Below are 55,851 nucleotides of genomic sequence, written 5' to 3' on the forward strand. Positions count from 1 at the left end.
CAGCAGGAATGAAATCCACAACCCGTGATTGCCCAGCCCGCTCAACACCCAGGCGAATGGCAGCAGCAGAGCGACCGTCAGCAGCATGCCGTTGCGCATTTCCCGGGCGCGGGTGGCGCCGATGAACAGGCCGTCGAGCAAATAGCTCCAGACGGCAATCAAGGGCAGCACGGCGAGGTAGGGCAGGTAGATGAATGCGGTCTCGCGCACGCTCTGAATGTCGGTCTGCATTTCGATAAACAGGTGACCGGCAAACAGAAACAGTGCCGCAAAGCCCAGGCTCGCCAGCAACGACCAGCCACCGGCAACCACCAGCGAGCGGCGCAGTGACAGACGATCACGGGCACCGATGGCGTGTCCGCACAGGGCTTCGACGGCATGGGCCAGACCGTCCAGCGCGTGGGCGGTCAGCAGCAGGCCGTTGAGCAGCAGCGCATTGGCCGCAACCGTGGCATCGCCCAGCCGGGCACCCTGCACGGTGATCAGGAAAAACACCGATTGCAGGGCCAGGCTGCGAATGAAAATGTCCCGGTTGACCGCCAGCAGCGGGCGCCAGCTCTGCCAGACCTTCAGTGCGGCCCAGGCGATATGGCCGGGATAGGCACGAAGCGCCTTGCGAGTCATCCACAGGCCGAGCAGGGCGCCACTCCATTCGGCGATCACCGACGCTCGCGCCGAACCGACCACGCCCCAGTCCAGGCCAATCACGAACCACAGGTTGAGCACGATGTTGATCAGGTTGGTGCTCAACAGAATGGCCAGCGGTGCGCGGGCGTTCTGAGTGCCGAGGAACCATCCGACCAACGCATAGCTGGCCAGCGCCGCCGGCAGCCCGAACAGTCGGGTGTGGAAGAAGTCGCGGGTCAGTTGATCCAGCTCCGCTGATGGTTGCATGAAATGCAGCGCAACGCCGCTCAGTGGTACGCCCAGCGTTCCGAGCAGCAGCGCCAGCCCCATCGCCAGCAACAGGCCCTGAAGCAGAATCTGCCGCAAGGCCGCGCCGTCGCTGCGCCCGGCGGCCTGCGCGGCAAAACCGGTGGTGCCCATGCGTAGAAAACCCATGGCCCAGGCCAGAAAGGTGTACAGGCTGGCGCCCACGGCCACCGCGCCCAACTGATGGGCGTGAGGCAGGTGACCGATGACGGTACTGTCGACCAGCGCCACCAGCGGCACGGAAATGTTGGAGAGGATCATGGGGGCGGCGAGGGCCCAGACCCGGCGATGGGTCGGGCGGTCGCGCCAGTCGGCGATCAGGTTGGACATGCGGGCTCCTTGGGGAGCGGCATTGTAGCGGGAGGTGTCAGTGAATGATCCAGCTCAGCAGCCACAATCCCAGCAGCAACCAGATGATCCCGGCAATGATCGAGGCATTCATGAACGCGCGGATTGCCGACCACAACAGCATCAGGCCGACGATCAGCGCAATGATGCTGATGATCGACGTGTCCATGCCCAGCGCCTTCGACAGCCCGTCGACAAAATTGCCGCCAGCGTTGCCCAGCAGATTGAACAGGCCGCTGAGGCCGTCGACGATGAAGCGGATGATCGAGCCGAGCGCCTGGCCCAGCCATTCGAAAAAGCTTTCTACCTGCATGTCTGTTTCCTGATGAAAGAGCTGAGCCTTGGGCCGCAGCGGGTGCGGTCGAGTTCCCTGCAAGCATAGAGGGTTTGGATCCGGGCGACTGCCCCTTGCCTTCAATCCGCATCCCCCCGAAGCTATACGCCTTCAGGAGAACCCGATGAACCTTGTTGAACTGACCGAACGCCTGCACGCCATTCGCGACCGCAATGACTGGCGGCAATTTCACAGCCCGAAAAACCTGGCCATGGCCGCCAGCGTGGAAATGTCCGAACTGGTGGAAATCTTCCAGTGGCTGACCGAGGACCAGTCCCGAGAGTTGCCGGCAGACAAACTCGCCCACGCCGGGCAGGAAGTCGGCGACATCGTTCTCTATCTGTTGCTGCTGTGCAGCGAACTGGGGCTGGACATGAATGAAGTGGTGCGCAGCAAACTCGCCGACAGCGAACGGCGGTTCAGCTGATGAGCGACCGTCATTTCGATCAGTTGGCGACCCGCTTCGCCGAGAAAATCTACGGCGGTGCCAAAGGCGCGATCCGCCTCGCGGTGCTGCAGGCTGACCTCGCCGAAGCTTTGCCGGATCGTCCGCTGCGGGTGCTGGACATCGGTGGCGGCCTGGGCCACATGTCGCTGTGGCTGGCTGAACGCGGGCACCAGGTGACGTTCACCGAACCGGCCGAACCGATGCTCGAAGGCGCACGCCAGCGCTTTGCCGAAGCGGGGCAAACCGCAACGTTCATTCAGGCGCCCTGGCAGGAACTGCTCGGCCAGCTCACCGAACCCTACGATCTGGTGCTGTGCCATGCGGTGCTGGAATGGCTGGCCGAACCCCACGCGATCCTGCCGGTGCTGCATCAGTTGACCAGGCCCGGCGGCTGGCTGTCGTTGGCGTTCTACAACCGCGATGCACTGATTTACCGGAACCTGCTCAAAGGCCATTTCAAGAAAATGCGCAAGAACGACATGGCCGGTGAAAAACAGAGCCTGACCCCGCAGCAGCCACTCGATCCACGGGAACTTGCAACGCAACTCGCCGGGTTGTGGCAGGTCGAAACCCAGAGCGGGGTGCGGGTTTTCCACGATTACATGCCGGTGGAATTCCAGGCCCGCGCCGAATTGATTGATTTGCTCGAGATGGAGCTCGCCCACCGTCGTCACCCAAGCTTCGCCGGGCTTGGGCGCTACTTGCACTGGATCTGCCGGCCGATCTGATCGGAGCGAGATATGAAAGGTCATTCAGGGTTACTGCTGATCTGTCTGGGGTTGGCCGCCTGCCAGGGCAGCAACCCTTATGTGGCTCAGTCGCGGCCATTACCGCCGGCACCACCGCAAGCGGCAACTACCTTCGACCGCAGCGCCTATCCCGCGCCGCCTCGTGACTACGGGCGCTATCGCAGTTGGGCGTGGCTCAACGGTCAGTTGCCGCCGGGCACGGCCTGGGCGGATTCGGCGCAAGTGGCCGAGGCGGTCAGCAGCGCGCTGGACCAGCGCGGCTTGCGCCCGCTGCATGACAATCGCCCGGCCGATCTGCTGGTCAGCGCCAACCTGAGCCTGGAAACCCGCCTGCGTCAGGTGCAGGACGATTACGGTTTTTACGGCGGCGGATACGGCGGTTATGACCGATACGGCCGCGGTTACGGGATGTACAACACAGTGCCGATCGTCCGTACCTACCAGGAGCAGGTCGTGGTGGTGCGGGTCGATCTGTTCGATGCCGGCAGCGGTCAGCCGGTCTGGAGCGCCAGCGCCGAAACCGGCACCCAGGGCAAACAGAGTGATCGCACCGATGCGATTCGGGAGGCTGTCGAAAAGGCCATGTCGGCGTATCCTCCCAGTTAGCTTCCTGCAATTGAGAAGCTCCCTCAGGTTCATGTCTTCCACCGGAGAAAAACCATGTTCCGCCGTCTCGCTTTACTGGTCGTGGCCGCGCTGCTCAGTGCCTGCGCCGCCAACCAGGTCAATCATGACTTCGACGCCAGCCGCGACTTTGCCGCTTATCGCAGCTGGAGCTGGAAAGAACCCGCCCTGCAATACCGCCCCGACGATCCACGGATCAAGAGCGACCTGACCGAACAACGCATCCGTCAGGCCGTCGCCGATCAACTGGATCAGCGTGGTCTGCGCCCGGCCGCCTCGGGTGCCCGAGGCGATCTGTTTGTGCAGACTTACCTGATCGTCGAGGACCGGCAGCAACAGGTGACCACCAACTACGGCGGCGGTTGGGGTGGCCCGTGGAACGGGTACTGGGGTGCACCGATGTACAACGAAACCCGCAACATCACCTACAAGGTGGCAACCATTCAGGTCGATCTGCTCGACGGCAAGGACGGCAAACTGGTGTGGCGTGGCAGCGACGAGCAAATGCTCAGCCGCACGCCGAACCCGGCGGATCGCAGCGGCGCCATCCGCGAAACCGTGGCGCGGATCCTGTCCAACTATCCGCCGCGCTGAGTTTGTTGAACAAAAACGGGAGCCAATGGCTCCCGTTTTTTATGAGCGGGTGAAACTGGCGCCTTGCCAGCAGTGTTGCCTGCGCGTGTCTACACTCATAACCATCCATGGAGGTTGCGCCCGGCCGTGCGCCGGCAAAGGAGTGCGCCATGTCCCGCCATTCGCCGTTCATCGATCCTGCCCGACAACGCGGGGCTATCGGCCTGATGGCGGCGCTGACGCTGGGTATGGCGCTGGTGTTCATTCTGATCGTGGTCGACAGCGGCCGTCTGTACCTCGAACGCCGTCATCTGCAACAGATCGCTGACGTCGCCGCCCTCGAAGCCGCGACCCGTGGCGGCAATTGCGGCGCCGGGGCCACGGCCAACGCTTATGCGCTGGCCAGCGTCGTGCGTAACAATTTCCCGATTCCCAGTGCCGGTCGCACCCTGGCCGTCGCCTGCGGCACGTTGAACCTGGACGCCAGCAATCTGCGGGTATTTGCCGTCAACGCCGCCAGTACGGATGCGATCCGCGTTGTCGTCAGCGATACCGTGCCTCAGAGCTTTGCCGGTGCCATCGGGGGGTTGTTCGGCGGCGCGGGGCGCAATGCGACCATCAACCTCAGCGCCACGGCGGTGGCGGCGCTGACACCACCGTTGGCATCACTGACCATCCGCAGCACCGCGCTGAATGTCGACACGGCCCGGTCCGCTGCTCTTAATGCGCTGTTCGGCGGATTGCTCGGCGGCAACCTCAACCTCAGCGCCGTGAGCTGGAATGGGCTGGTCAATACCAACATCAATCTGCTCGGCTATCTGGACCGGTTGAAGGTTGATATCGGTCTCAGTGCCGGCGGCTACGAGCAGGTGCTGGGCAATACCATCGCCGTCAGCCAGTTGGTCCAGACTGCGATCAACGTCCTCGACCCCAACGGCACCTTGAGCGCCACGGCGACCATCCTCGGCTTGCAGGCGATCAAGGCGGCAGCCGGCGCGACGCAAGTGGTGCTGGGTAATCTTCTTAACGTTCAGGCCGGCACGCAGGCCACGGCGCTGGCGGTGGATCTTCGGGTATTCGACCTGATTCAAGGGTTCGTGCAACTGGCCAACAAGCAAAACGGCCTGGTGGCCAACCAGTCGATCTACCTCGGCGTGGCGCAAATCACCGCTCGGGTGCAGGTGCTGGAGCCGCCGCAATTGTCGGCCATCGGCAACCCTCGGCTGGCGGCCGCCAACCCCTTGGGGCCGAACCGGATTTATGTGAAGACCGCGCAGGTGCGAACCCTGTTGTCGGTCAATCTGCCGTTGCTGGATACGATCCTGTCGCTGGTCAACGGTGTGGCCGATCTCGCCGGCCCGTTGACCAATACGTTGAATGCCTTGCTCAGCCTGAACCTGGTGGGCGTGATCGATTCGCTGACGTGCGCACTCGGTGCGCCCTGCCAGACGCCGTCGATCGAAGTGTTGCCCGGGCCGATTCGTCTCGACGTGGCGCTGGATGTGGCGGCGGCCAACAGCTACGTCACCGCGTTCAGTTGCCTGACGCCGACCAACAAGACCCTGACCACCAACACCACCACGTCTGTAGCCAACCTGAAAATCGGCCACATGGATCCGGCAGCGGTGTTCGGCAATAACGTCACGCCGCCGGCCGTAGTGGTGCAACCGTTGAAGGTGATCGATATCGGCGTGAAGACCTGCCGACGCTTCCTCGTGTTGCCGGTCAGTTGCGATCCGCGCATCCCATCCGTCGGCGGCGGGCTCGACATCTCGGCCGATACCACCGTCGGCCAGAACGCCAACATCCCCCACGTCTATTCCGCGCCGCCGGCCTCCAGCCTGCCGGAGATCAACCAGCCGCCGTTCTATTACAGCTATACCACCAGCAACGTGGTCAACAGCCTGAGCGACACCCTGAACAACATCAACCTCAACATGTATGGCCCGACGGGCAGTCTGGTCAGTGGATTGGGGGCGATTCTGAGCTCCGTGAAGACCTTGCTGGTCACCACTATCAACACGGTGCTCAGCCCGTTGCTCGACACGCTGATCAACACCCTGTTGATGGCCCTGGGGATCAACCTCAACCAGGTTGATGTCGGCGCCAATCTGAGTTGTCAGTCGGGGCGGGCGACGCTGGTGATCTGATCGTCGAGGGCGATCGGCAATTCGATGCAGAACCGTGCGCCGTCGTCGCCGTTGCGCACGCTCAGGCGTCCACCCATGTTCTCGACGATGCCGTAGCTCACCGACAAGCCCAGGCCGGTGCCGACGCCCACCGGCTTGGTGGTGAAGAAAGGCTCGAAAATCCGCTCCAGCAAGCGCGGGTCGATGCCGCCGCCGTTGTCCTCGACCCACAGCCGAACCACGTGTTCGTCGTGTTCGGCACGTACGCCGATCCACGGCTGGAAGTCGCGATTGGATTCGCGCTTGCTCAGTAGCGCATCCCGGGCGTTGACCATCAGGTTGATCATCACTTGTTCCAGTTGATCGACGTACCCGCGCACCTGCACCTGAAAGTTCGCCTCGCCGATCCGTAACTCGACCCCTTTGCCGCGCAGGCCTTCGGACAGCAGCGACAGAGTGCCTTCGATGGCGTCTAGTGGGTTGAACGGGTGCTGTTCAATTTCCGAGCGCCTGCCGAACACCCGCATGTGATCGACCACCCGAGCCGCCCGCTGGACCTGAGCGTCGATGCGGTTGAGTTTGTCGGTCAGGTAATCGATTTGCACATCGCCGTTGCCCAGGCGTTTGAGCACGTTGACGATGGCCATGCGCATCACGTTCAGCGGCTGATTGATCTCGTGGGCAAGCCCCGTGGCCATCTCGCCGAGGGTGGCCATTTTTGCGCTCTGGGTCAGTTGCTGCTGCGAACGCCGGACCTCGGTGTTGTCGCGGCCCACCGCTTGTACCTCAAGCAGGCGACCCTGTTCATCGAATACCCCGCGATCCGACCAGATCCACCACGCATGCTCACGGCCCGGCAGGCGCAGGTTGATTTCGGCGCTGCTCACCGGCGCGTCCGGGGTCAGTTGCGCCAGGCGCTGGACAAAGGCCTCACGTTGTTCGTCGGACATCCAGCTGCCCAGATTCACCCCCGGCAGTTGCTCCGGGGCGCACTCCAGATACATCGCCAGTGGCCGGTTGCCGAAGGTCAGGGTCAGGTCCGGGCGATAGCGGCAGATCATCGCCGGCGAGTCTTCGACGAGGATGCGGTAGCGTTCTTCGCTGGTCTTGATCCGCTCGGCGGCCAGGGTTGCATCGGTGACATCCAGCCACAGTCCGACAGCTTCCACCGGCAGGCCGAGGTCGTCGCGCAACAGTTTGGCTTCATCGAGCAGCCAGTGGACGTTGCCCTGAGTGTCGAGCATCCGGTAGCGCGTGCTCACCGAACCTTCGCGCAGCAACTGTCGGGTGCGTTCGAAATAGGCCGCGCGATCCTCGGGATGCACATGATTCACCAGCGCGCCGTCGGCGCAATCGGCGAGGCCCCAGCCCAGCAGCGGTTGCAGGCTGGCGCTGAAAAACGTCGGCTGCAACGCGCCTTCGACATAACGCTGCACGTAGATCACCGCTGGCGCGCTGGCGATCAGGTTATCCAGTCGCGCATGGGCGGCGGCGGCCTGTTGTTGCTGGTTCTTGATGTCGCTGATGTCGAGCATGAAGCCCACGAGACGCCGCTCGGCACCGATGCCCAGCGACTGGCCCTGCAAACGGAACCACTGCGGTGGCGCCTGATCGTCGGGTTGCAGGCGCACGCAGAGTTCCAGCGGCTGACCTTCATCCTGCAACGCTTGCAGGCGGCTGCGCAGTTCTTCGCGGTCGGCCGGGTGCACCCGGGCGAACCAGTCCTGGATCGGCAGGCGCCCGGCGCTCAACCCGAGGCTGATGGCCAGCGCATCGGCCAGCAGCACTTCGTCGCTGTCGCTGAACACCTCCCACCAACCGGTGCCGAGCAGGCTTTGCAGGATCTCCAGGCGTTCCAGTTGCAAGTGGTGGCGGTGTTCGCGCAGGCGTTCCAGCAACGGCGCGGCCACGGCGGCGGCCAGTTGCAGCCAGTCGTGATCGTTCAAGTCGGCGGTGTGTGGCTGCACGCTGAAGCAGCCGAAGAGCAACCATGCCGCCACACCTTGGGCATCGCGATAGGGCACGGCAAACCCTTCGGCGGGACCGAACACACTGCTCAGGCGTGGATGTTCGACGGGCAGCACGCGTTGCGGTGCTGCGCCGTTGAGGCTGTCGAGGCCGGTGCCCAGGCGCTGCGCGGTGTCCCACAACTGCGGGGCGTCGGGGGCGCTGTAATGCTGATGAATCTGCCAGCCCTGGGTCGCGTCATCCAGCAGCGCGACTGCCAGGCAAGGCACATGAAAACGCTGGCTCAGGCACTGCAACTGTTCGCTCAGCACGCGTGGCAGCCGCATCAGGCTGCACAGACGCAATTGATCGCGAACCTGCGCGGCGAGTAACTGGCATTGTTCACGAGTGCGCGCCTGGTGCCGTTCGACCAACAGGTCAGCAATGTCCAGCAGTTGCAGAATCCATCCTTCGTCCTGGGGCTGGACCCAGCCCCGCAGGTGCAGCGACGGACCGGCGAGGCTGAAAAAATCCAGATCCAGCACTTGGCCCTGCCAGTCAGCGGGCGTGCCTTCGACCGACAGAGCACTGTGGGGCAGCAAGTAATCGAGCAGATGCGACGTACGTGTGGGGTGCAGTTGTTGCGCCAGCGCATGGCGCAACGGACCGCTCAGATGGATAACCTGACCTTCGCGGTCCAGATGCAGCTGCAAGCCGACGCCGGGCACCACGGGGTTGTCTACGACCGCTGAAGGTGAGGGCGGTTGGCGGTTGAGCAGGCGGTCGAACAGCTTGTCGCCGGCACTCAAAATTGCAGGCTCGAACTAGCGGTCAGGTTGGCCGGAAGATTGGGTACCGCACCGATGCCGGGAAGCACCAGAAACGGCAATGCCTGATTGAGTTTGCTGGTCGGGTAATTGATGCGCACGGTCAGCAGGCCGCCGACATAAGTGACTGTAGCGTCGGTGGCCGCGTTGAAGTTCAGCGCCGGCGGCAGCCACGCCAGGCGTCGGGCCAGTTCAGCGCGGGCGACGCCTTGAACCGCGGTCGCGTAGTTGGCGGTCGCCGGATCCAGCGCAACGCTGCGCCGTACGGCTTCGGAAGTGGATTGGGTGAAGGCTTGCATCAACAACATTGGCAGGCTGTAGCTCACAATCCCGTAGAACACCGCGAAGAAAATGACGAAGACCAACGCGAACTCAATAGCGGCGGCGCCTTTTTGTTTGTGGGGGAGGCCGGTTTTCATGAGCGCGTCTACCCTGACAGTCACTACTTAATATCAGCATAGAATCATTCAGCCAAAACGGACGATTTTTACCGGATGCACAGCTTTGTCCTACTGATCTGGCTGACGCTCTGCGCAGCGCAGGATGCCCGCGAACGACACATCGGCAATCGCTTGACCCTCGGTGTCGGTGCGTTGGCGCTGGTGTATTTGCTGACCACCGGCACAACCTGGTCGGGCGCTGACGCGATGCAGGGCGGCTGGGCGGTGTTGCTGGCACTTGCGTTCACATTGCCTGGTTATGCACTGGGGCGAATGGGCGGCGGCGATGTGAAATTAATGACAGCCCTGGCCCTTGCGACAGACGGTCAACACGTGCTCGGTGCGTTTATCGGCGCCGGGCTCACGAGTGCAATGTGGATGCTGCTGGTGCCAAAAGTCTGGCTGCATGCAAGTCAAGGGGTTAGAGAACGTCTTCGATTTTTTGCTCCTGAAATGTCAAAAAAGCTGCCATTTGCGCCGTTCGTGCTGGTTGGAATAATCCTGACTTTTTATTGGATCCATTAGTCGCCGAGTGCCACTACTGCTATGTACATAGTCGGAAAGTGCGTCTACTTTCAATTGAGCGGTTATACAGCTACAGGCTGGCGGTACAGGAATGGTCAGCTTTGGCCCGGGCATGGAGTTGCACGTGAACAAGCTTACGTCGGCGGTAAAGGTTCTGGTGGTCGATGATCAGGCACTGATCGTTGAAGAACTGTGTGAATTTCTCGAAAGCAGCGGGTATCGCTGCGTCCCCTGTGGATCCAGCCAGGAGGCGATCGCGCGGTTCAGTGAAGATCCGGCGATTGGCCTGGTGTTGTGCGACCTGCACATGCCGGACATGGACGGCATCGAGCTGGTGCAGGCGCTGCAACGGTTGTCCGGCAAGAGCCGGGCATTCGAAGCGATCATGCTCACCGGCCGTGCCGACAAGCAGGATGTGATCAAGGCGTTGCGCGCCGGGATTGCCGATTACTACCAGAAGCCGGTGGATCTGGATGAGTTGCTGGACGGTCTGCAGCGTCAGGAAGTGGTGCTGCAGGAGCGGCAGAAGACGCTGCAATTGGGGCACCTGAATCAGAAGCTGCAGGATCTTTCTTCATCGATCGACGATTTGTATCAGGATCTGGACAAGGTTCGGCGCGGGCCTGCACCTGCGGCCGAGTCGGTGACTGAGGGGGACTGTGCGCAGATGCCGGCGATTTTCGAGCAGTTGTCGCCTCGGCAGCTGGATGTGGCCAGGCTGGTGGGCAAAGGGCAGACCAATTATCAGATTGCCTGTGAGTTGGGGATTACCGAGAACACGGTGAAGTTGTATGTGTCGCAGGTTTTGCGGTTGACGCATATGCATAATCGGACGCAGCTTGCGTTGGCTCTGGCTCCGGGGAGTTCTTCTGCTGTTCGGCGGGGGGTTACGGCGCATTGACCTTGGCGGCCTTTGGGCCGGCCAGGCTTTTGGGGTTTTGGGTGTTTATCCGTTGCTTCGGGTGTTGCGGCTGGCGGTTTCGCCCTTACGGCGAGTCACCTTTTCCAAACGCCGAAAAGGTAACCCAAAAGGCTTGGCCCCTGCGTTCGGCACCTCGCTGTGGCTCGGTGTTCCTTCGCTCCGGGATTGATCCGGGGGCATCGCCTACGGTTTGCTTCGCTGCACCTCCTCTCGATGTGTTTGGCTTCGCCAAACGGTCGCTGCGCTCCCACCCCCGGATCAATCCCTCCACTCAGCCTTCCGACGGGGCCGGTACGTCAAAAGCTTTGCTCGAGCTAACGCTCATCGTTTTGAGTGGTGAGGAGCGAACAGCGAACAGCGGACTGCTTTCCTGTGGGAGCCAGCCTGCTGGCGATGGCGGCCTGACAGCCGACCAGATCTTGTGGGGATTGATCGTTCCCACGCTCTGCGTGGGAATGCAGCCCGGGACGCTCTGCGTACCAATCGATCTGCCAGCGAATGCATTTTGACGCTGGCAGGTCGGTTTTGTCAGAACGGCTTAGCTGTGTGTTGGGCAACGCTGTACTTCGACGTTATCCAGCACGCGGTTCACCGCCAGTTCGGCGAGCATGATGACTTGTTGTATGCCCAGAATCCGGTGTCGTTGCGGTGAGTCGACATAGGCTGCCACGTCACTGGCCATGACGCTGGCCGAGGCCAGGGATTCGCAGGCGTGGGCCAGCAGGCTTTCGTCGTCCATGTCCGGTGAGATCTGGAACATTTCGCTCGGTTTGCGGCCGGGGCATTTTTTGGGGAGGGGGTTCAGGTAGTGATCCAGGGCGCGCTCGGCGGCGTCGTGGAGTTTCTTTGAATCGGCGGATTCGTAGGGCGAGGTGTTGTCGGTTTCGGGTGGATTCGGTGTTGGTTTTTTCATGGTGAAGCTCCATTCGGAATATGGAGTTCGCCGCGTTCTGCGACCAAGCAGTCGGGTGGCGAACCGTACGCGGGTTGGTCGACCAGGGAATGGAAACCCGGCAGGGCCGGAGCCCTCCCACGCACAGTTCGCCATTAAGCATGCTGAAAAGTGCGCCATTCTAAACCCGGACGACCAAGCCCGTTCGCTGAATTTGCAGCGACCCCCAAAGCCTATCCACCCCGTTTCCGAGGGACAACCGACGCGAGGTGTCGGAAACATCCTCCAGAATCACGCCATCTGTAGGAACAAACACGTTTAGAAGTGTGTGCCTGCGCCCCGATTAACCTCCCGACCCACTGTCCACGGTTCCTCCCTGCTTCTGATCAAAGAACTCCGGAATCTCGTGTGTGTAACTCTTCAACCAGCGCTGCATGCTCAGTTCGCGCTCGGTCGGTGTGCTGGTCTGCGGTTTGTTCGAGGCGGCTTTGTTGCGGCTTTGCAGGAGCAGCCAGCCTTCGGTTTCCTGTTGTTGCGCCGAGGCGGGGCCGGGGTCGATGGCGTGGGCGGTGAGGGGCAGGGCAATCAAGAAGCAGATCGCGGTGGTTTTCATGGCGGGGCTCCTTACTTGAGCATCGCGGTGGCGGCTGCGGTGACGGGGCTTGGGGTCTTGAGTTTTTGCGCGCGGGCCTGGGCTTCACTGAATTGTTCGGGGCTCAGGTTCAGGCGGCTGACCAGTTCGGCGGCGCGGGTCCAGTCGTCCTGGTAGAGCAGCAGCGTCACCAGGTTCAGCGCGGCCAGTGAGTCGCTTTGCTTGAGCTCCATGGCGGTGAGGAATTCAAAACGCGCGTCTTCGAGGCGCAGTTGGTTGAGGTACACCACGCCCAGGTCGTTACGGATTTTTTCGTCGGTCGGTGCCAGGCGCGCGGCGCGTTGCAGGTGGGCCTGGGCCTGGCCGTAGTCGGCACGCGCGGCGGCGATCTGGCCGAGCCCGTGTTCGGCTTCGGCGGCCAGGCAGGTGCCCAGCAGGCCGCGATACAGCGGTTCGGCTTCGCTGCGTCCGAGCAGGCGATAGACCTTGGCCTTGCGCAGGCGAACATCGGCGAGGTTGTCCGGCAGGCTTTGCAGGTTGGCAAGGCTGGCGTGCAGTTTGCCGTCTTTGGCCATGTCGTCGGCCAGGCTCATCGACAGCTGTTGATCCTGACTCAGCTTGCCGCAACTGGCGCTTTGAGTCAGGGCGTCCCACGGCGCCTGGCCGGTGTTGGCGCAGCCGCCGAGCATCAGCAGGATCAGGCTTGCAATCATTGTTTTCATGACGATTCCTTTATGAGCCCAGCGCCCGCGCCAAGGCACTGAAGCCCGGGCCGGCGAGGACGATCAACAGCGCCGGGAAGAGAAACATCATCATCACGACGGACATTTTGGCGGACATTTTCGAGATGTATTCCTGCAGCCTTGTCAGGCGCCGGTCATCGAGCAGTTGCTTGAGCGCCAGCAGCGATTTCATCGCGCCGCCGCCCTGTTGCAGCAGTTGCTGAAGGATCACGCAGGTATCGGTGAACTCGTCCACCGCCAGCAGGCGTGTCGCCTTGTTCAGTTCTTCACCCAGCTCAAGACCGGAATCGACCCGGGCCAGCACCAGACGCAATTCCTGGGTCAGCACCGGCAGCAGCGTCTGACCTTCGTGGCTGAGCACGCGCAACGCCTGCTCCACGGCCATGCCTGCATCGAAGAGAATGCGCAGCAGCGGGATGAAGGTGGAGATTTCCGTGGCCAGTTGTTTCTGTCGACGGTCGGCGGCCATTGCCAGCAGACGTTTGGGCAACAGGTAGCCAATGCCGAGGGCGAACAGCGGGGCGATCCAGTGCCGCTCGATGTGCGGGAACAGCACCCCTTGCAGCAGCACCGCCACGGTCAGCAACAGCAGTGGCGCGCCGATCTGGCAGGCGGCGAACAGCGAGCGCTGGCGGGCGCTGCGCCAGCCGAGGCGATTGAGCAGGGTCTGGGTCTCGTTGTCGAGTTTGACGGTGCGCTGGCCGATGGCGCTTTCGCCGAGCACCTGCAACAGGTTGCCGAAACGATCGTCGCGCAGCAGGTCACCTTCCAGCCTGCGCGTGATCTGTCGTGCGCGGCGCCGCCGGTCGAGCAGGCCGGAGATCAGCAACAGTGCGGCGCCCAGCATCAACAGGGCGCTGATCATCAGGGGCGTAGTCATAGGCTGCGCAACATCCGCCAGAGCAGCAGGCTGCCGATCACCTGCAGACCGAAGGCGCTGGCGAGCATGATCTGGCCGGAATGGTCGTTCCACATGGCGATCAGGTATTTGGGATTGGACAGCAGAAAATACCCGGCGAGCCCGACTGGCAGCAGCCCGAGTACCCAGGCGGTGATGCGGGTTTCGCCGGTCATGGCCCGCAGTTGACGCGAAGCCTGGTCGCGCTCGCGGATCATCCGGATCAGGTTTTCCAGCAGTTCGCTGGCGTTGCCACCGTAGCGGTGATTGACCTTCAGGCCGACGGCAAACAGGCGCAGTTCGTCTTTCTCATAGAGCTCCGCGATATCGCCCACCGCCTCCGGCAGGCTGACCCCCAACTGCACGTTGCGCTGGACCCGGCCCATGGCGTTTTTCAGTGGGTCTTCGCTGGCGTCGATTGCACCCAGTACCGCGTCGGCCAGCGTGCGTCCGGACTTCAGGCTGCGTACCGTGTGATCGAGCAGTTGCGGCAGTTGTTCGATCATCCGTCGCAGGCGTCGCTGATAGCGCCAACTGACATAAACGCGCAGCGCCAGCGGTGGCAGTACCAACAGCAAAAAAAAGCCGATCCAGCCACCGATTGCCAGGCCGATCAGGCTGGCGAAGGCCCACAGCAGCAACCACCGTTCGAGGCGTTCCGGGCGGCCGAGACCCGCCCGTAAAAAAGCCCGCTCCAGCCCTGCCCAGCGGTGATTTTCCACCAGCAGTTGCGGTTGTCCCTGATTCAACCGGTCCAGCACCCGCTCGGTGCCGTTCTGCCGCCAGCCGTTGTAGAACAGTCGCAGCGACAGGCCCAGCAACGCGAAGCAGATCAGGATCAACAACAGCGGTTTGAGCATGTTCTGGTCCTCACTGCGAAAGCACCGGCTCGCGGCGCAGCTTGTCACCGGCCGGATTCACTGCCTCACGCAGGAAGCCGAAACCGCTGCGCCGGTCGAGACGGAACAGGGTATTTGTGACGTAGACGTCGTCACGAATACCGACCACTTCCACCACTTCGCTGACGCAGCGGCGGCCGTCGGGCATGCGCGTCAGTTGAATGATCACGTCGAGTGCAGCGCAGATCATCTGGCGCAGGGTGCGATCGGCAAGGGTGCGCCCGGTCAGGCCCACCAGGGTTTCCAGGCGCAGCAATGCGTCCTGTGCATTGTTGGCGTGAACGGTGCTCATCGAGCCGTCATGACCGGTGTTCATTGCCGTCAGTACGTCGACCACTTCGACCCCGCGAATCTCACCGAGGATGATCCGGTCGGGACGCATCCGCAGGGCGTTGCGGATCAGGTCACTGGCCTTCACTTCGCCGTGGCCCTCGGCATTCGGCGGGCGGGTTTCCAGGCGCACGACATGCGGATGGCCGAGTTGCAATTCGGCGACGTCTTCGATGGTCACCAGCCGTTCGTAGGGGTTGATCAACTGACTGAGGATGTTCAACAGAGTGGTCTTGCCGGTGCCGGTGCCACCGCTGATGAGAATGTTGCAGCGCTTGCCCACGGCCTCGGCGAGGAAATCGAAAATCGCCTGATCGATGGTCTGCATCGCCATCAGGTCTGTGCTTTTGAGCATGTCCTTGCGGAATTTTCGAATCGATAGGCACGGGCCGTCGAGGGCAATCGGCGGGATGATCGCGTTGACCCGGCTGCCGTCGGGCAGACGTGCATCGACCATCGGCGATGACTCGTCGAGACGCCGGCCAAGCGGGGCGAGAATGCGCTGCATGACCCGTTCGACGTGGTGTGCGTCGATGAAACGCAGATCGCTCAGGTGCAGCACGCCGTCGCGCTCGATGAATACCCGATGCGGGCCGTTGACCAGTATCTCGGTCACGGCATTGTCGCGCAGCAACACTTCCAGCGGGCCGAAGCCGGTCAGCTCATCGACGATCTCTTCGGCCAGACGCTCCATTTCATAGCGCGAAATCGCCAGGTGCAGGCGAGCGATGTATTCGGCGACTTTGTCGATGACGAACTGCGACAGGATCTGCCGCGAACCTTCCAGCAGGTTTTTTCCCGACTCCTCGATGGCGTCGATGATGTAGCGATGCAGCACCAGTTTCAGACCGTCATGATCGGTATTGCCGGAGGCGTGGCGCTGCGGTCCGCCGAACAATTGCTCGTTGCTCATGAGTTGCCTCGCAAGCGATCGAACCAGGTGACCTTGGGTTTGGCCAGGCCTTCGGAGCGTTTGGCCAGACGTTCGCCGAGGGTGCGCAGGCTTTGGCTGAGGGCCTCGCGTGGCGCCAGTTCGAACAGGGTCACACCCTGGTTCTTGGCGTTCAGCCGCACCTCCGGGCTGTAGGCGAGTGCGGCGATGACTTCCAGGCCGAACGTCCTGCCGAGGGTGTCGGAATCCGGCGCGACGTTGCGTAGATAACGATCCACCAGCAGCTTGGCGTGATCGAGTTTCATGCCTTTCTCGCGCCACAGATTGAGCACCGCGAGGTTGCGCCGGCAATCAAGGACATTCTGGTCGGTGTACCACAGCAGTTTGTCGCAATGACTGACGAAGGTGCGCAACGCTTCGCTGTCCGGTTGACCGGTGAGGTTCACGACAATGTGCTGGAAATGCTGACGCAAGGCGCTGAGCAACATGTACAGCTCGGCCGCGCTGGTGCGCTCCAGCGGTTCGTCGCCGGGGGCGTAGGCGAGAATGCGCAACCCGGCCTCGGCGCTGGTGAACGCGCTGTCGATCAGGGTCGCGTCGAGGCGGCGCAAGTGGCGTAATGCATCGCCGAAATGAAACGAACTCTCCAATCCAAGCAGAGCGAGGCTGTCGCCGCGTGGCAGGCCGAGATCAAGCAGCAGGGTCTGCTGACCGCTTTTCTGCACCACCAGCGCCATATGGTTGGCCAGCAGTGCGCCGTCGGCGTTGCTCTGAACACCGTAGAGAACGGTAAGGCCACCCAGTTGGGCATTCGGCGTCACCGCTGGCAGGCGTTTGCTCAGCCGGCGCACCAGCCCGGCGACTTCACTCGAGCGCGATCCGTACGCCACAAAATCCCGGGCACCGGCACGCATCGCATTGAGCACCAACTGATTGTCCATGCCGTCACCGAGGGCGACGATCGCCAGCATTGGCTTGGCCTCCAGCACACCTTCGATCAGCGCGCTCTGGGCCACCAGGTGTTCACGGTCGAGGCCGACGAATACCAGGTTGGCGAAGGTCACGTCCACCAGCGCCAGCAACTCGTCGAGGCTGCCGCCTCCGGCACTGACCACCTGACCCAGCGGCGCCAGTGCGCCTTGCAGCCACTCAAGATCGGTGGTGTTGCGGGTGATGGCGAGAAAGGTCTGGCTCAGGCTCTGGCTCATTGCGACAACCCGCTGCGTTTATCGAAGTTGCCGTTTTCCAGGAAGTACAGGCGATACCAGTTAGGGTCGTAGTTGCGCAGCTTTTCACCGGGCAACGATGGCAACGGTGCATTGACCGCCAGCGGTTGTACCAGGTGCGGTGTGACGATCATCAGCAATTCGCGCTCTTCACGATTGATCGACGAGTTGCGGAAAAACGCGCCGAGAATCGGGATGTCACCCAGCCCCGGAAATTTATTCACCTCGGACGCGTTGCGGGTGCTGATCAATCCGCTGATGACGAAGCTCTCGCCATCGGCCAGAGAGATGCTGGTGTCGGTGCGGCGGATGGTGAACGCCGGTACGGTGGTGCCGCCGATGGTCACGCCGTTGTTGTAATCCAGCTCGCTGACTTCCGGGGCGACCTTGAGGGCGATCCGGTCGTTGCTGACCACGGTCGGGGTCAGGGTCAGGCGGATGCCGAACTCCTTGTATTCGATCGAATAACTGTTGCTGTTGGCGCTGGGCACCGGGATCGGCACTTCGCCGCCGGCCAGGAAACTCGCACTCTGCCCGCTCAAGGCCACCAGGCTTGGACGCGCCAGGGTATAGGCGAATCCGCTGCCTTCCAGTGCGTTGACGATGCCAAGGAACTTGCTGCTGCCACCGCCCCAGACGATGTTGAACATGTCGTTGGCCAGCGGAATGCTCGGTGCAGCAATGCGGGGATCGATGTTGGCCAAGGGTACGACACCCGGCGTCACACCGGTGTTCGGCACGGTGCCCGGCGCGCCGAACAGAAAGTTGTTGGAGCCCTTGCCGTAGATCGAGGTGCCGGCCTCCTTGAGTTTGGTACGGCTGACTTCGACGAAGCGGATGTCGGTCTGCACTTGCGACGGCAGTTCCGGTTCGCTGCTGGACGGCAGCGCCGCAGCGGTCATCGCCGCACTGGCCTTGCCCTGTACGAACACCATGCTCTGGCGCGGTGTGCTCGCGCAGGCAGTCCAGATCATCAGCGTGGTGGCGCCCGGTCCGACGCCCGTGAGCAACACGCCTTGATCGCCGGTCACGCGCACGTCGGCGATCTTTGGATCGCCCACCGCCACCCGGGTGATCGCCACCGGCGATTGCACGGCCTGTTGCAGGCCCTCGCCAACTTCCAGCACCGCCGGCAACGGCGCCAGTGCGGCGCAGTTTCCGGTGGCGGCGACGGCGCTGCCGATCGAGGCGACGCTCAGCAGCGAGAACTGCAGCCAGTGGAACAGAGGCGTAAAGCATTTGCGCATGAAGGTGCGTCCTTGCTCGAGTCAGGGATTGGGTTCGGCGGATTCGGTGCCACGGATCACTTCCACGGCCGGTTTGTGAGAGGTGGTCTGACTGGCGACCGCCAAGGGTTTTGGCGGGGGGGCGAGGGACAGTTGACTGAACTCGATCAATTCGCGTCGAGGGCTGTCGAGGCCGGCGGCAACGTTGTTGTCGCCGGCCCAGTAGCGGGCCAGTTGCTGTTCGTCGGCGCTGCGCACGGCAAGTCGCAAGACCCCGGCGCTGGAGGCCAGCATCAAACGGTTGAGCAACGGTTCTGGCACCGCGAGTACTACGCTGCGTGCGGCGGCGCGCAATTGTTCCTGCTTGAGTTTCTCTTCGTCACTGTGGGCGGGACTCGCGGGCTGGCCACTGTTGGTCAGGCCCATCTGGTTGCCCACGCCCAGCACGCGCACAGCAGGCACCACCAGTTGGGCGGAGGGTTGCGGATTGTTTTCGTCCTTGCGCAAATACAACAGCACATCGACGTAATCCCCCGGAGCGAGTTGGCCCCCGGCATTGATCACTTCATCCACTGCGACAGCGAGCGCGCGTTCGCCGGGACGGATCATCCGCGCCAAAGGGCTGCCGGCTTCGAAGCTTTCCTCGGTCAGCCAGGTGCCGGCTGTCAGGGCACGCCATGGCGTGCGGCCGATCACTTGATCGATATTGCCGAGGCTGCCGGCGGGTGCGGTGCGCAGTTTTTCCACGGTGACGTCAGAGGCGGTGATTTTCACGAACGGGGCGATGTCGCGCACCAGTACCACCACCGGTTGGCGGGTCGGATCTTCCACCGGTGCCGGGGTGTCGACAGGGGTAGCAGGGGCAGCAACCACGGGTTCGGCGACCGGGGCCTGACGACTCAATGTCAGCCCCCAGTAACCGGCGATGATGGCACCCAGCAGCAACATGCCGGCCAGACCCAGAGTGACGCGACTGTTCATGACGGCTCTCCCTTTCCCGCTGCGCTATGTCCTCTGCAACAACCCGTGACTTCCAACGAGATAAATTCGCAATCAGGCAGCTATGAACCAGTAACTATTTCGCTATTTGACGGTAGCGCAGCCCGAACAAAACGCCATTAAGCGGGCTGAAATAACCGCCGAAAACAGGGGGCTAAAGCGCCAGACTCGGGTTTTTCGTCGTTGTTCCGGCATTTACAACTTTGGTGTTAATCCGTTCTTACAGTTGTCGGTCCCGGTAATGCCGACAATGCTGATGCTGGCACAGGGAAATCATGTTGCGAGCGCGCAACACCCGGTGTCTTCAAGGAGAATCAGTCATGTCCTTCGCAAAAAAAGCCGTGCAGAAGATCAAGTCCGAAATCGCCTTTTACAAAGGTCTGGCCAAAGACACTGAAGGGGCATCGGGTATCGAATACGCGATCATTGCCGGGATGGTGGCGGTGGCGCTGGCAGCCTTCGTGACGCCGATTTCGAACGCCATTACTGCGATGTTCAACACCATCCAGGCCGCAGTGACCTGAGGCGGGTGATGAGTAATGGATGGCAACTTGCGAATGCGCCAAAGGGGTTCTAACGTCAGCGCTCAGTCCATCGCAAGGTGAAGTCCTATGTCTTCCTCCCAAACTCCCCGGCAACAGTTGCTTCTGGTCGATGACGAGGAAGACGCACTGCTGGAGCTGGCGGAGTTGCTGGAAGGCGAGGGCTTCGTTTGTCATACCGCGACGTCGGTGAAGCTGGCTCTGCATCATCTGACCCGGCATCCGGATATTGCGCTGGTGATTACTGATCTGCGCATGCCGGAGGAGAGTGGCATGTCGTTGATCAAGCGGTTGCGCGAGCATACTTCGCGTCAGCATTTGCCGGTGATTGTGACGTCGGGGCATGCGGACATGGAGGATGTGAGTGACATGTTGCGGTTGCAGGTGCTGGATCTGTTTCGCAAGCCGATTTATCACGTTCGGTTGCTTGAGACTCTGGATAATCTTTTCCCGAGTCCGAGGTGAATGTTTTTTGACTTGGCGGCCTTTGGGCCGATCAGGTTTTTTGGGGTTTTGGGTGTTTATCCGTTGCTTCGGGTGTTGCGGCTGGCGGTTTCGCCCTTACGGCGAGTCACCTTTTCCAAACGCCGAAAAGGTAACCCAAAAGGCTTGGCCCCTGCGTTCGGCACCTCGCTGTGGCTCGGTGTTCCTTCGTTCCGGGATTGATCCGGGGGCATCGCCTACGGTTTGCTTCGCTGCACCTCCTCTCGATGTGTTTGGCTTCGCCAAACGGTCGCTGCGCTCCCACCCCCGAATCACTCCCTCCACTCAGCCTTCCGAGGGGGCCGGCACGTCAAAAGCTTTGCTCGAGCTAACGCTCATCGTTTTGAGTGGTGAGGAGCGAACAGCGAACAGCGAACAGCTAAAAGCAGACTGCTTTTTCTTGATCGTTCCCGCGCTCTGCGTCCCGGTCGGGAGCAGCTATAACTGATAACTGAAACTGATGCTGTAGCGTGGGCGGCGGTTGAATGTATCGAGTGCTTCGTCCGACATTGCCTTGGCGGCTTCCAGGGCGATGTTGTAGTACTTGGCGTCGCCGAATCTGAGACCGATCGCCGCCGATGACAGGTTGTTGGCCTGTACCGGCAATTCGTTGAACCAGCTGCGCGAGCGGTCGAGCACGAAGTACGGTTGCAGGATGCGCACCCAGTTGCCGTCGCGGTTGTAGCTGTAATTGATCTCGTAAGCCACGCCCCATCCCTTGTCGCCCGAGGCTTGATCGTCGGGGTAGCCGCGGCCGAAGTTCTGGCCGCCGAACACGGCGCGTTCGCTGTCGGGCAAGGTGTCGTCGCTCCAGTACAGCGCGGCCGACAGTACGCCTTGCCAGTTGTCGAAGAATTTGTCGCTCTGCACTCCCGAAACGCGCACCCGGAAGAAGTCCAGATCGGTGGCGCTGTTGTTGGTGTGCGCACCCAGGCTGTCGAAGCCTTGATATACGCCGCCGCTGAGGATTCGCAGTTGCCGGGCATCGGCCTTGCGCCAGTCGCTTTCGAAGGCAAGGGCGCGGATGTCGGTGCGTTCTTCGACGCTCAGCGGATAGCCGATGACGTTGTAACGGGTCTTGTCATTGACGGCATAAAAGCGTGATCCGGCGGTGAGCAGTTCATTCGAGGCGGCAATCAGTGGCAGGGTGAAACCGAGCGAGTAACGATCATTCTCGCGGTGCGGCTTGAGTTGCAGGCCATTGCTCAGCAGCACGTTGGTGCCGGGATCGGCGCGGTAGCGCGAAGCGGACAGGTTCAGTTGCGCACCTTCATCATTGATGAACTGGTTGTAGTCCAGTCGGTAGTAATGTTCGTGATCATCACCCGGCGGGAACAGTCCGCTGAGAGTGAGCTGCTCGCCCATCGATGTTTGTGAGTTGCTGCTGACGCCCAGCAGGGCCTGGGTGCCGTTGCGATTGTCTTCGGTGGTGCTCAGGGTGCTGGTGAACGGTTTGCGACTGGCCTGGGCCACCAGTGTGGTTGCACCGTCGGTGGTGCCGGGTGGCGGCACCTGGGCCTGGATCGTCACGCCGGGAATGCGGGTCATCAGCGTGGTGTAGCGCTCGAACGTCTTGCGCGTCAGCGGGCGTTCGGCCTGGAGCTTGGCGGCCAGTCGCTCGAGCAGGGCTTTGACCCGTCCGACGTCGCCGGCGATCTGAACGTCGCGGACGTAGCCTTCCACCAGCACGACGCGCGCCACACCGTCATCGAAGGTCTGTTGCGGCAGGAAGGCGTAGGACAGCAGATAGCCGTCCTGCTGGTAACGACGGGTGATGTTGCGAGTGGCTTCGATCAGGTCGGCGAGGCTGCTCTCGCGGCCGATCAGGGGTTTGTAGATTTCGGCCAGTTCGTTCAGCGGGTAGAGCGTGCCGCCTTCGATCTGCACGGTCCTGAGGTTGATCTTTGTACTCATCAGCAACGGCTGGGCGGCTGTGGCGCCGGGATCCGGCACTTGCAGCGGCGCGGCGTTCGGCCGGTAGGCGTCAGCCGGCAGGTTCGGCACCGGCAGGTTGCGGATGGTTTCGTTGCTGTTGAGAAAACTGGGCAGGGTGTCGGCGAGGGCGGTGGAACTCAGACTGAGCAATAGCAGGGATGCCATGACGCGCATAGGACACTCCATGTTCAAACCCGCAGCACGGGGTCGGGTTTCTCCTAAGAAAAAAGCGGAAGACTCGTGGGAATCTTCCGCCCTCAACCAAGCGTAGGCGCTGTAGGTAAGGCCGTCGAATCGGCCAGGTGCAAATCAGCGTTTGTTGCCACCCAGGGCGCCGGTGAGACCGCCGAGTACGCCTCCCAGTCCACCGCCGGTTCCGCCAGCGGTGCCACCGTTGACCAGTCCGCCAACCGCAGTGACCGTGTTGCCTACTGTGGTGACGGTGTTGCCGACGGCGGTCACCACCGGATTGGCATTGGTGCTGGCAATCGTGTTGCCGAGATTGCCGACGGCACCGCCGACCTGGCCGGTGAGGCCGGCGACCGGAGTACCCAGCCCGGTGGCGGCGCCGACATTCTGGGTCAGGCTGGTGACCGCAGTGGTGACTGGTGCAAGTCCGGCACCTACGTTGTTGCCCAGGGTTGCCAGGGGAGTGGTCGGGCTGGTGATCGGCGATCCCGAACCGCCGAGCACGGTGTTGAGCGAGGCCACGGTGTTACCCGCCGCAGCCAGCACACCACCCGGTGCGGCGAGGGTGCCATTGCCGCTGCTCAACCCGGCGCCGACGTTTACGACTGCGCCACCGACGGTTTGCAACAAGCCATTGTTGCCCAGACCGCCACCGACGCCTGTCCCTGAACGGGTGCCGTTGTTCACCAGTCCGCCGGCCTTGCCGACAGTGGTGCCGACATTACTCAGGGCCCCGCCGACGGTGTTGGTCAGCGCATTGCCGTTGCCGGCGCCAGTGACCTTGTCGCCCACGCCATCGACCGTGCTGCCGACTTTCTGTAGCAGGCCGTTCACGGGAGCGCCCAGCCCCGTCGCACTGCCGAGTTTATCCGTGGTGCTTTCGACCATGGCAATTACCGGCACCAGTTTGCTGCCCACTTCTTTGGTGACCGAGCCGAGCGGGCCGGTGGTGGTAGCGGTGCTGAGGGTGTCGCCGAGCATGGTGACTTTTTCGCCGACTCCGTTGAGCAGCGGGGCGACTTTGGTCACCACACCGCCGACCACCGGAACGCTGCCCGTGGCAGTCGCCAGTTTGCCGCTGAGGTCGGACACGCCGTTGCCCACATCCTGCACCACGCCGCCGACCGCCGAAGCGGTGACGCCCAGGCCATTGTCGGTGGTTGCCAGTTTGCCGATGCCGTTGGCTACCCCATCACCCAGTGTGGTCACTACATTGCCGGCGGTTTTGGCGGCGCTTTGCACCACGCCGCCAACGACTGGCACGCCACTGAGTGAGTCGCCGACCTGGCCGACGCCATTGCCGACGCCGCTGACAGTATTGCCGACGTCCTGCACCAGCGTGGTGGTGACCAGCGCAGGGGTGGTCGGATTGGTCGGGTTGGTTGGATCTGTCGGGTTGGTTGGATTGGTCGGATCTGTAGGGTTGGTCGGCGTGGTGGTGCCGCCCGTTCCCCCTGTTCCGCCGGTGCCAGCCGTGCCACCTGTGCCACCTGTGCCTGCGGTATCGCCGGTGCCGCCGGTTCCTCCAGTACCACCCGTACCAGCGGTGGAGTCGCTCGGGGAAGAACTGCCGGAACTGCTGTGATGTCCGCCGCCGCCACTGCTGCAACCGGCCAGACCGAGAGAGAGAATGAGGGCCAGTGCTGTTGCCGATTTGCACCACGCCTGGGCTTTCATGTGGGTTTTCATGATGGTTGTTCCTTGCACCTGTCACAACGTTCGTTGACTTCGACGGCTCGCCGGTTCTGTTGCCGGCAATGCCTTCGTCCGTTGTGCTCATATCAGTCGCAAGGCTGGATCCACGCCATTCTCAAGTTGGTATTAACGCCTTTATGCAGGTGGCCGCGAGTGCCGCCTAACGACTAATACCGAGGATATAGGTGCGCAAAAAAAAGCCTTGAAAATCAAGGCTGGGTATCGGCGATTGAAGCGTGTGCGGCGCGGGAAAACTTAAGTGATATATACACAATTGATCAGGTTTTCCCGGCCTCGATGTCAGGCCACCGGCTGCCAGTTGCCCACCATGTGCTCCAGATCCCCGGCGCCGATCAGGCGCAACTCACCGCTGGAGCCGGCAGCGCTGGCGAACAGGCTCACCTCGCTCGGCAGACGCACCGGTTTGCGAAAGTGTACGGTGACCTCAAGGTTGGCCTTGGGCAGATGATCCGCCAGCGCCGCCAGTGTACGGGCCTTGTTCCACAAACCATGAGCGATGGCTGTCGGGAAGCCGAACAGTTTGGCACTGGCGGCACTCAGGTGGATCGGGTTGTAGTCGCCGGAGACTTTCGCGTACTGCCGGCCGATGTCCACTGGCGCCTTCCATTGCGCCACTTGCGCGAGGGGCAGTGCCGGCTCCCAGGTCTGCTCGACCGGGTCGCCTTCGAGCTTCACACCACGACAGAGCATCTGGCTTTCGGCTTCCCACAACGGCCCGAGTTGATCGTCGAGGGTGGTCAGCAGATCGAAGGTCGCACCTTTCGGATGCGGTTGCAGGTTATGCACCCGGACGCTGACTTGCGCACGACTGATTCCGCCCATTGGTCGCGATACCCGGATGCGGTTGCTCAGGTGAATCAACCCCAGTAGCGGGAAGGGAAATTCTTTGGCGGTCAGCAATTGCATCTGCAGGGCGAACGCCAGGATATGCGGATAGGTCGGCGGCAGCAGGCCGTCATCGGCGAAACCGCAGACCTTGCGATACGCCGCCAGACGTTTGCCATCCACCTCGACTGCGCAGCGCAAACCGTTGTCGGGCAGGGTGGTGCCGGTGATTTTGCGCCGGGTCGCCGCCCGGGCATACAGCCCCGGCAAGCTTGGTTCTCGGTGCAGCGTTTGCCATTCGATGGTCATGTTCAGGCCCCCAGAACGCTTTGGCCGCACACCCGCAGCGCTTGTCCGGTGAATGCACCGGTGCCCGGTTGGGCCAGCCAGGCCACGGCTTCGGCGACGTCTTGCGGCAGGCCGCCCTGGCCCAGCGAACTCATGCGCCGTCCGGCTTCACGCAGGCCGAACGGGATGTGCGCAGTCATCTGAGTCTCGATGAAACCCGGCGCCACGGCGTTGATGCTGATGCCGCGTTCCAGCAGGGTCGGCGCCCAGGCCTGGGCCAGCCCGATCAGACCGGCCTTGCTCGCCGCGTAATTGGTCTGCCCGCGATTGCCGGCGATGCCGCTGATCGATGCCAGCAGAATCACCCGGGCGTTATCGCGCAGGGTGCCGCTGTCGAGCAGCGCCTTGGTCAGCACTTGCGGCGCGTTGAGGTTGACCGCCAGTACCGCGTCCCAGAATTCCGGCGTCATGTTGGCCAGGGTCTTGTCGCGGGTGATGCCGGCGTTGTGCACCAGAATGTCGAGGCCGTCCGGCAACTGTTCGATCAGTTGCGTGGCAGCGTCTTCGGCGCAGATGTCGAGGGTGATGGCGCGCCCGCCGAGGCGAGCGGCCAGGGCATCGAGATCGGTTTTCGCGGGCGGCACGTCGAGCAGGATCACCTCGGCGCCGTCACGGGCCAGGGTTTCGGCGATGGAGGCGCCGATGCCGCGAGCCGCGCCAGTGACCAGCGCCTTGCGCCCGGCCAATGGGCGGGTCCAGTCGGTGACCTGAGTGGCGCACGCCGTCAGCCGGATCACTTGTCCGGACACGAAAGCGCTTTTCGGCGAGAGAAAAAACCGCAGCGGTCCTTCGAGCTGATCCTCGGCACCTTCGCCAACGTAGATTAGTTGCAGCGTGCCGCCGCTGCGCAGCTCCTTGGCCAATGAGCGGGAGAAACCTTCGAGCGCTCGCTGTGCGCTGGCGGCAAATGGTTCACGCAGGGATTCCGGGGCGCGGCCGAGAATCACCAGATGCGCGCTGCTGTCGAGGTTCTTCATCAGCGGCTGGAAGAACTCACGCAGCTGCTTGAGCTGGTCGGTGTGCTGCAGATCGCTGGCGTCGAACACCACGGCCTTGAGTTTCGGGCCGTGGCCGGGAATCCATTGGGTGGCGCTCGCCGGCTGGTCGCCGTAGCGGTAGATCGCATCGGTCAGGCGATTGGCGAATGCGCTGACCCGCTCGGCCAGCGGCCCGCCGCCGATCAGCAGCGCACCTTCCACCGGCCGCAGGCGCCCGGCCTGCCAGCGTTCCAGCCGCACCGGCGACGGCAGGCCCAGGGCCCCGACCAGACGGTGGCCGATGGACGAGTTGGCGAAGTCGATATAGCGGTCAGACATGGAACGCTCTCCAGAAGATGGGGTTCAAAGTGTGGACTGCGAAGGGCAATCAATCGTTCGATCCACGCAATAAGGCCTACGCTAGAACACTGAGGTTTAGCAGGTCTTGCAGATAAATGCGGACCTTGTGGGAGCGAGCCTGCTCGCGAAGGCGTCGTCAGCTTCAACATCCTGGTGCCTGACAGTCAGCCATCGCGAGCAGGCTCGCTCCCACAGGGATCGTTTTTCAATTCAGAATTCACAAGGAGTTTTTCATGAGTCAGCTGCGCCGCGTCGCGATCATTGGCGGCAACCGCATTCCGTTCGCCCGCTCCAACGGGCCCTACGCCACCGCCAGCAATCAGGTAATGCTCACCGCCGCCCTCGAAGGCCTGATTGAACGCTACAACCTGCATGGCCAGCGCATCGGCGAAGTGGTCGCGGGGGCGGTGCTGAAATTGTCACGGGATATGAACCTGACCCGCGAATGCGTGCTCGGCTCGCGCCTGTCACCGTCCACCCCGGCCTATGATATCCAGCAGGCCTGCGGCACTGGCCTGGAGGCGGCGTTGCTGGTGGCGAACAAGATCGCCCTCGGCCAGATCGACTGCGGCATTGCCGGCGGCGTCGACACCACGTCGGACGCGCCGATCAGCGTCAGCGAGGGCCTGCGCAAGATCCTCCTGCAAGCCAACCGCGCCAAGACCACCGGTGACAAGCTCAAGACCTTTCTGCAATTGCGTCCGAAACACCTGATTCCCGAATTCCCGCGCAATGGCGAACCGCGCACCGGCCTGTCGATGGGCGAGCACTGCGAATTGATGGCGCAGACCTGGAGCATCCCCCGCGAAGAGCAGGATCAACTGGCACTCGAAAGTCACCACAAACTGGCGGCGTCCTACAGCGAAGGCTGGCACAACGACCTGATGACCCCGTTCCTCGGCCTGACCCGCGACAACAACCTGCGCCCGGACCTGACCCTGGAGAAACTCGCGACCCTGAAACCGGCCTTCGAGAAAAGCGCCAAGGGCACGCTGACTGCGGGTAACTCCACGCCACTGACCGATGGCGCCTCGGTGGTGTTGCTGGGCAGCGAAGAATGGGCGAAAGAGCGTGGCCTGCCGATCCTTGCGTATCTGCGCGATGGCGAAGCGGCGGCGGTGGATTTCGTCAACGGTGCCGAAGGACTGCTGATGGCTCCGGTGTATGCGGTCCCACGCTTGCTGGCGCGCAACGGTCTGACTCTGCAGGATTTCGACTACTACGAAATCCACGAAGCATTTGCCGCGCAAGTACTGTGCACGTTGAAGGCCTGGGAAGATCCGGAGTACTGCAAGACCCGGCTCGGGCTGGACGCTCCGCTGGGATCGATTGATCGCAGCCGCCTGAACGTCAAGGGCAGCTCCTTGGCGGCGGGGCATCCGTTTGCCGCGACGGGCGGACGGATCGTGGCGAACCTGGCGAAATTGCTGGATGCGGCGGGGCAGGGGCGGGGGTTGATTTCGATTTGTGCCGCTGGCGGCCAGGGTGTGACGGCGATCATCGAACGCTGAAAGAACAGAAATCCCCTCTCCCAAAGGGAGAGGGGCCTCTAAAGGTCACTCAGGTACGGAACCTGCGCACCAACCCATCCAGTTCATTCGACAACCCGGCGAGGCTCTGCGAATCCAGCCGCGCCGAGTTCGCCAGCTCCGCCACCAATTGCGCATCGCCATGGATCTGGCTGATGTGGCGGTTGATGTCCTCGGCCACCTGATGCTGCTCTTCAGCCGCTGTCGCAATCTGCGTGTTCATGTCGCGAATCACATCCACCGACTCACGAATCTGACCAAAGCTCTCCCGCGCCTCACCAATCCGTGCCACTGATTGCTGCGACACGTCGAGGCTGGCGCGCATCTGCTGGGTCACCGCACTGGTGCGCTTGGCCAGGTTGCCCAGCAGGCCGTCGATTTCCGCCGTCGAATCCGCCGTGCGTTTGGCCAGTGCGCGAACCTCATCGGCCACCACCGCAAAACCACGACCTTGCTCACCGGCCCGCGCTGCTTCGATGGCCGCGTTGAGCGCCAGCAGATTGGTCTGTTCGGCGATGGAGCGGATGGTGCCGAGGATCGACTGGATGTCGTTGCTGTCGCGTTCCAGTTGTTGCATCGACTGCGCAGACTGCTCCAGTTCCTGGCTCAGTTGATCGACGCTGTTTACTGCTGCATCGATCTGCTGCTGACCTTCACGAGCCTGACGCTGGCCGCTGTCGGCCGACTCCGCCGCCTGGCTGCACGAGCGCGCGACTTCGTTGGCAGTCGCCACCATTTCGTGGAACGCGGTCGAGACCATGTCCACTGCTTCACGCTGGCGCCCGGCGGCTTCGGCCATGTCGCCGGAGACCCGGGTCGAGCTCTGCGAAGTCGCGAGGATTTTTCCCGCCGCGCCGCCGATGTGCTGAATCAGGCTGCGGATCGCGGTGAGGAACTGATTGAACCAGTTGGCCAGTTGCGCGGTTTCGTCACTGCCACGGATATCGAGGCTCTTGGTCAGATCGCCTTCGCCTTGGGCTATGCCCTCCAGGCCGCTGGCCACGCTGCGGATAGGACGCACGATCAGGCTGGCGAAACTGGCTCCGACCACCGCAAAAAACACTGCCAGCACGGCAGCAATGACCGCGATCAGCCAGGTCAGCTGGGTTGCGGAACTCATTACTTCGTTCTGTTTGATCAGGCCGATGAAGGTCCAGCCCAGTTGCTCCGACGGCCAGACGTTGGCCATGTAGCGTTCGCCGTTGAGTTCGACTTCCACCAGGCCTTTACCGGCCTTGGCCAGTTGGGCATAGCCGTCGCCGAGGCTGTCGAGTTTCTTGAAGTTGTGTTCCGGCTGCTTTGGATCGACCAGCACCGTACCGCTGTTTTCCATCAGCATCAGGTAGCCGGTTTCACCGAGTTTGATCTGCTTGACGATTTCGGTCAGTTGCTTGAGCGAGACGTCGATGTTGACCACGCCACCCTGGGCGCCCAACTGGTTGGCCACCGCGCGCACTGTGCTGACCAGAACCGCGTCATCGCCGGCCCAGTAATAGGCTTCGGTGCGCAGGGTCTTGCCCGGATTGGCCATGGCCGTCTTGTACCACGGGCGGGTACGCGGGTCGTAGTTGGCCATCTTCGGATCGCCCGGCCAGAAGGCGTAGCCGCCGCTGTTCAGGCCATAGGAAACGTAGGAGTAGGCGGGATGGGATTTCGCCAGCCCTTCGAACAGGGCAAACAGTTGCTTGTCGATCTCGCCGTCGGAGGTATCGGCGGCGTTCGCGCTCATGCGGCTGCGTACGGTGCCGTCGGCGTTGTTGACCAGGGGCTGCGCCGCCAGGTAATCGACGTTCTGGCTGATGCCGTCGAAAAACAACTGCATGGCATTACTGACCTGACGGATCTCGCGCCCGCTGCCGTCGACAAAATCGTCCCGGGCATCGCTGCGCAGGTTCAGTACCACCAGCGTGGCGACCAGCACCACAGGCAAGCAGGCGATGATTGCAAACGCCCAGGTCAACTTCTGTTTGATGTTCATCCGCGCTCCAGATTTTCTTGTAGGCCCACGCAGTGCAGATGACTCGCGGTTATTGGCAGCCGAAAAACGTTGGTTCTCACTCGTTTCCTTGAGTGCGACATCGTAGATTTTTTGGAACGATTGTCGGACAAATTCCTCTGTCTCAGAGGAATTCGGCTGCGAGAGAGGGAAATTGAGGGTTCAAGATAAATTTCTTACGAGCCATTTGAAGCCGGATGTCAGATTCTGTCGCAAATGCCCTCAAGTCCTGTCGCCAACAACTTCGACAGCCTCGGCTATGATTCGCAGCGGCCGATAAAGAGGCGGATCGGTCCGGTTTATCCGGCACAGTGTGTGCATCCACAGGTTCACAGGTCGGCAACCCCTCCCCGTGATGCGAGGATTGCCGTATAACGAATGACATTCGCGTGTTTGGTAATAAAGGACCCACAATAAAAGCTGATGAAGACTCCAAAACGCATTGAACCCCTGATCGAGGACGGTCTGGTCGACGAAGTGCTGCGCCCTCTCATGAGTGGTAAAGAAGCAGCTGTTTATGTGGTGCGCTGCGGCAATCAGTTACGTTGCGCAAAGGTCTACAAGGAGGCGAACAAACGCAGTTTCCGCCAGGCGGCCGAGTATCAGGAAGGCCGCAAGGTTCGCAACAGCCGACAGGCCCGGGCGATGGCCAAGGGTTCCAAGTTCGGGCGCAAGGAAGCCGAAGACGCCTGGCAGAATGCCGAAGTCGCGGCGCTGTTCCGTCTGGCCAACGCCGGGGTGCGAGTGCCCAAGCCGTACGACTTCCTCGAAGGCGTGCTGCTGATGGAGCTGGTGGCCGATGAATACGGCGATGCTGCGCCGCGTCTGAACGACGTGGTGCTGGAGCCGGATCAGGCCCGCGAATATCACGCGTTCCTGATTTCGCAGATCGTACTGATGTTGTGTACCGGTCTGGTGCACGGTGACCTTTCGGAGTTCAACGTGCTGCTGACGCCGACGGGGCCGGTCATCATCGACCTGCCGCAAGCGGTGGACGCAGCGGGCAACAACCATGCGTTCAGCATGCTCGAGCGTGACGTCGGCAACATGGCGTCGTACTTCGGCCGGTTCGCCCCGGAGTTGAAGAAGACCAAATACGCCAAGGAAATGTGGGCGTTGTACGAAGCGGGTACGTTGCACCCGGCCAGCGTGCTGACCGGCGAGTTCGACGATCCCGAGGACCTGGCCGATGTCGGCGGGGTGCTGCGCGAGATCGAAGCGGCGCGTCTGGATGAGGAGCGCAAGCAAGCCATCCGCGCGGCGGACGACGAGCCCAAGGGCAAGTCCGACGAACCGCCTCCGCCACCGTGGATGCAGTGAGCATCTGAAAAAGAAAACCCGGCTTCGGCCGGGTTTTACACATTCAAGGATTGATTGTGAGCACCACTTCCCGCAATGCCCGGCTGATCATCACGGCCCGGCTGATTTCCGATTTCGGCGCTTTCCTCAACATGGTTGCGCTGGCCACTTATGTCTACCTGCTGAGCAACAGTGCGGTGAGCGTCGGGATCTTCCTGGCCAGTCGGGTGGGCGGCGGGATTTTCGCCAGCCTGATCGGCACGGCGTTTTATCGTCGATGCAGTGGCCGTCTGCCGTTGATTGCCTTCGATCTGCTGCGCGCCGCTGTGCTCGGGTTGTTGCTGATCGTGCCGGTGAGTCAGCAGGCGTTGTTGCTGCCGCTGATTGCGTTCGGCCTGGGCTTTGGCAATTCGATGTTCGCCATCGGCCTCAACAGCCAGTTGCCGCGATTGATCGAGCCTGCGCAGTTGCTCAAGACCAATGCCTGGATCACGTCCGCCTCATCCATGGCGATGGTCGGCGGCAGTCTGGTGTCCGGGTTGCTGGTCGCAGGGTTTGGCTTTGAAGCGGTGTTTGCGCTGAACGCGCTGACCTATCTGCTGGCGGCAGTGTTGATTGCACCGCTGCGGTTCAGCGCACCGGAGCCGGTGGCCGAATCCAGCGCTAAACAGGGTGAATGGTCGGCGTTGTTACAAGGCCTGCGCAGCACTCCGGTGGTGGCTGCGATGCTGGCGGTGACAATGGCCGACACCCTCGGGAGCGCTGCGCACAACGTCGGTTTCCCGATCATTTCCAGGCTGCTGACGCCAGACTCGGCAAGCACCACGCTGGGCCTGATGCTCGCGGTGTGGGCCGCCGGCAAGCTGCTGGGTGCGCGGATCGCCAGTCGCCTCAATGGCTCGGAAAACATCCATCTCGAGCGCCGCTACTTCGGCGGCGTACTGCTGATGTCCTGCGGTTTCATCCTGATGTTCCAGCAGCACAGCGTCGTCGGTCTGTTGCTGTTTTCGCTGCCGGCCGGACTGGGCGACGGGTTTTCGGAAGTCGGCCTGATGTCACGGCTGCAACGGGAACCGGAGCCCCTGCGCCTGCCGATCTTCAGCTTCCTGACGTTGTTGCAGATGACCGGGTTCGGCGTCGGCATGCTGATCGCCGCACCGTTCTATGAGTGGTGGGCGCCGGGAGCCGTGGTGTTGCTGTTCCACGGCATTCCCCTCGCCACTGTGCTGTCGATGAAGATCCTGTTGCTCAGGCGCGGACGGGTTGCGCGCAGCAGCCCGACGCCAGCTCCTTGAGGATCGGGCAGTCCGGGCGATGGTCGCCGTGGCAGTGCTCGACCAGATCCTGCAGGGTGTCGCGCAGTTCGCCGAGTTCGCGGATCTTCTGATTCAGCTCGTCGATGTGCTGGCGCGCCAGGGCCTTCACATCGGCACTGGCGCGCTGGCGGTCCTGCCAGAGGGTCAGCAGCTTGCCGACTTCCTCCAGCGAAAAACCCAGGTCCCGCGAACGCTTGATGAACGCCAGCGTGTGCAGGTCATCGTCGCCGTAGACGCGATAACCGCTGTCGGTGCGATCGGCAGCCTTGAGCAGACCGATCGACTCGTAGTACCGGATCATCTTCGCGCTCAGGCCACTGTGGCGGGCCGCTTGGCCGATGTTCATCGGTTGTCCTCCAGATCCTCGGGTTTCCAGGTTTTCAACAGTAGCGCATTGCTCACCACGCTGACGCTCGACAGGGCCATCGCCGCGCCGGCCAGCACCGGATTGAGGAAGCCGAACGCTGCCAGCGGAATGCCGATCAGGTTGTAGACGAAGGCCCAGAACAGGTTCTGGCGGATCTTCGCGTAGGTCTTGCGGCTGATCTCCAGTGCGGCCGGAACCAGTCGAGGATCGCCGCGCATCAGGGTGATGCCGGCGGCGTGCATGGCCACGTCGGTGCCGCCGCCCATGGCGATACCGATGTCCGCGGCGGCCAGCGCCGGTGCGTCGTTGATGCCGTCGCCGACCATGGCCACGACCCCGGTCTTTTTCAGCTCGGCGACGGTGGCGGCTTTTTCCGCCGGCAGCACTTCGGCGTGGACGCTTTCAATGCCCAGCGCTTCGGCCACCACCCGGGCGCTGCCGCGGTTGTCGCCGGTCAGCAGGTGGCTGTGGATATGCTGGGCCGCGAGTTGTTGCACCGCGTGCAGCGCGCCGGGCTTGAGGGTGTCGCCAAAGGCGAACAGACCGAGTACGCGTGACTGCGGACTTTGCTCGATCAGCCAGGACAGCGTGCGGCCTTCGGTTTCCCAGGCCTTGGCGGATTCGCTCAGGTTTCCGGCGTTCAGACCGATTTCTTCCAGCAAGCGCCGGTTGCCCAGCGCCAGGCGCCGGCCGTCGAGGCTGCCGGCGATGCCGCGCCCGGTCAGAGACTGGCTGTCGCTGACATCGGGCACGTTCAGGCTACGTTCGGCACAGGCATCCAGCACCGCTTTGGCCAGCGGATGCTCACTGCCGCGTTGCAGCGCGCCGGCCGCTATCAGTAGGGCGTTTTCATCACCGTCGATTGCACTGAAATGCGCAATGCGCGGCGTGCCGGAGGTCAGGGTGCCGGTCTTGTCGAACACCACGGCGCTGACTTCATGGGCACGTTCCAGTGCTTCGGCATCCTTGATCAGAATCCCGTGACGGGCGGCCACGCCGGTGCCGGCCATGATCGCGGTCGGTGTCGCCAGACCGAGGGCACACGGGCAGGCGATCACCAGTACCGCGACGGCGTTGATCAACGCGGTTTCCAGCGGCGCGCCGTACAACCACCAGCCGATCAGCGTGGCCAGGGCCAGCAGCAACACGGTCGGCACGAACACCTGACTGACTTTATCCACCAGTTTCTGGATCGGAGCCTTCGCGGCCTGAGCGTCCTCCACCAGGCAAATGATCCGCGCCAGTACGCTTTCCGCGCCGAGCGCCGTGGTGCTCACCAGCAAGCGGCCTTCGCCGTTGATCGCACCGCCGGTGACCTTGTCGCCCGGTTGCTTGGGCACCGGCAGGCTTTCACCGCTGATCAGCGCTTCGTCAGCGTGGCTCTGGCCTTCCAGCACTTCGCCGTCCACCGGGAAACGTTCGCCGGGTTTGACCAATACCCGATCGCCGAGGCGCAGGGCGCTGATGGCGACGTCCTGTTCGCGACCATCGATGACTTGAATCGCCCGCTCCGGCCGCAAGGCTTCGAGTGCGCGAATGGCGCTGGCGGTCTGGCGTTTGGCGCGGCTTTCCAGATATTTGCCGAGCAGCACCAGAGCGATGACCACCGCCGAGGCTTCGAAATACAGATGCGGCATGCGCCCGGCGGCGGTCGCCCATTCATAGAGACTCAGGCCATAACCGGCGCTGGTGCCCAGCGCGACCAGCAAGTCCATGTTGCCGGCGCCGGCGCGCACGGCTTTCCACGCGGCGACGTAGAAACGTGCGCCGAAGATGAATTGCACCGGAGTGGCGAGGGCGAACTGCGCCCAGGCCGGGAGCATCCAGTGAATGCCGAACGGTTGCAGCAGCATCGGCAGCACCAGCGGCAAGGCGAGGGCGATCGCACAGATCAATGCCCAGCGCTCATGGTTCAGGCGTTGCTGGCGATTGTCAGATTGAGGGTGTTCGAGTTCGAAGAGGCTGGCCGAATAACCGGCCTTGCTCACGGCGGCGATCAGGGATTGCGGGTCGACTGCGCCGAGCAGTTCGAGGTGGGCACGTTCATTGGCCAGATTGACGCTGACGCTTTTCACCCCCGCAACCTTGTTCAGGGCGCGTTCGACACGGCCGACGCAGGACGCGCAGGTCATGCCGTCGATGTTCAATTCCACGGTGTGCTGCGGCACGCTGTAACCGGCCCGTTCGACCGCCTCCATCAGCGCCGGCAGGCTGTCGCCGGGGGCCTGCACCCGGGCCTGTTCGGTGGCGAGGTTGACGCTGACGGCACTGGCGCCGCTGACTTTGCTCAACGCCCGCTCGACACGGCCGGCGCAACTGGCGCAGGTCATGCCGCTGATGGGCAGATCGAACGTGATGGAATCGGACATCGGTCGTACTCCCTGTAGTGGATGCCTACAGGATCAACCTTGCCATGCTGGCAAGGTCAAGCGCCAAAAAATTGTGGGAGCGAACCAGCTCGCGATTGGGTCATTACAGGCAACATCGAGGTGCCTGTATGACCGTCATCGCGAGCCTGCTCGCTCCCACATTTTTTGACTGCTCAGTACCCGAGGCCCGTCGGCTTGAGGTACATGCCTTCCTGGTTCATCGCGATGCGGAACTTCAGGATGTCGCCGGCATGCAGTTTGATCTCCTGCGAGCCCGGCGCGAGCATGCCTGGGTTGCAACCCGGCATTTGTCCCGGCAGCAGTTTCAGGCGCAGCGAGACATTGCCCGGCGGCAGGTTGAATGAAGTGCTTTGCTCCTGGAACAGACGCGCCGAGAGTTGATCCTGAATGTACACGCCGATTTCGCACGAGGTTGCGACTTCCAGGCGCTCGCGGGAAATGATCAGCACCCCGTAATCTTCCCCGGCGGCGTGCACCGAAGGGATCGCGGCAAAGAGGCTGAGTAAGCCAGACAGGCCGAAAGCTGACCAGCGCATGGCTGAATCTCCTGAATTCATGTCATTGATGTATGCAGCTTGGCCGAGCACGGCGCCGATTACCAGCCCGGCAGTTTTTCGCAGAACTTGACCTTGCCATCGTGGCAAGCCCGAAACTGCCGGCAACCTCACTCAAAGGAGTCATTCCATGCAAGTGTTCACTGTTGAAGGCATGTCCTGCGGTCACTGTGTCAAAGCCGTCACGGCAGCGGTGCAGAGCAAGGATCCGGCCGCCAGCGTGCGGGTCGATCTGGCAGCCAAGGAAGTCGGCGTCGAAAGTGCGTTGAGCGCCGAGCAGGTCATCGAAGCGATCAGCGAAGAAGGTTATGCCATCAAACTTGCCTGATCTTTTTAATAGTTAGCGAGCTACCGGAATGTTCAAGGCGTCCTCGCGCGGCTAGACTGTCGGGCTGCATAGTCAGTCCGACTGCCCACCCCAACCGCCGCCCGACCTGGACGCCTGATGAACTTTCGTACCCTTCTGATTCTCGGTGCCCTGACCGCTTTCGGTCCGTTGGCGATCGACTTCTATCTACCCGCGTTTCCCACCATGGCGCTGGCATTCGGCACCGACGAGAAACACGTCCAGCTGACGTTGTCGGCTTACTTCTTTGGCCTGTCCATCGGTCAACTGGCTTACGGGCCGGTGGCGGATCGCTTCGGCCGACGGATTCCGTTGCTCATTGGTCTGACGCTGTTCACGCTGGCGTCGGTGGCCTGCGCCTATGCGCCGAATCTGGAATGGCTGATCGGCGCGCGGCTCGTTCAGGCGCTGGGCGGTTGTGCGGGGATGGTGATTGCCCGGGCGGTGGTCAGCGACAAGTGCGACGCGGTGGGGTCGGCGAAAGTCTTCTCGCAGCTGATGCTGGTGATGGGGCTGGCCCCGATTCTGGCGCCGATGCTCGGCGGACTGCTGGTGAACACGTCGGGATGGCAGTCGATCTTCCTGGTGCTGACCGGTTTCAGTGCTTTGGCCGGACTGGCGGTGGCCCTCGGCCTGCCGGAAAGTCTGCCGGCGCATGTTCCGCGTCAACCATTGTCCGGCGCTTTGCGCCAGTACGGTCGGCTGCTGACTGATCCGGTCTACATGGGCCATGCCCTGACCGGCGGCATCGCCATCGCCGGGATGTTTGCCTACATCGCCGGCTCCCCGTTCATTTTCATCAAATTGTATGGCGTACCGGCCGAGCACTTTGGCTGGCTGTTCGGCACCAACGCGGCGGGGTTTATTCTGGTGGCCCAGGTCAATGCGCGACTATTGGCCAAGCGTGGCCCGGCGTTTCTGCTGTCGCGGGCGGTCTGGGTTTACCTGGGCGCGGGGCTGACGTTACTCGCGGTCAGCGCCTTGCACACCGAGGCACTGTGGCCACTGTTGATTCCATTGTTCATCTGTGTCGCCAGCCTTGGCTGCATCAGCCCCAATGCGGCTGCGTGCGCGATGAATGGTCAGGGCGGTCGGGCCGGCAGCGCTTCAGCATTGCTTGGCAGCATGCAATTCAGTGTCGCAGCCGGGGCTTCGGCACTTGTGGGGATATTGCACGACGGCACCGCCGTGCCGATGGCAATGGTCATCAGCCTGTGCGGGTTACTGGTGGTATGCGCAGCGATGCTCACCCGGCGGATGCAGAATGCCCGGGCGCTGGCAAAGGCGCAGGCCGAAATCTAAAGCAGGGAAGATTCAGCCGACAGCGCGCTGCTGACCGGGGTCGGGAATCTGGTGGGGCGCGTGCAGACGCGCTTCGAGGGTGCGGGTGAAGGCCCGGGCTTCGGCTTCACTGCGAAAGGTCACGGCATGCTGGTCGAGACGAACTTGCCACTGGGACTTTGCCACTTCTTTTATCAGGATCTTCATTGCTGACCTCCCGTACGTAAAAGATTGCATCGCAGAGGACTCGATTGTAGTCCTGAATACGATCGCAATTGTGACAAGGGTCAAGCATCTGACTGACGGCAAAAAAAACCGCAGCCCCCGAGCCAGCCACTTCCGGCGCTGACGAAGGCTGCGGCTCCCGGGTTTTAGAAACCTTCTAAAACAATTTTCCCCTTGGCCTTGCCGCTTTCCAGCAGTTCATGGGCCCGACGCAAGTTGCTCGCATTGATCGTGCCGAAGTGCTCGCCGACCGTGGTTTTCAAGGTGCCGCTGTCGATCAGCCCGGCCACCCGGTTGAGCAGGTTGTGCTGCTCGATCATGTCCGCGGTTTCGAACAGCGAGCGGGTGTACATGAACTCCCAGTGCAGCGACAGGCTCTTGCGCTTGAGCTTGGTCACGTCCAGCGCCTTCGGATCGTCGATCAGCGCCAGTTTGCCTTGCGGCGCCAGGGCCTCGACCAGTTGGTCCAGGTGATGGTCAGTCTGGGTCAGGCTGGCGACGTGGGTCACGTGGGCGACACCGGCGCGCTTCAGTTCTTCGCTCAGTGGCTGGCTGTGATCAATGACAAGGTCGGCCCCCAGTTCGGTCACCCAGTCGCGGGTCTCAGGGCGGGAGGCGGTGCCGATCACTTTAAGTCCGGTCAACTGGCTGGCCAGTTGGGTGAGGATCGAACCGACGCCGCCGGCCGCGCCGACGATCAGCAGGCTCTGGTCTTCATCGGTTTTGCCTTCGCGAATCTGCAGGCGTTCGAACAGCAGCTCCCAAGCCGTGATCGCGGTCAGCGGCAGGGCGGCAGCTTCGGCGAAATCGAGGGTTTTCGGCATATGGCCGACGATTCGCTCATCGACGACGTGCAATTCACTGTTGCCACCGGCCCGGGCGATGGAGCCGGCGTAGAACACCTTGTCGCCGGCCTTGAACAATGTCACTTCACTACCGACCGACTTGACCACACCGGCCACGTCCCAGCCCAGAACCTTGGCGGCGCCGCCTTCCGGCGCGACGTTCTGGCGAACCTTGGTGTCGACCGGGTTGACCGAAATCGCTTTGACTTCCACCAGCAGATCACGGGGGCCGGCTACCGGCTCTGGCAGTTCGATGTCCTGCAGGGATTTTTCGTCGCTGATCGGGAGCGAAGCGTAATAGGCGATGGCTTTCATGGAGAACTCCGAAAGTGAATAAAGGAGACTTCAGGCGATGACGCGCAGGCGCTTGAGTTCGAAGTGTTCGAGGAACGCCTCGGCCTGGCTGCGGAAATGCTGGATATGGGCGCTGGCATCGTGGGCTTGCAGGGCTTCGTCGCTGGCCCACTGTTCGATCATGTAAAAAGCCAGCGGATTGGCCAGGTCCTGGTGCAGTTCGTACTGGCCGCAACCGGCTTCGGCACGGGTCGGTTCGATCAGGGCACGCAGGTGCTGTTCGAGGGCGTCCTGCTGGCCGGGTCTGGCGATCAGGGTGGCGATGGCAGTGAAGGGCTGGGACATGTTCGACTCCGGGACGGGATGAATTCGATGGATGGCATGATTGGCTATTTCTGCCGGAGATAAAACCGGCTAAAAGAGCAGTCTCTTTCAATATTTTTTTGATAATCGGGGCTGAGGATGCTGCGTTTCGATGACTTGCAGTTGTTTGTCCGGGCGGCGGATCTGGGCAGCCTGTCGGCGGCGGCGCGGGTGATGGACATGTCCGCTGCCGTGGCCAGTGCTGCGCTCAAGCGTATCGAACAACAATTGGGTGCGCGTTTGTTGGCTCGTTCTACTCGCAGTCTGCGGCTGACGGCCGAAGGGGAAGGTTTCCTCGAGTACGCCCGGGCGGCGCTCAGCAATCTTGATGAAGGTCGTCGTCTGCTCGCCAGCGGACAGGATCAGGTCAGCGGGGTTCTGCAACTGTCGGCTCCCTCGGATTTTGGTCGCAACCTGCTTTTGCCATGGCTCGATGATTTTCAGCGCGAACACCCGAAACTGACGGTGCGCCTGCTGCTGGGTGACCGCATCGCCGATCTGTTTCGCCAGCCGGTGGACATCGCCTTGCGTTACGGTGAGCCAGAGGATTCCAGTCTGGTGGCGTTGCCGATTGCCCCGCACAACCGACGAGTACTGTGTGCATCCCCCGCCTATCTGGCCCGGCACGGTGAGCCGTTGCATCTGGAGCAGCTCGCTCAGCACAACTGCCTGCTGTACATGCTCGGTGGCCGGGTGCATGACCGCTGGAGTTTCCACGACGGCAAGCGCGAGGTCGGTCTGACCGTCAGTGGCGACCGCTTCAGTGACGACGCCGATGTGGTACGCCTGTGGGCGGTGGCGGGAGCCGGCATCGCCTACAAGTCGTGGCTCGATGTGGCCGGTGATGTGCTGGCGGGGCGGCTGAAAGTGCTGCTGCCGGAGCTGCTCTGCGAACGCGCTCCGCTGAATCTGCTGTGCGCCCATCGCGCACAATTGAGTAAGCCGGTGAACCTTCTGAGGGAAATGCTCGCCAGTCGTTGTGCCGAATTGAGTAGCCGATTTCCCGTTTTCGCGAAGACCGATCATTAGTCGCAGGTAAATAGCGAAATTTCTGTCAGGAACAATCACCAGCTACGCCCGTTCCGAGACAAGACGCGCGAAGTAACCCGCTTATACTAGCGACCGCCTGATGCCTGCCCGTACAGACCGGCCGGGAACGGTCAGACCGGAACCGGCCGGCCAGGGGCGACGGTCATGACAATGCTGCGGTTCTCTGGCTGTGGCGTGCTGACTTGCCTCGACTGAGGGCATTTTGCGCGCCTTGGCCGACCACTGATTACTGGTCAAGATGTCTATGCGCAGTAGACGATACGATTCAACAGGGAGTGAATACATGGAACATGCACCTTGCATCAGCCAGATCGCCGCGTTGCTGGCCGATCCCAAACGCAGCGCGATGATGTGGGCGCTGATGGATGGCTCGGCCCGGCAGACCGAGGAACTGGCGTTGCTGGCGGGACTTTCGCCGTCGTCGGCCAGTGCGCATCTGGGGCGCTTGTCCGCAGGGGGGCTGCTGAAGGTCGAAGCGCGTGGGCGCAAACGTTTCTTCCGTCTGGCGGCTCCTGAAATCGGGGCGGCCATCGAAGCGCTGGCCAGTGCCACCCTGGCCAGCGCCCCGCGCGACATTCCTGATGTGTACAAGCGTGCCGCTCCGCTTGTCAGGCCCCAGGCTGCGCCTTCATCACTTCTGCGCGCGCGGTTTTGCGACGACCATCTCGGAGGAACGCTGGCCGCCGATCTGTACCAGCGCCTGCTCGACGCCGGCTGGATCGAACAGCTTGAAAACCGGGTTGTCGTCACCCACAAAGGCGCGACGCAATTGGCCGGTCGCGGGGTCTTCATCCAGGCGTTGGCCCATCGCAATGCCCGGGTTGCCTGCGCTTGTCCGGACTGGAGCGAGCGACGCCCGCATATGGGCGGTTCATTGGGCGCGGCGTTGTTGCAGCTGTTCATGCAGTCAGGTTGGTTGATGCTGCCCAACGACTCCCGAGCGTTGCAACTGACGCCGACGGGGCAGCGGGAAATTCATCGGTTCGCCCGGGAGACCGAGCTGGAAATGGCGTTGTAGAGCCGTTGTCATTGTCGGCCGGAGGATTGGCGTCGCCTACGGCTGCGAACAGGTCGCATCTGGCACAAACCCTATACCGCTATCGCGCACACTCGGTCCGCAGACATTTCGGATGGAGGAGGTGGCATGGACACAGGAAATTTCAGTGCGGCGGATCGACTGGAACGTCTGCCGGTCAGCGGTTATCACCGGATCATATTCATCATTATTGCCCTGGCATTTTTCTTCGACTCCATGGATCTGGCGATGATGACTTTCCTTCTCGGCTCGATCAAAGCCGAGTTCGGCCTGAGCAGCGCCGAAGCTGGATTATTGGCCAGTTCGAGTTTTTTCGGCATGGTGCTGGGGGCGTCGCTGTCCGGTCTACTCGCCGACCGCTTCGGCCGCAAGCCGGTGTTCCAGTGGAGCATCGTCCTGTGGGGCGTGGCCAGTTACCTGTGCTCCACGGCGCAGACGGTCGAGAGCCTGACGCTGTTTCGCATCCTGCTGGGAATCGGCATGGGCATGGAGTTTCCGATTGCCCAGTCGATGTTGTCGGAGTTGATCCCCGCCCAGCGCCGGGGTCGCTACATCGCATTGATGGACGGTTTCTGGCCGCTGGGGTTCGTGGCTGCCGGGGTGCTGTCGTATTTCCTGCTGCCGTTGATTGGCTGGCGCGACATCTTTCTGGTGCTGGCGGTGCCGGCGGTGTTCGTGCTGGCGATCCGCTTTTTCATTCCCGAGTCGCCGCGCTGGCTGGAACAGGCCGGTCGGCATGAAGCGGCAGACAAGGTGTTGCGTGCGATCGAGGCGCGGGTACAGGTATCGCTCGGCGTTACGAAGTTGCCGGAGCCGGTTTGCCTGCCGCGAAGCGTGACACCTCCGGGCCATTTCCTCTCGGCGCTCAAACAGATCTGGTCACCGCTGTATCGCCAGCGCACGACGATGATCTGGAGCCTGTGGTTCTTCGCGTTGCTCGGTTTCTACGGCCTGACCTCGTGGCTCAGTGCGTTGCTGCAACAATCGGGTTTTGCCGTGACTCAGTCGGTGTATTACACGGTGCTGATTTCACTCGGCGGGATTCCCGGTTTCCTGATGGCGGCCTGGCTGGTGGAGCGCTGGGGGCGCAAGCCGGTGTGCATCGTCACGTTGCTCGGCGGCGGGGTAATGGCGTTTCTGTACGGACAAAGCGCGGTGTTTGGCGGCAACGTGGCGCTCCTGATCAGCACGGGGCTGTTGATGCAGTTTTTCCTGTTCGGGATGTGGGCGGTGCTCTACACCTACACGCCGGAACTGTACCCGACCTCGGCGCGGGCGACGGGCTCGGGGTTCGCCTCGGCCATCGGGCGCGTGGGTTCGCTGCTCGGGCCGTTGGTCACCGGGCTGGTGTTCCCGATCACCGGGCAGGGCGGGGTGTTTGCGCTGGGGGCGCTGTGCTTTGCGATTGCGGCGGGGGTGGTGTGGCTGTTCGGGATGGAGACCCGGGGTAAAACCTTGGAGGAATTGACCGAAGCAGAAGTGATTGGCTGAACCCTGAACCAACTGTGGGAGCGAGCTTGCTCGCGAAAGTGGTGTATCAAACAACATCTTCGTTGAATGACAGACCCTATTCGCGAGCAAGCTCGCTCCCACATTGGTTATGCGCTGTTGCTTATGGTTTTACCAACCGCGCATCCAGGCTGTTCTGCGCCAGGCGTTTGGCCTGATCCTGGGTCATGCCCAGGTGAGTGTGCAGCGCGTGGAAGTTCTCGGTGACATAACCACCGAAGTACGCCGGGTCATCTGAGTTCACCGTGACCTTCACGCCACGCTCGAGCATGTCGAGGATGTTGTGCTGCGACATGTGATCGAACACGCAAAGTTTGGTGTTCGACAGCGGGCACACGGTCAGCGGGATCTGCTCGTCGATGATCCGCTGCATCAGGCGCTCGTCTTCGATGGCGCGCACGCCATGGTCGATGCGCTGGATTTTCAGCAGGTCGATGGCTTCCCAGATGTACTCCGGCGGGCCTTCTTCGCCAGCGTGGGCGACGGTCAGGAAGCCTTCGTGGCGGGCACGATCAAACACGCGCTGGAACTTGCTCGGCGGGTGGCCCATCTCGGAACTGTCCAGACCCACTGCCACGAATGCATCGCGGAACGGCAGCGCCTGGTCGAGGGTTTTCTGTGCTTCGTCTTCGCTCAGGTGGCGCAGGAAACTCAGGATCAAGCCGCTGGTGATGCCCAGTTGCTGCTCGCCATCCTTCAGTGCGGCGGCGATGCCGTTGAGCACCACTTCGAACGGGATGCCACGGTCGGTGTGGGTCTGCGGATCGAAGAACGGTTCGGTGTGAATCACGTTCTGTTCTTTGCAGCGCAGCAGGTAGGCCCAGGTCAGGTCGTAGAAATCCTGAGAAGTGCGCAGCACGTCGGCGCCCTGGTAGTACAGGTCGAGGAATTCCTGCAGATTGTTGAAGGCGTAAGCCTTGCGCAGGGTTTCGACGTCGCTCCACGGCAGGGCGATCTTGTTGCGTTCGGCCAATGCGAACAGCAGCTCGGGCTCCAGCGAGCCTTCGAGGTGCAGGTGCAATTCGGCCTTGGGCAGGGCGTTGAGCCAGTCGTACATATTCTTTTCTCATCAGGTGCAATGACGGCATTCTACAGATGCCCGCCGAAACAATTGGCAAAACCTGACCAACCGATCCATCACACCGCTTCCTGCTCCCGTCGATAGGCGTAGGTATCGGCGAAGCGCGACAGCAGGAATTCGGCGCAGGTGGTGGTCGGATATTTCGCCGGATGCTGTGCATCCTGGCAACCGGGCAGGCACTCGATGCGGGTATCCGGGTGCGGTTCGGCGAAGAACGGCATCGAATAGCGATCCACGCCGAGCGGGCTGACGACCCGGTGCGGGGTCGAGCGATAACGGTCGTTGCTCCAGCGCGCCATCATGTCGCCGAGGTTGACCACGAACGTGCCGTCGATGGGCGGTGCGTCGATCCACTGGCCTTTGACGTTTTTCACCTGCAAGCCGCCGGCCGCGTCCTGATACAAAAGCGTGATGCAGCCGTAATCGGTGTGCGCGCCGGCACCTTGCTGCTCGGCGGAACTGGCGGTGTGGCGTGGCGGGTAATGGATCATTCGCAGCACACTGACCGGTTCGTTGAAGCGTGTATCGAAGAAGTCGCGCTCGATGCCCAGCGCTAACGTCATGGCCCGCAACAGGGTTTGCGCCAGGGCCTGCATGTCGAGGTAGTGCTGCTCCATCAGCGCTTCCCAACCGGGAATGGCCGGATGACGGTTGGGGCCGCGCAAGGGTTTTTCCGCCAGCACTTCGGAATGATCGGCCGGCAGGTGCAGGCCCATGTCGAAGGTTTCCTTGAGATCGCTGGGTTTGTCCGGGTCGAGCTGTTCGGTGGCAATGGCGCCGTAGCCGCGGTGATGGACGGTCCGGGTGATGTCGATCTTGAGTTTTTCTTCTACCGGTTGCGCAAAGAAGCGCTGTGCGTGATCGAGCAGGGATTCGATGCGCTGCGCAGAAATCGGGTGACCCTTTATATAAAAGAAGCCCCACTCGCGGCAGGCGTGGTCGATCTGTTCGGCGACAGCGGGCCAGGCGTTCTGGTCGTCGGAGTAGAGCGGCGAGATATCGATGATCGGAAGCTGATCCATGCACAATCCTTGGAGTAACGTGAGATCCAGTGTGGGAGCCAGCCTGCTGGCGATGAGGCCAGAACGGTATCGACTGAAAGTGCGCTATCGCCAGCAGGCTGGCTCCCACAGGGTTTTATGACGGGCCAGGTGTTACTTCGGCATCTCGGCCTTCATGCCTTCGACGTAGTAATTCATCGACGCCAGTTCCGCATTGGTCGCGCTCACGCCTGCCGGGATTTTCTCGACGCCGGCCTGATCCTTGATCGGCCCGGTGAACGGTTGCAGGGCGCCGCTCTTGATATCGGCGATGATCTGCTCGGCTTCGGCCTTCACCGGTGCCGGCACCAGATCGCTGATCGGCAGTTCGACCGTGCCTTCCTTCAGCCCGCCCCAGTAGTCCTGGGATTTCCAGTTGTGGTCGATCACGCTCTGGGTCGCCTGAATGTAGTGCGGTGCCCAGTCGTTGACGATTGAAGTCAGCACCGCTTTCGGACCGAAGTGCGCCATGTCCGAAGCGTAGCCCACGGCGTACACGCCACGCCGCTCGGCAGCCTGGATCGGCGCCGGGCTGTCGGTGTGCTGGAACACCACGTCCACGCCCTGATCGATCAGGGCGTTGGCAGCGTCGGCTTCCTTGCCCGGGTCGAACCACGAGTTGACCCACACCACTTTGATCTCGGTGCCGGGGTTGTACTTGTTCAGTGCCAGTTGAATGGCGTTGATGTCGCGAATCACTTCCGGGATCGGGAACGAGGCGACGTAGCCGATCTTTTTGGTCTTGGTCATCTTCGCTGCGAGGAAACCGCCGACGTAACGGCCCTCGTAGGTGCGCGCGAGATAGGTACCAAGGTTCTTGTCCTGCTTGTAGCCGGTGGCGTGTTCGAAGGTCACCTTGGGAAACTGTTTGGCGACTTTCACCGTCGGGTTCATGTAGCCGAAAGAGGTGGTGAAGATCAGGTCGTAGTTGTCCTTGGCCATGTTGCGGATCACCCGTTCGGCATCCGCGCCTTCGGCGACGTTCTCCACGTAGTTGGTGGTGATCTGCGAACCGAGTTTTTCCGCCAACGCCTTGCGCCCCTGTTCATGCTGATACGTCCAGCCGTGGTCGCCGATGGGGCCGATGTAGACGAAACCGACTTTCAGTGGATCGGCGGCACTGGCGCTCAGGCTGAGGCCAAGGCCCATGGCGATGCACAGCAGTGTTTGCAGTGGACGTTTTTGCATGAACGCGAACTCCCTTTTGTTGTGTGTGGGGAGGGCAATGCAAAAGGCTGACCAAGCGGACAACAAATCGAGTCGAATTCGCGGCGAGGCCTTCGCGAGCAAGCTCGCTCCCACAAAAGCACCGCGATCGCTGTGGGAGCGAGCCTGCTCGCGATGAGGCCAGCCGGGCCGAAAAAAGTGCATGCCCGTACACGGACGCCATCCACTGGTGCGCTAAGGTGTAACGAACCATTAGCGCCGCCCTGCAGTCAGTAGCTCATTCGAACCCCTGCGCCAAAAGGCCCGCCATGCTCATGATCCTCAAGCAAGAAAGCTTTCTGCTGCTGGCCCTGATCGCGGCTTTTGTCGCGTATCCGCTGGAGCACTGGTTGCTGCACAGCGGCCAGGTCGTCGCGCTGACGGCCGGCCTGGTGCTGATCGCGTTCATCGTCGCCGCCTCGATGCGCGTCGCCCATCAGGCTGAACTGCTCGCGGAAAAAGTCGGCGACCCGTACGGCACGATGATCCTGACCCTCGCCGCCGTGCTGGTGGAAGTGGTGATCCTGGCGATCATGATGAGCAACGAAGCCTCGCCGACGCTGGTGCGCGACACGATCTATTCGGCGGTGATGCTCGACATCAACGGCATCCTCGGCCTCGCCGCATTGATGGGCGGGATCAAACATGGCGAGCAGTCCTACAACGACGACTCGGCCCGCAGTTACAGCGTGATGATCCTCACCGCCATGGGCGTGTCGATGGTGGTGCCGGAGTTCATTCCCGAGGCCAACTGGAAAATCTATTCGGCGTTCACCATCGGCGCGATGGTGGTGCTTTATGCGTTGTTCCTGCGCATGCAGGTCGGGCCGCACAGTTACTTTTTCAGCTACAGCTACCCGGACAAGCGCCGCAAGAAAGAGCCCGTGGAACAGGAGCCGAAACCGGTCAGCCTGGCGCTGTCGATCGGCATTCTGGTGTTCGGTGTGGTGGTGATCGGTGCACTGGCCGAGGTGATGTCCAAGACCCTCGATCTGGGCCTGGAAGGGACGGGCGCACCGCCGGTGATCACGGCGATTCTGGTGGCGGCGATCTCGGCAGCGCCGGAGATTCTGACCGCGTTGCGCGCGGCGTTGGCCAACCGCATGCAGTCGGTGGTCAACATTGCGATGGGGGCGTCGTTGTCGACGGTGATTTTGACGGTGCCGGTGATGGAGGCGATGGCGCTCTACACGGGGCAGCCGTTTCAGATGGCGATGACGCCGGTGCAGACGGTGATGATCTTCATCACGCTGATCGTCAGCGCGATCAACCTCAATGACGGCGAGACCAATGCCATCGAGGGCATGACCCACTTTGTGCTGTTTGCGACGTTCATCATGTTGTCGCTGTTGGGCCTCTGAGCCCACCACAAACCAATGTGGGAGCTAGCCTGCTAGCGATTACGGTACATCAGTCAAAATCTTGTTTACTGACAGATCGCAATCGCTAGCAGGTTAGCTCTCACAGGTTTAAGCGCCGGGGAGTCAGGTGCCGGCGATCAACTGTCGAGCCGCCTGGCTGTGATCGGCAATCAAACCTTTGAGATCCAGGCCTTCAACCTGCCCGTCAACCACACGCCACTTGCCGCCGACCATCACCCGATCCGCACGATCCGCGCCGCACAACAGCAACGCCGAGATCGGGTCATGGCTGCCGGAGAAGCGCAACTCATCCAGCTTGAACAACGCCAGATCCGCCTGCTTGCCCACCGCCAGTTCACCGATATCGGTGCGACCGAGCAGGCTCGCCGAGCCCTTGGTCGCCCAGCCCAGCACGCGTTCCGGGGTGATCTTCTCGGCGCCATAACGCAGACGCTGGATGTACAGCGCCTGACGCGCTTCGAGGATCATGTTTGACGCATCGTTGGAGGCCGAGCCATCCACACCGAGACCGAACAGCGCGCCAGCATCGGTCAGTTCGATGCTTGGGCAGATGCCGGACGCCAGACGCATGTTCGAGCTCGGGCAATGGCAGATGCCGGTGCCGGCGGCGCCGAGGCGGGCGATTTCGTCGGGGTTGAAATGGATGCCGTGGGCCAGCCAGGTGCGCGGGCCGAGCCAGCCGACGCTGTCCAGATAATCCACGGTGCGCAGACCGAAACGTTGCAGGCAGAAGTCTTCTTCGTCGAGGGTTTCGGCGAGGTGGGTGTGCAGGCGCACATCGAGTGTGTTCGCCAGTTCGGCGCTGGCGGACATGATTTCCGGGGTCACCGAGAACGGCGAGCATGGCGCCAAAGCGATCTGGATTTGCGCGCCGTCGCCCCGTTCGTGGTACTCGTGAATCAGCCGCTGGCTGTCATCGAGAATCACCTGGCCTTCCTGCACGGTCTGCTGCGGAGGCAGGCCGCCGTCCTTCTCGCCGAGGCTCATCGAACCGCGGGTGAGCATGGCGCGCATGCCCAGTTCGCGCACGGTTTCGACCTGCACGTCGATGGCGTTTTCCAGGCCATCCGGGAACAGGTAATGGTGGTCGGCAGCGGTGGTGCAGCCCGACAGCAGCAATTCGGCCAGCGCGACTTTGGTGGCGAGGGCGAGTTTTTCAGGCGTCAGGCGCGCCCACACCGGGTACAGGGTTTTCAGCCACGGGAACAACGGCTGATTGACCACCGGCGCCCAGGCGCGGGTCAGGGTCTGATAGAAGTGGTGATGGGTGTTGATCAGGCCCGGCAGGATCACGTGTTCACGGGCGTCGAACACTTCATTGCATGGGGCGGAAGGTTGCTGGCCAGCGCCGAGCACTTCGGTGATCACACCGTCTTGCAGCACCAGACCGCCACGGGCATCGAGACTGTTGGCCGTGAAAATGGCGAGGGGATTTTTTAACCAGATACGGGTCGCAGGCATTGTGGCCGGCTCCTCTGAAAGTTGGGTTCAGGGTTGCCAGCTCAGTGTTGCCCTGTCTGCTGATCCAGGGTCGCCGCGAAGGACGAGGTGCGGAGTTTCGAACAAAATGTTGCGACGGGCAAGCCCAAACCGACCAGACAACACAATCCCTTTGTAGGAGCGAGCCTGCTCGCGATGCGGAGTGTCAGTCGACATATCTCCTGGCTAATCCGCTGCCATCGCGAGCAGGCTCGCTCCCACATTGGGGATCTGTTGATTACCAGGGAATGGTTTCACCCTTGTAGTTCACGAAGTGATGGCCGCCCTTGCCGGCAAACGCGTCCACCTGATCCACCAGGCCACGGGTGCTGGTCTCCACGTCGATGTCGGCACCGTCGCCGCCCATGTCGGTTTTCACCCAGCCCGGATGCAGCGACAGCACAGTCAGTTTCTGCTCGCCCAACTGGGTGACGAAGCTGTTGGTCATCGAGTTCAGCGCCGCTTTGCTGGCCTTGTACAGCGCCAGTTCCGGCGCGTCGGGCATGGTCACGCTGCCGAGCACCGAACTCATGAATGCCAGCACGCCGCTGCCGTCGCGGATCTGCCCGACGAAGCGCTGGGCCAGATTGATCGGCGCCACGGCGTTGGTGAAGAACAGCTGACCGACTTCAGCCAGCGTCGCGCCGCCCGGCGTCTGGACTTCCGGGCCTTTGACCCCGGCGTTGACGAACAGCAGGTCGAAAGTCTCGCCCTTGAGCTGCTGGCTCAGGGCGATCACCGCTTGCTGGTCGTCCATGTCGAGTTTTTCGATCTGCACGTTACCCAGTGCTTTCAATGCCTCGGCGTTCGCAGGATTGCGAACCGTGGCGGTGACTTGCCAGCCGTCGGTCAGCAGGGTTTTCACCAGCCCCAGGCCCAGGCCCCGGGAGGCGCCGATGATCAGTGCGTGCTTGGCAGGATTAAGTGCGGACATGATTGGCTTTCCTTGAAAGTTGAAAGATCACGGGTTCAATGGACAGCGTTGGCCGAGCCGTTGCTGCAATTCGTGACGCAGCTCGCCGAGTTCGGCCATACGGGTTTCGATCAGTTTGAGTTTGTCTTGCAGCAGTTGCGTGACGGCCGTGTCGGGGTTGGGCGATTGCCACAACGCGCCCACGCTGCTGCCGATCTCGCCGAGGGTAAAACCCAGACGCTGCGCAGTCTTGATGTAGAGCACCAGTTGCGCCATCTCCGGTGGATAGTCGCGATAACCGTTGGCGCTGCGTTGCGCTGCGATCAATCCGCGCTCTTCGTAGAAACGCAGCGTGTCACGGCTGACATCGCAGGCCTGGGCCAGCTCACCAATGCGCATCCCGGAGATCTCGAAAGTGTTTGACCCTGGAGCATACTCCAGGCTTTACCGTGGTTGCTCCCTGAATTTTCGGAGCAAGGACGATGTGGACTTCAACGCAGTATCGGCGGTTGGTGCGCGGCAGTGCCTGGTATGACTTGATCGTCACGGCGGCGTTTGTCACGCCGTGGAGTTTTGCCGCGTTGCATGGGCTGTTGACGGCGTTGAGCCAGGCGCTGGATCTGCCCGGTGAGCTGCCGGCGTTCGAACCTGTGCACATGTTGATGGCGAATCTGTTGGGTTCGGTGGTTTGTGTTTGGGCCGTGCTGCGGATTCGCGATCCGCAGCCGGTTTATGGACGGTATGACGCGGTGGCGCGGTTTCTGTTTGCCGCGTGGCAGGCGTATGCCCTGGTCCACGGCGCCAGTTCGTTGCTGGTGGGGTTCCTGGTCTTCGAACTGGCGTGGGGCATTGCTCAGGTGTTGCCGGTTCGGCCGCTGTCGCGAGCCGTCACGGCTTAATGTCCGGCCTGCCATGGCTGTCCCAATGAAACCGGCGCATACAGCCGCGTACGCACCGCATCCCGCGACAACAACACCAGCACCAGAATGGTCGCGACGTACGGCAGCATCGCCAGCAGACTCGAAGGAATCGCCAGCCCCAACCCCTGCGCCACCAGGTGCAGGATGCTGGCGAGTCCGAACAGATACGCGCCGAGCAGCAACCGCCACACCCGCCAACTGGCGAACACCACCAGCGCCAGTGCGATCCAGCCGCGTCCGGCGGTCATGTTTTCTGCCCACATCGGCGTGTACGCCAGCGACAGATAAGCCCCGGCCAGTCCGGCCATCGCGCCGCCAAACAGCACCGCCAGTGTGCGCACGGTCAGCACCGGCAAGCCCATGGCACTCGCCGCATCCGGATTCTCGCCAACGGCTTGAATGATCAGCCCGACACGACTTTTCACGATCACCCACGCCACCAGCGCAAACAGCGCGAACGACAGGTACACCAGCAGATCCTGGGCAAACAGCATCCGGCCGATCAGCGGGGTTTCGCTCAAGTATGGAATCGCCAGCGGCTCGAATCCCGCCAGCGGTTTGCCAACCCACGCCGCGCCGACAAAGGTCGACAGGCCCACGCCAAAAATCGTCAGCGCCAGCCCGGTCGCCACCTGATTGGCGTTGAACACCAGCGCCACCAGGGCAAACAGCGACGACAACAGCATCCCGGCAAGCATCGCCAACACCACGCCCAGCCACAGGTTGCCGCTGTTGAACGCGACGATGAAACCGATCACCGCGCCAAACAGCATCATCCCTTCCTGGCCGAGGTTGAGTACGCCGCTCTTCTCGCAGATCAGTTCACCCAGCGCCACCAAGAGCAGTGGAGTACCGCAGCGCACCATGGCGTAGAAAATATTGCTCAGTAGATCGATATCCATCACAGCACTCCGGCGGTTACGGCGGTGGTAGAAGTGCGCCGTACCCAGCGCAGGTTCAGGCGTGGCCGATAGAGGATCAGCACGTCACAGGCCAGCAGGAAAAACAGCATCATTCCCTGGAACAACTGAGTGATCGCCTGCGGCAGATTCAACGTCATCTGCGCGCTCTCGCCACCGATGTACAGCAACGCCATCAACAGGCTGGAAAACAGAATGCCGATCGGATTTAGCCTGCCGAGAAACGCCACAGTGATCGCTGCATAGCCGTAACCCGGCGAGACCTGCGGCACCAGTTGGCCGATCGGCCCGGTGACTTCGCAGACGCCGGCAAGCCCGGCCAATCCGCCGCTGATCAACAGCGCCAGCCAGATCAGACGCTTCTCGCGAAACCCGACGAATCCCGCCGCACGCTTGTCCAGGCCCAGCACCTTGATCTGGAAACCGACGAAGCTTTTCTGCAGCAACACCCACACCGCGACCAGCGCGAGCAAGGCGAAATACACGCCGATATGCGCCCGCCCGTCCTCCATCAACAGCGGCAGGCGGCTGGTGTCGCTGAACATCGCCGACTCGGGAAAATTGAACCCGGCCGGATCTTTCAGCGGCCCGTGCACGCAGAACAGCAACAGGTTCAGCGCGATGTAATTGAGCATGATGCTGGTAAGGATTTCGTTGGCGTTGAAGCGAGTGCGCAACCAGGCGGTGAGCCCGGCCCAGGCGGCGCCGGCGAGTGTGCCGGTGAGCAGAATCAGCACCAGCGCCCAGCGGCTTTGCATATCGATGATATTTACCGCCAGCGCACTGCCAGCCAGGGCGCCGAGCAGCAGCTGGCCTTCGGCGCCGATGTTCCAGATTCGCGCCTGATAGGCCACTGCGAGGCCCAACGCACACAACAGGATCGGCAGGGTTTTGACCAGCAGTTCGGAAACGCCATACAGGTCGCTGACCGGGGCGATCAGCAAAGTATGCAAAGTCTTCAGTGGATCATGGCCAAGGGCGACGAACAGCAAAGATCCGCACACCAGCGTCAGCGCCGCCGCCAGCACCGGCGAGCACCACAGCATCAGGCGCGATTGCCGGCCACGGGGTTCGAGGGAAAGCAACATGGGAAAACTCCGTTAAACCGTGGCCGGTTGTGATTGAGGGGTGTCGAACTGGCCGGCCATCCAGCCGCCGACGTCGCTGAGGCGGGTCAGCGCCGTGTCCTGCAACGCCGACAGACGCCCGCCGCACAGCGCGCCGAGGCGATCGCTGATCTGGAACAGTTCGTCGAGGTCTTCAGAAATCACCAGAATCGCCGCCCCGGCATCGCGCAGGGCAATCAGTGCGCGGTGGATGGTGGCCGCCGCGCCGACATCCACGCCCCAAGTCGGATGCGCGGCGATCAGCAGTTTCGGTTGCTGGAGGATTTCCCGGCCAAGGATGAATTTCTGCAGATTGCCGCCGGACAGGCTGCGGGCAGCGGTTTGAGTGTCCGGGGTTTTCACGCCGAAGCGCTGGATGATCGTTTGGGCGAGGGTTTCGACCTTGCCGCGCTCGATCAAACCGTGGCTGACCAGGCCTTGTTGAAAGGCGGTGAGCAGGGCGTTGTCCGCCAGGCTCATGTCCGGCACCGCGCCATGCCCGAGGCGCTCGGCGGGGACGAACGCCAGACCGAGTTTGCGTCGTACATCCGGGCGCAGATCAGCGACGGCGTGTTCTCGGAAGCGGATGGTTGGCGCTGCGTTGTGGGGCAATGTCTGTTCGCCGCTGAGCAAGGCCAGTAACTCGTCCTGACCGTTGCCTGCCACGCCAGCGATGCCGACGATTTCACCGCTGCGCACCTGCAGGTCGATGTCGCTCAGGGAGCAGCCAAACGGATCCGGGTTGTGCCAGTTCAATCCGCTGACCTGCAAAAACGCCGCGCCACCGGTGACCTTCGTGAACTCACCGATCAAAGTCGCGGTGTCGCCCACCATCAATTGCGCCAGTTGCCGGTCGGTGCAGTCGGCCGGCACGTAATGCCCGGCTACCCGACCACCGCGCAACACCGTGGCGCTATGGCACAAAGCGCGCACCTCGCCGAGTTTGTGGCTGATGAACAGAATGCTGCAGCCCTCCGCCGCGAGCCGGCACAGGGTAATGAACAACTCGTCGGCTTCCTGCGGAGTGAGTACCGAGGTCGGTTCGTCGAGAATCAGCAGGCGAATGTCCTGCATCAGGCAACGAACGATCTCGACCCGTTGGCGCTCGCCGATCGACAGGCTGTGGACAAGTCGCTGGGGTTCCAGCGCCATGCCATATCGGCGCGACACTTCACGGATTTTCGCCTCCAGCTGTTTCGGCGAACCGGCTCCTGCGCCCATCGCCAATGCAATGTTCTGCGCCACGCTCAGGGTCTCGAACAGCGAGAAATGCTGGAACACCATGCCGATGCCCAACTGCCGCGCCTGGGCCGGGTTGCGCATGATCACCGGTTGACCCTGCCACAGCATCTCGCCCGAATCGGCCTGGGTGACGCCGTAGATGATCTTCATCAAGGTGCTTTTGCCTGCACCGTTTTCACCGAGCAGTGCGTGAATTTCACCGGGGGCGATGCTTAGGTCGATGGCGTCATTGGCGAGGCAACCGGGATAACGTTTGCTGATGTGGCGCAGTTGCAGGCGCGGTGTGGACGTGGGGTTTGGCATGACAGGCTCGGGTCGCTTGGAGTTGTGCCTGTGGATAAAGCAATTTCCTGGCCATTGAGTCAGGAACGCAGGCGGGCGCTGTTTGCCAGCCTTTGGCGTAGAGCCTGCGAATCGAATTCGGATGCCTGCACGGCACCACATGAGGGCGAAGCCTTCGATCAGGCTCCAGTTTTGCCCGCGCCTGGCTGATCAAAAAACGAGCAACCCTGCCGAAGCCATGCAGAACCTGCGACTGCGCCAGCCATGAACGGCTTATCCACAGGTTGCTCCACAGTATTTGTGCGCAAGACAAAATCCCGGGCATAAGCACTGCCGGGCTTTCTTCTAAAGGCGATAAACACCGCTAAGCGATTGTTTTTACGTGAAATTGTTTGTTGCGTCAGTCGATTGGACGAAAAGTGAACAAATCCCGCAAAGCCACGTGACAGAAGGGTTACAGCATCCTGTGCTCAGGTTATCCACAGCCGGGTGCACAGCGGATGTGGGCAAGTCTCGGGCATAAGTAAACGGGGTTGTGCCCCAAAACATGGCGAGGCTTCAACGCTGCAGCAGGATTCGCCCACGGCTCAGGTCGGCCAACTGATTCTGCAAGAGTTCGATGTGCGCTTCGCCCACGGCCAGTTGTAACTCGACACCATTGGCGGTGAAGTTTTCTTCGATTACCAATCCGCCCAGATCCACGACCCGCAGTTTCACCAGCGCCAGTTCGCCAAAGGCGCAGGCGCAATGCACGGGCACGCGACTGATCAACTCGATCTTCGGCGCTGCTTGCAGGCATTTGTTGGCGCCGCCGCCATAGGCCCGGGCCAGACCGCCGGTGCCCAGTTGAATGCCGCCGTACCAGCGGATCACCAGCACCGCGACCTGATCGCAGTCCTGCGCTTCGATGGCCGCGAGAATCGGCCGCCCGGCAGTGCCGCCGGGTTCGCCGTCGTCGTTGCTGCGGTATTGATCGCCGAGCTTCCACGCCCAGCAATTGTGCGAAGCG

53 protein-coding genes and 1 pseudogene (2 of these 54 running past the window's edge) are annotated in these 55,851 nt (G+C 62.0%); 19 read left to right on the forward strand and 35 right to left on the reverse strand.

What is annotated here, in order from left to right:
* Together N8H71_RS09760 and N8H71_RS09765 are read right to left on the reverse strand one after the other, a co-directional pair.
* A protein-coding gene (locus N8H71_RS09760) for an MATE family efflux transporter (RefSeq protein ID WP_262193820.1) crosses the window boundary here: on the reverse strand, positions 1-1,263 show its 5' portion. Its footprint begins 87 nt before the window's first position; the window shows 1,263 of its 1,350 coding nt (coding positions 1-1,263); its start codon is at positions 1,261-1,263; its stop codon lies beyond the left edge, outside the window.
* Between the two features lie 37 nt (positions 1,264-1,300).
* Positions 1,301-1,594: a hypothetical protein gene (locus tag N8H71_RS09765; protein WP_007951010.1), complete on the reverse strand. Its 294-nt coding sequence runs from the start codon at positions 1,592-1,594 to the stop codon at positions 1,301-1,303.
* Between the two features lie 145 nt (positions 1,595-1,739).
* On the opposite strand from N8H71_RS09765, the gene N8H71_RS09770 reads away from it, so the two are divergent.
* The 5 genes from N8H71_RS09770 to N8H71_RS09790 all read left to right on the forward strand — a co-directional run bounded on the left by N8H71_RS09770 (position 1,740) and on the right by N8H71_RS09790 (position 6,159).
* Positions 1,740-2,042 carry a MazG-like family protein gene (locus tag N8H71_RS09770; protein WP_011332275.1) on the forward strand — a complete coding sequence of 101 codons (303 nt, stop codon included), beginning with the start codon at positions 1,740-1,742 and terminating at the stop codon, positions 2,040-2,042.
* The gene (locus tag N8H71_RS09775) at positions 2,042-2,791 is read left to right on the forward strand and encodes a methyltransferase (RefSeq protein ID WP_262193821.1); all 750 of its coding nucleotides are present in this window, start codon (positions 2,042-2,044) and stop codon (positions 2,789-2,791) included. The genes N8H71_RS09770 and N8H71_RS09775 overlap by 1 nt, the downstream gene beginning before the upstream one ends.
* 12 nt (positions 2,792-2,803) lie before the next feature.
* On the forward strand, positions 2,804-3,418 hold the full coding sequence (locus N8H71_RS09780; protein WP_262193822.1) for a DUF4136 domain-containing protein: 615 nt from the start codon (positions 2,804-2,806) through the stop codon (positions 3,416-3,418).
* Positions 3,419-3,472: 54 nt separating this feature from the next.
* Positions 3,473-4,030: a DUF4136 domain-containing protein gene (locus tag N8H71_RS09785; RefSeq protein ID WP_262193823.1), complete on the forward strand. Its 558-nt coding sequence runs from the start codon at positions 3,473-3,475 to the stop codon at positions 4,028-4,030.
* A gap of 149 nt (positions 4,031-4,179) precedes the next feature.
* Entirely contained in the window at positions 4,180-6,159 is a 1,980-nt protein-coding gene (locus tag N8H71_RS09790) for a pilus assembly protein TadG-related protein (RefSeq protein ID WP_262193824.1), read from the forward strand.
* Here N8H71_RS09790 and N8H71_RS09795 read toward each other — a convergent pair.
* The gene (locus N8H71_RS09795; RefSeq protein WP_262193825.1) at positions 6,129-8,894 is read right to left on the reverse strand and encodes a PAS domain-containing sensor histidine kinase; all 2,766 of its coding nucleotides are present in this window, start codon (positions 8,892-8,894) and stop codon (positions 6,129-6,131) included. The two genes, N8H71_RS09790 and N8H71_RS09795, sit on opposite strands and share 31 nt — an antisense overlap.
* Positions 8,891-9,331: a TadE/TadG family type IV pilus assembly protein gene (locus tag N8H71_RS09800; protein ID WP_262193826.1), complete on the reverse strand. Its 441-nt coding sequence runs from the start codon at positions 9,329-9,331 to the stop codon at positions 8,891-8,893. The genes N8H71_RS09795 and N8H71_RS09800 overlap by 4 nt, the downstream gene beginning before the upstream one ends.
* 75 nt (positions 9,332-9,406) lie before the next feature.
* On the opposite strand from N8H71_RS09800, the gene N8H71_RS09805 reads away from it, so the two are divergent.
* A complete protein-coding gene (locus tag N8H71_RS09805; protein ID WP_262193827.1) occupies positions 9,407-9,877 on the forward strand; it encodes an A24 family peptidase in 471 nt (156 codons plus the stop codon).
* Positions 9,878-10,001: 124 nt separating this feature from the next.
* On the forward strand, positions 10,002-10,778 hold the full coding sequence (locus tag N8H71_RS09810; RefSeq protein WP_347710519.1) for a response regulator transcription factor: 777 nt from the start codon (positions 10,002-10,004) through the stop codon (positions 10,776-10,778).
* Positions 10,779-11,337: 559 nt separating this feature from the next.
* Here N8H71_RS09810 and N8H71_RS09815 read toward each other — a convergent pair.
* The 9 genes from N8H71_RS09815 to cpaB all read right to left on the reverse strand — a co-directional run bounded on the left by N8H71_RS09815 (position 11,338) and on the right by cpaB (position 19,478).
* Positions 11,338-11,712 (reverse strand): DUF6124 family protein, encoded by a 375-nt coding sequence (locus N8H71_RS09815; RefSeq protein ID WP_262193829.1) that lies wholly within the window; start codon positions 11,710-11,712, stop codon positions 11,338-11,340.
* A gap of 322 nt (positions 11,713-12,034) precedes the next feature.
* Entirely contained in the window at positions 12,035-12,304 is a 270-nt protein-coding gene (locus N8H71_RS09820; RefSeq protein WP_262193830.1) for a DUF3613 domain-containing protein, read from the reverse strand.
* A gap of 11 nt (positions 12,305-12,315) precedes the next feature.
* Positions 12,316-13,005: a tetratricopeptide repeat protein gene (locus N8H71_RS09825; RefSeq protein WP_262193831.1), complete on the reverse strand. Its 690-nt coding sequence runs from the start codon at positions 13,003-13,005 to the stop codon at positions 12,316-12,318.
* A 10-nt stretch (positions 13,006-13,015) separates the two neighbouring features.
* On the reverse strand, positions 13,016-13,906 hold the full coding sequence (locus N8H71_RS09830) for a type II secretion system F family protein (protein ID WP_262193832.1): 891 nt from the start codon (positions 13,904-13,906) through the stop codon (positions 13,016-13,018).
* The gene (locus N8H71_RS09835) at positions 13,903-14,784 is read right to left on the reverse strand and encodes a type II secretion system F family protein (RefSeq protein ID WP_262193833.1); all 882 of its coding nucleotides are present in this window, start codon (positions 14,782-14,784) and stop codon (positions 13,903-13,905) included. Before N8H71_RS09835 ends, N8H71_RS09830 begins: the two co-directional genes overlap by 4 nt.
* Before the next feature lie 10 nt (positions 14,785-14,794).
* On the reverse strand, positions 14,795-16,066 hold the full coding sequence (locus N8H71_RS09840) for a CpaF family protein (protein WP_262193834.1): 1,272 nt from the start codon (positions 16,064-16,066) through the stop codon (positions 14,795-14,797).
* Entirely contained in the window at positions 16,063-17,253 is a 1,191-nt protein-coding gene (locus tag N8H71_RS09845) for a pilus assembly protein (RefSeq protein WP_262193835.1), read from the reverse strand. Before N8H71_RS09845 ends, N8H71_RS09840 begins: the two co-directional genes overlap by 4 nt.
* Entirely contained in the window at positions 17,250-18,518 is a 1,269-nt protein-coding gene (locus N8H71_RS09850) for a type II and III secretion system protein family protein (RefSeq protein ID WP_262193836.1), read from the reverse strand. The genes N8H71_RS09845 and N8H71_RS09850 overlap by 4 nt, the downstream gene beginning before the upstream one ends.
* 21 nt (positions 18,519-18,539) lie before the next feature.
* Positions 18,540-19,478, reverse strand: a complete 939-nt coding sequence (gene cpaB, locus N8H71_RS09855) for a Flp pilus assembly protein CpaB (protein WP_262193838.1) — start codon at positions 19,476-19,478, stop codon at positions 18,540-18,542.
* Between the two features lie 338 nt (positions 19,479-19,816).
* On the opposite strand from cpaB, the gene N8H71_RS09860 reads away from it, so the two are divergent.
* Complete coding sequence (locus tag N8H71_RS09860; protein WP_262193839.1) at positions 19,817-20,020, forward strand: Flp family type IVb pilin; 204 nt, start codon at positions 19,817-19,819, stop codon at positions 20,018-20,020.
* A gap of 87 nt (positions 20,021-20,107) precedes the next feature.
* Positions 20,108-20,503, forward strand: coding sequence for a response regulator (locus tag N8H71_RS09865; protein WP_262193840.1), 396 nt, complete (start codon positions 20,108-20,110; stop codon positions 20,501-20,503).
* 456 nt (positions 20,504-20,959) lie between these two features.
* Here the strand turns inward: N8H71_RS09865 and N8H71_RS09870 are convergent, their stop codons facing one another.
* From N8H71_RS09870 to N8H71_RS09885, 4 genes are all read right to left on the reverse strand, one after another.
* Positions 20,960-22,630, reverse strand: coding sequence for a ShlB/FhaC/HecB family hemolysin secretion/activation protein (locus N8H71_RS09870; RefSeq protein ID WP_262193841.1), 1,671 nt, complete (start codon positions 22,628-22,630; stop codon positions 20,960-20,962).
* Between the two features lie 135 nt (positions 22,631-22,765).
* A complete protein-coding gene (locus N8H71_RS09875) occupies positions 22,766-24,322 on the reverse strand; it encodes a collagen-like triple helix repeat-containing protein (RefSeq protein WP_262193871.1) in 1,557 nt (518 codons plus the stop codon).
* Between the two features lie 318 nt (positions 24,323-24,640).
* Positions 24,641-25,495 (reverse strand): MaoC family dehydratase, encoded by an 855-nt coding sequence (locus N8H71_RS09880; RefSeq protein WP_262193842.1) that lies wholly within the window; start codon positions 25,493-25,495, stop codon positions 24,641-24,643.
* Positions 25,496-25,497: 2 nt separating this feature from the next.
* A complete protein-coding gene (locus N8H71_RS09885; RefSeq protein WP_262193844.1) occupies positions 25,498-26,850 on the reverse strand; it encodes a 3-oxoacyl-ACP reductase in 1,353 nt (450 codons plus the stop codon).
* 254 nt (positions 26,851-27,104) lie between these two features.
* Here N8H71_RS09885 and N8H71_RS09890 point away from each other — a divergent pair, with 254 nt between their 5' ends.
* Positions 27,105-28,382: an acetyl-CoA C-acetyltransferase gene (locus tag N8H71_RS09890; protein ID WP_262193845.1), complete on the forward strand. Its 1,278-nt coding sequence runs from the start codon at positions 27,105-27,107 to the stop codon at positions 28,380-28,382.
* Between the two features lie 49 nt (positions 28,383-28,431).
* On the opposite strand, the gene N8H71_RS28845 is transcribed toward N8H71_RS09890, so the two are convergent.
* Together N8H71_RS28845 and N8H71_RS28850 are read right to left on the reverse strand one after the other, a co-directional pair.
* Positions 28,432-29,199 (reverse strand): methyl-accepting chemotaxis protein, encoded by a 768-nt coding sequence (locus tag N8H71_RS28845; RefSeq protein WP_431768306.1) that lies wholly within the window; start codon positions 29,197-29,199, stop codon positions 28,432-28,434.
* Between the two features lie 90 nt (positions 29,200-29,289).
* Positions 29,290-30,378: pseudogene (locus N8H71_RS28850) on the reverse strand (cache domain-containing protein); the annotation flags it as partial.
* 441 nt (positions 30,379-30,819) lie between these two features.
* Between N8H71_RS28850 and N8H71_RS09900 the strand changes: the two are divergent.
* Both N8H71_RS09900 and N8H71_RS09905 read left to right on the forward strand, forming a co-directional pair.
* On the forward strand, positions 30,820-31,716 hold the full coding sequence (locus N8H71_RS09900) for a PA4780 family RIO1-like protein kinase (protein ID WP_011332300.1): 897 nt from the start codon (positions 30,820-30,822) through the stop codon (positions 31,714-31,716).
* A gap of 56 nt (positions 31,717-31,772) precedes the next feature.
* Positions 31,773-32,990 (forward strand): MFS transporter, encoded by a 1,218-nt coding sequence (locus N8H71_RS09905; protein ID WP_262193847.1) that lies wholly within the window; start codon positions 31,773-31,775, stop codon positions 32,988-32,990.
* Here the strand turns inward: N8H71_RS09905 and cueR are convergent.
* The 3 genes from cueR to N8H71_RS09920 all read right to left on the reverse strand — a co-directional run bounded on the left by cueR (position 32,944) and on the right by N8H71_RS09920 (position 36,304).
* Positions 32,944-33,357: a Cu(I)-responsive transcriptional regulator gene (gene cueR, locus N8H71_RS09910; RefSeq protein WP_262193848.1), complete on the reverse strand. Its 414-nt coding sequence runs from the start codon at positions 33,355-33,357 to the stop codon at positions 32,944-32,946. The genes N8H71_RS09905 and cueR overlap by 47 nt on opposite strands.
* Complete coding sequence (locus N8H71_RS09915; protein ID WP_262193850.1) at positions 33,354-35,747, reverse strand: heavy metal translocating P-type ATPase; 2,394 nt, start codon at positions 35,745-35,747, stop codon at positions 33,354-33,356. The genes cueR and N8H71_RS09915 overlap by 4 nt, the downstream gene beginning before the upstream one ends.
* Positions 35,748-35,920: 173 nt before the next feature.
* Positions 35,921-36,304, reverse strand: coding sequence for a hypothetical protein (locus N8H71_RS09920; RefSeq protein ID WP_262193851.1), 384 nt, complete (start codon positions 36,302-36,304; stop codon positions 35,921-35,923).
* 148 nt (positions 36,305-36,452) lie between these two features.
* Between N8H71_RS09920 and N8H71_RS09925 the strand changes: the two genes are divergently transcribed.
* Both N8H71_RS09925 and N8H71_RS09930 read left to right on the forward strand, forming a co-directional pair.
* Entirely contained in the window at positions 36,453-36,650 is a 198-nt protein-coding gene (locus tag N8H71_RS09925) for a cation transporter (protein ID WP_230735218.1), read from the forward strand.
* A 117-nt stretch (positions 36,651-36,767) separates the two neighbouring features.
* Positions 36,768-37,970 (forward strand): multidrug effflux MFS transporter, encoded by a 1,203-nt coding sequence (locus N8H71_RS09930; protein ID WP_262193853.1) that lies wholly within the window; start codon positions 36,768-36,770, stop codon positions 37,968-37,970.
* A 12-nt stretch (positions 37,971-37,982) separates the two neighbouring features.
* Here the strand turns inward: N8H71_RS09930 and N8H71_RS09935 are convergent, their stop codons facing one another.
* The 3 genes from N8H71_RS09935 to N8H71_RS09945 form a co-directional block, all read right to left on the reverse strand.
* Positions 37,983-38,156: a hypothetical protein gene (locus tag N8H71_RS09935; RefSeq protein WP_169428718.1), complete on the reverse strand. Its 174-nt coding sequence runs from the start codon at positions 38,154-38,156 to the stop codon at positions 37,983-37,985.
* A 164-nt stretch (positions 38,157-38,320) separates the two neighbouring features.
* A complete protein-coding gene (locus N8H71_RS09940) occupies positions 38,321-39,334 on the reverse strand; it encodes a zinc-binding alcohol dehydrogenase family protein (protein ID WP_262193854.1) in 1,014 nt (337 codons plus the stop codon).
* Positions 39,335-39,364: 30 nt separating this feature from the next.
* Positions 39,365-39,658 carry a putative quinol monooxygenase gene (locus N8H71_RS09945; RefSeq protein ID WP_011332308.1) on the reverse strand — a complete coding sequence of 98 codons (294 nt, stop codon included), beginning with the start codon at positions 39,656-39,658 and terminating at the stop codon, positions 39,365-39,367.
* Positions 39,659-39,775: 117 nt separating this feature from the next.
* Between N8H71_RS09945 and N8H71_RS09950 the strand changes: the two genes are divergently transcribed.
* From N8H71_RS09950 to N8H71_RS09960, 3 genes are all read left to right on the forward strand, one after another.
* Positions 39,776-40,705 carry a LysR family transcriptional regulator gene (locus N8H71_RS09950; RefSeq protein ID WP_262193855.1) on the forward strand — a complete coding sequence of 310 codons (930 nt, stop codon included), beginning with the start codon at positions 39,776-39,778 and terminating at the stop codon, positions 40,703-40,705.
* Between the two features lie 304 nt (positions 40,706-41,009).
* Positions 41,010-41,744: an ArsR/SmtB family transcription factor gene (locus tag N8H71_RS09955; protein WP_262193856.1), complete on the forward strand. Its 735-nt coding sequence runs from the start codon at positions 41,010-41,012 to the stop codon at positions 41,742-41,744.
* Between the two features lie 126 nt (positions 41,745-41,870).
* Positions 41,871-43,253 carry an MFS transporter gene (locus N8H71_RS09960; protein WP_262193857.1) on the forward strand — a complete coding sequence of 461 codons (1,383 nt, stop codon included), beginning with the start codon at positions 41,871-41,873 and terminating at the stop codon, positions 43,251-43,253.
* A 121-nt stretch (positions 43,254-43,374) separates the two neighbouring features.
* Here N8H71_RS09960 and N8H71_RS09965 read toward each other — a convergent pair whose 3' ends face one another.
* The 3 genes from N8H71_RS09965 to N8H71_RS09975 form a co-directional block, all read right to left on the reverse strand.
* A complete protein-coding gene (locus N8H71_RS09965; RefSeq protein ID WP_007958502.1) occupies positions 43,375-44,328 on the reverse strand; it encodes an adenosine deaminase in 954 nt (317 codons plus the stop codon).
* Between the two features lie 80 nt (positions 44,329-44,408).
* The gene (locus tag N8H71_RS09970) at positions 44,409-45,374 is read right to left on the reverse strand and encodes an isopenicillin N synthase family dioxygenase (RefSeq protein WP_262193858.1); all 966 of its coding nucleotides are present in this window, start codon (positions 45,372-45,374) and stop codon (positions 44,409-44,411) included.
* A gap of 132 nt (positions 45,375-45,506) precedes the next feature.
* Positions 45,507-46,580 (reverse strand): BMP family ABC transporter substrate-binding protein, encoded by a 1,074-nt coding sequence (locus N8H71_RS09975; RefSeq protein WP_262161739.1) that lies wholly within the window; start codon positions 46,578-46,580, stop codon positions 45,507-45,509.
* Positions 46,581-46,867: 287 nt separating this feature from the next.
* Between N8H71_RS09975 and N8H71_RS09980 the strand changes: the two genes are divergently transcribed.
* Positions 46,868-47,959 carry a calcium:proton antiporter gene (locus tag N8H71_RS09980; protein ID WP_262193860.1) on the forward strand — a complete coding sequence of 364 codons (1,092 nt, stop codon included), beginning with the start codon at positions 46,868-46,870 and terminating at the stop codon, positions 47,957-47,959.
* Between the two features lie 123 nt (positions 47,960-48,082).
* Here N8H71_RS09980 and N8H71_RS09985 read toward each other — a convergent pair whose 3' ends face one another.
* The 3 genes from N8H71_RS09985 to N8H71_RS09995 all read right to left on the reverse strand — a co-directional run bounded on the left by N8H71_RS09985 (position 48,083) and on the right by N8H71_RS09995 (position 50,771).
* The gene (locus N8H71_RS09985) at positions 48,083-49,441 is read right to left on the reverse strand and encodes an 8-oxoguanine deaminase (protein WP_262193861.1); all 1,359 of its coding nucleotides are present in this window, start codon (positions 49,439-49,441) and stop codon (positions 48,083-48,085) included.
* A gap of 256 nt (positions 49,442-49,697) precedes the next feature.
* A complete protein-coding gene (locus tag N8H71_RS09990) occupies positions 49,698-50,393 on the reverse strand; it encodes an SDR family oxidoreductase (RefSeq protein ID WP_262193862.1) in 696 nt (231 codons plus the stop codon).
* A gap of 27 nt (positions 50,394-50,420) precedes the next feature.
* The gene (locus N8H71_RS09995) at positions 50,421-50,771 is read right to left on the reverse strand and encodes a MerR family DNA-binding transcriptional regulator (protein ID WP_007958509.1); all 351 of its coding nucleotides are present in this window, start codon (positions 50,769-50,771) and stop codon (positions 50,421-50,423) included.
* An 83-nt stretch (positions 50,772-50,854) separates the two neighbouring features.
* Here N8H71_RS09995 and N8H71_RS10000 point away from each other — a divergent pair, with 83 nt between their 5' ends.
* On the forward strand, positions 50,855-51,271 hold the full coding sequence (locus N8H71_RS10000; protein ID WP_262193863.1) for a hypothetical protein: 417 nt from the start codon (positions 50,855-50,857) through the stop codon (positions 51,269-51,271).
* Here the strand turns inward: N8H71_RS10000 and N8H71_RS10005 are convergent.
* From N8H71_RS10005 to N8H71_RS10020, 4 genes are all read right to left on the reverse strand, one after another.
* Positions 51,268-52,194, reverse strand: coding sequence for an ABC transporter permease (locus tag N8H71_RS10005; RefSeq protein WP_262193864.1), 927 nt, complete (start codon positions 52,192-52,194; stop codon positions 51,268-51,270). The genes N8H71_RS10000 and N8H71_RS10005 overlap by 4 nt on opposite strands.
* The gene (locus N8H71_RS10010; protein ID WP_262193865.1) at positions 52,194-53,300 is read right to left on the reverse strand and encodes an ABC transporter permease; all 1,107 of its coding nucleotides are present in this window, start codon (positions 53,298-53,300) and stop codon (positions 52,194-52,196) included. The genes N8H71_RS10005 and N8H71_RS10010 overlap by 1 nt, the downstream gene beginning before the upstream one ends.
* Before the next feature lie 12 nt (positions 53,301-53,312).
* Positions 53,313-54,863, reverse strand: coding sequence for an ABC transporter ATP-binding protein (locus N8H71_RS10015; protein WP_262193866.1), 1,551 nt, complete (start codon positions 54,861-54,863; stop codon positions 53,313-53,315).
* 537 nt (positions 54,864-55,400) lie between these two features.
* Positions 55,401-55,851: the 3' portion of an IMPACT family protein gene (locus N8H71_RS10020; RefSeq protein ID WP_262193867.1), read on the reverse strand. Its footprint extends 131 nt past the window's final position; 451 of the gene's 582 nt are visible here — the last part of the coding sequence; the start codon falls outside the window, past its right edge; it ends in the stop codon at positions 55,401-55,403.

It is taken from the genome of Pseudomonas koreensis (assembly GCF_025447595.1).
GTDB classification, from domain to species: domain Bacteria; phylum Pseudomonadota; class Gammaproteobacteria; order Pseudomonadales; family Pseudomonadaceae; genus Aquipseudomonas; species Aquipseudomonas koreensis_H.

Bases quoted from the DNA above. Each gene is read 5' to 3' on its own strand.
- N8H71_RS09765 (WP_007951010.1), bottom strand. From the start codon at position 1,594: ATGCAGGTAGAAAGCTTTTTCGAATGGCTGGGCCAGGCGCTCGGCTCG.
- N8H71_RS09770 (WP_011332275.1), top strand. From the start codon at position 1,740: ATGAACCTTGTTGAACTGACCGAACGCCTGCACGCCATTCGCGACCGC.
- N8H71_RS09775 (WP_262193821.1), top strand. From the start codon at position 2,042: ATGAGCGACCGTCATTTCGATCAGTTGGCGACCCGCTTCGCCGAGAAA.
- N8H71_RS09780 (WP_262193822.1), top strand. From the start codon at position 2,804: ATGAAAGGTCATTCAGGGTTACTGCTGATCTGTCTGGGGTTGGCCGCC.
- N8H71_RS09785 (WP_262193823.1), top strand. From the start codon at position 3,473: ATGTTCCGCCGTCTCGCTTTACTGGTCGTGGCCGCGCTGCTCAGTGCC.
- N8H71_RS09790 (WP_262193824.1), top strand. From the start codon at position 4,180: ATGTCCCGCCATTCGCCGTTCATCGATCCTGCCCGACAACGCGGGGCT.
- N8H71_RS09800 (WP_262193826.1), bottom strand. From the start codon at position 9,331: ATGAAAACCGGCCTCCCCCACAAACAAAAAGGCGCCGCCGCTATTGAG.
- N8H71_RS09805 (WP_262193827.1), top strand. From the start codon at position 9,407: ATGCACAGCTTTGTCCTACTGATCTGGCTGACGCTCTGCGCAGCGCAG.
- N8H71_RS09815 (WP_262193829.1), bottom strand. From the start codon at position 11,712: ATGAAAAAACCAACACCGAATCCACCCGAAACCGACAACACCTCGCCC.
- N8H71_RS09820 (WP_262193830.1), bottom strand. From the start codon at position 12,304: ATGAAAACCACCGCGATCTGCTTCTTGATTGCCCTGCCCCTCACCGCC.
- N8H71_RS09825 (WP_262193831.1), bottom strand. From the start codon at position 13,005: ATGAAAACAATGATTGCAAGCCTGATCCTGCTGATGCTCGGCGGCTGC.
- N8H71_RS09830 (WP_262193832.1), bottom strand. From the start codon at position 13,906: ATGACTACGCCCCTGATGATCAGCGCCCTGTTGATGCTGGGCGCCGCA.
- N8H71_RS09835 (WP_262193833.1), bottom strand. From the start codon at position 14,784: ATGCTCAAACCGCTGTTGTTGATCCTGATCTGCTTCGCGTTGCTGGGC.
- N8H71_RS09840 (WP_262193834.1), bottom strand. From the start codon at position 16,066: ATGAGCAACGAGCAATTGTTCGGCGGACCGCAGCGCCACGCCTCCGGC.
- N8H71_RS09845 (WP_262193835.1), bottom strand. From the start codon at position 17,253: ATGAGCCAGAGCCTGAGCCAGACCTTTCTCGCCATCACCCGCAACACC.
- N8H71_RS09850 (WP_262193836.1), bottom strand. From the start codon at position 18,518: ATGCGCAAATGCTTTACGCCTCTGTTCCACTGGCTGCAGTTCTCGCTG.
- cpaB (WP_262193838.1), bottom strand. From the start codon at position 19,478: ATGAACAGTCGCGTCACTCTGGGTCTGGCCGGCATGTTGCTGCTGGGT.
- N8H71_RS09860 (WP_262193839.1), top strand. From the start codon at position 19,817: ATGTCCTTCGCAAAAAAAGCCGTGCAGAAGATCAAGTCCGAAATCGCC.
- N8H71_RS09865 (WP_262193840.1), top strand. From the start codon at position 20,108: ATGTCTTCCTCCCAAACTCCCCGGCAACAGTTGCTTCTGGTCGATGAC.
- N8H71_RS09870 (WP_262193841.1), bottom strand. From the start codon at position 22,630: ATGCGCGTCATGGCATCCCTGCTATTGCTCAGTCTGAGTTCCACCGCC.
- N8H71_RS09875 (WP_262193871.1), bottom strand. From the start codon at position 24,322: ATGAAAGCCCAGGCGTGGTGCAAATCGGCAACAGCACTGGCCCTCATT.
- N8H71_RS09880 (WP_262193842.1), bottom strand. From the start codon at position 25,495: ATGACCATCGAATGGCAAACGCTGCACCGAGAACCAAGCTTGCCGGGG.
- N8H71_RS09885 (WP_262193844.1), bottom strand. From the start codon at position 26,850: ATGTCTGACCGCTATATCGACTTCGCCAACTCGTCCATCGGCCACCGT.
- N8H71_RS09890 (WP_262193845.1), top strand. From the start codon at position 27,105: ATGAGTCAGCTGCGCCGCGTCGCGATCATTGGCGGCAACCGCATTCCG.
- N8H71_RS28845 (WP_431768306.1), bottom strand. From the start codon at position 29,199: ATGGCCGAAGCCGCCGGGCGCCAGCGTGAAGCAGTGGACATGGTCTCG.
- N8H71_RS09900 (WP_011332300.1), top strand. From the start codon at position 30,820: ATGAAGACTCCAAAACGCATTGAACCCCTGATCGAGGACGGTCTGGTC.
- cueR (WP_262193848.1), bottom strand. From the start codon at position 33,357: ATGAACATCGGCCAAGCGGCCCGCCACAGTGGCCTGAGCGCGAAGATG.
- N8H71_RS09915 (WP_262193850.1), bottom strand. From the start codon at position 35,747: ATGTCCGATTCCATCACGTTCGATCTGCCCATCAGCGGCATGACCTGC.
- N8H71_RS09920 (WP_262193851.1), bottom strand. From the start codon at position 36,304: ATGCGCTGGTCAGCTTTCGGCCTGTCTGGCTTACTCAGCCTCTTTGCC.
- N8H71_RS09925 (WP_230735218.1), top strand. From the start codon at position 36,453: ATGCAAGTGTTCACTGTTGAAGGCATGTCCTGCGGTCACTGTGTCAAA.
- N8H71_RS09930 (WP_262193853.1), top strand. From the start codon at position 36,768: ATGAACTTTCGTACCCTTCTGATTCTCGGTGCCCTGACCGCTTTCGGT.
- N8H71_RS09935 (WP_169428718.1), bottom strand. From the start codon at position 38,156: ATGAAGATCCTGATAAAAGAAGTGGCAAAGTCCCAGTGGCAAGTTCGT.
- N8H71_RS09940 (WP_262193854.1), bottom strand. From the start codon at position 39,334: ATGAAAGCCATCGCCTATTACGCTTCGCTCCCGATCAGCGACGAAAAA.
- N8H71_RS09945 (WP_011332308.1), bottom strand. From the start codon at position 39,658: ATGTCCCAGCCCTTCACTGCCATCGCCACCCTGATCGCCAGACCCGGC.
- N8H71_RS09950 (WP_262193855.1), top strand. From the start codon at position 39,776: ATGCTGCGTTTCGATGACTTGCAGTTGTTTGTCCGGGCGGCGGATCTG.
- N8H71_RS09955 (WP_262193856.1), top strand. From the start codon at position 41,010: ATGGAACATGCACCTTGCATCAGCCAGATCGCCGCGTTGCTGGCCGAT.
- N8H71_RS09960 (WP_262193857.1), top strand. From the start codon at position 41,871: ATGGACACAGGAAATTTCAGTGCGGCGGATCGACTGGAACGTCTGCCG.
- N8H71_RS09965 (WP_007958502.1), bottom strand. From the start codon at position 44,328: ATGTACGACTGGCTCAACGCCCTGCCCAAGGCCGAATTGCACCTGCAC.
- N8H71_RS09970 (WP_262193858.1), bottom strand. From the start codon at position 45,374: ATGGATCAGCTTCCGATCATCGATATCTCGCCGCTCTACTCCGACGAC.
- N8H71_RS09975 (WP_262161739.1), bottom strand. From the start codon at position 46,580: ATGCAAAAACGTCCACTGCAAACACTGCTGTGCATCGCCATGGGCCTT.
- N8H71_RS09980 (WP_262193860.1), top strand. From the start codon at position 46,868: ATGCTCATGATCCTCAAGCAAGAAAGCTTTCTGCTGCTGGCCCTGATC.
- N8H71_RS09985 (WP_262193861.1), bottom strand. From the start codon at position 49,441: ATGCCTGCGACCCGTATCTGGTTAAAAAATCCCCTCGCCATTTTCACG.
- N8H71_RS09990 (WP_262193862.1), bottom strand. From the start codon at position 50,393: ATGTCCGCACTTAATCCTGCCAAGCACGCACTGATCATCGGCGCCTCC.
- N8H71_RS09995 (WP_007958509.1), bottom strand. From the start codon at position 50,771: ATGCGCATTGGTGAGCTGGCCCAGGCCTGCGATGTCAGCCGTGACACG.
- N8H71_RS10000 (WP_262193863.1), top strand. From the start codon at position 50,855: ATGTGGACTTCAACGCAGTATCGGCGGTTGGTGCGCGGCAGTGCCTGG.
- N8H71_RS10005 (WP_262193864.1), bottom strand. From the start codon at position 52,194: ATGGATATCGATCTACTGAGCAATATTTTCTACGCCATGGTGCGCTGC.
- N8H71_RS10010 (WP_262193865.1), bottom strand. From the start codon at position 53,300: ATGTTGCTTTCCCTCGAACCCCGTGGCCGGCAATCGCGCCTGATGCTG.
- N8H71_RS10015 (WP_262193866.1), bottom strand. From the start codon at position 54,863: ATGCCAAACCCCACGTCCACACCGCGCCTGCAACTGCGCCACATCAGC.